The following is a 57,169-nucleotide window of genomic DNA, read 5'->3' on the forward strand; positions in this document are numbered from 1 at the left end:
CCTCAAGGACATGCTTTTCGTGATGAAGGAGCTGGCCGGTCTGGACAGCATCGCCACATTGCCGGGTTTCGAGGATGCCGGTCTGCACGACGACATCCTGAGGACGCAACTGCACTTCCTTTCCCTGATCGAGTTCCAGTGAGACTTCCCAGGACAGCACGATAGCGTAGTCGATCGTGGGTGTCGTGTGCATGCCCGGGTTTTCGGGCTCGAATGTGCTCGCCAGATCGGGCATGACAGCCATGTACTCGGCGCCTACTGCAGCCCCGTGGAATCGTGGATCCGACATCGCGTGATCGGATGGAAATTCGACGATCAGGAGACTCGTTCCTCCGGCTGGAAGAATCAGGCCAGCCCGGCGGTTGGTTTAGGCAGTGGGATCGACCGGCTGCGCGCCAAGCGTGGGTGAGGGCGAAGTCGTCCACACGTGGGCGAGCGTATGGTCGGGAATCGACTTGAACACGACCGTCGCCGGCGTTGGGCCATCGGAGAGAAAAACGGAATTGCCTGCATTGTCGCGGCCGGTCACGACACGTCTGATGAGCATGGTCTGGCTCCTGCTGGATTGGGCAACACTACGTGTCCGGCAGCCGCGCCGCGCCGAAGATCGGCGAGCGCGGTTGCCGGCGGAGTGCAGGAACGCGTCAAGGACAAATTACATAGTTGCTGAAACCACCGTTTCGGTTCTCGATGCCACCCAGCGCGACGTTCACGTCGTCCAGTTTGAAGGCGCAATGCTCGAACACGGAGAGATCGACCACGCCCGACTCGACCATGTCGGCCATCTCCTGCCCCTGTCCTGCGGTGAACCATGCCGATCCACTCAATCGTTGATCGTTGTCCATCATGTAGTGCAGGTTGATTGGCACCTCACCGGCCACGGCGCCGATGTTGATCAGATGACCACCGCGGCGCAGCGTCTTCAGCGAGTCGCGCAGCGTCTCGTGAGGTGCACCCGGTCCAAGCGCGTCGATCACGGCGTCGATGCCTTCGCCACCCGTGACTTCCGCCGTCCACTCGACGACAGACCGTTCGCCCAGCGCGATGACCTCGATACGATCCGGCGCGATCGCTTTCACGCGTTGCAGCAGTTCCTTATTGCGTGCCGTGCCGAGGATCTTCTTCGCGCCCATCGCGAGGCCGAACAGCGCGGCGCCGATTCCCAGCGTGCCGCTAATGCCGTTGACGAGAATGGTGCTGCTCGGTCCGACGTTGGCCTTGACGAGTGCGCGATAGGCCGTGCCTAGGTAGCCAAAGCGCGCAGCGGTCTCGTGGCTCAGATTGTCGGGAAGCTTGACGAGGCTGTATTGAGGTGCGGTCATGTATTCGCAGAGACCGCCGTACGGGTAATCGTCGAAGATTGCCTGTGAGCGCTCGCTGAATCCGAAGTAACCGTTGAATGTGTAGTACGGGCAGGCGGTGGTGTCGCCGGACCGGCACGCTCGGCATCCACCGCAGTGCCGTGCCGGATTGACATACACGCGGTCGCCGGCCTTAAAGGCATGCACCTGGCTGCCCACTTCCTCGATGACGCCAGTGGCATCGAGACCGAAGATGGCCGGCAGCTTCGGCAGAGGTAGATGTGGGAACCACTTTTGCCAGTTGCTCAGCACGTTTCCGAGATTGGGCACGATGCCGCATGCCTTGACCTTGACCAGCACGTCGGTGGGACGTGGGGATGGCGTGGGGATCTGCTCGATCACCATTGGCTGGCCAACGTCGTGCATTCGTGCGGCGCGCATTGTCTTCGTCATTTCTGTCTCCTGTCTTTCTGTCTGAAGTTTTTGACTGGTCGCATGAATGTCCGTCCGTGCCAGACGGACCGGCGCGGAGCGCATGCTACCTTTAATGCATGATATCAGTATTTGTGCATAAAATAAATTTTAGGCTGCGCAGGACTATCGCAAGCCGTCGAGCCCCTTGATCTCGCAAGCGGCGAGACCGCCAAGGCGCGCGTGAACGCGGCCGCCGGTCGCCATCGCAAGCGCGAATGCAATTTCGTTGCGGCGTGGGCCATCCCATACCGTCGTCTCGCAGGTACCGTAGTGGCTGCGGACGTAGGATGCCTGGATGTGGCCGAGCGGAATCATCAGGCGAGTGCCTGCGCCGCCGATCGTCTTCGCGGACGGCACCATCGCCTTGGGGTTGCCGAGTGCCTCACGCATCGCCCATCCGCCCGCCTCGTGCCACACGGCGCCGTGCTCGAGTTCGCCGTCTTCGCCGACGATCGCGCCTTTACCGTAGGCCTGCACTTGCGCGGCGCCGCCGAGCTGGTCAACGAGTTGCGCCGACAGCGTGGCTCCCAGTGCCCGGAGTTCGGCCATGAACGGCAACAGATCGGATTCGTATCGGCCTGCATATGGATTTGCGACAATCGCCGTGGCCACCGCGACCTTCAGTGGCTCCTGCAGACGGGCACCACCTTCGTGCCAGACCTCTTCGATGTCCAGCTTGATTTTCCGCACATTTACTAACGACATTGGGTGCTCCGCTTAGTTATGTTGGACGATCCCTGTGCGATCGCTCGCTGCAGGGTCACTTGCATTGTATCTCCGTCGGTGTAATATGCATAAAACAGCATTTTACGCCCAATAAGGAGAAGGTTCAATGAAGCTGATCTCGTATCGCCGTCATGGCAGCCAGGGTTTCGGCGCAGTGGTGAGAGGAAGCGTAATCGATCTGGCGGCGCGGTTCCCGGAGTTTGCCGACCTGGCATCGCTCCTTGCGGACGAGGTCTCGCTGGCCCGCGCGCGCCGGATCGTCGCGGTCGATGCGGTTGACTTTCCGCTGGAAACGGTAGACCTCGCCCCGGTCATCCCGCGTCCGAACAAGGTCATTTGCGTCGGCATCAATTACGTCGCACATGCGGAGGAAGCTGGCCGCACGGTCGGCGCGCACCCGGTCATCTTCCATCGCTACGCGGAAACCCTCGTGGCAGACGGAGAGCCGTTAGTCCGTCCTACCGTGTCGGACAATTTTGATTTCGAGGCGGAACTCGCCGTCGTGATCGGCAAGGGCGGATCGCATATTGCGCCCGAAGATGCGATGAAGCATGTGGCGGGCTATACCTGCTTCAACGATGCAAGCGTGCGGGACTGGCAATTCCACACTCACCAGTACGGTATGGGAAAGAACTTTCGCGGTACCGGGGCGCTCGGTCCGTGGCTTGTCACATCCGATGAAATCCCCGACTATCGCGAACTCACGATCGAAGGCTTGTTGAACGGTGAGACGATGCAAACCGGTAAGCTATCCGAACTGGCTTTCGACGTTCCGGCGCTGATCGCCTACGTGTCGCAGGCACTCGACTGGCAACCCGGCGACATTCTCGCAACGGGCACGCCCAGCGGGATCGGCTTCAAGCGCAAGCCGCCGATTTTCCTGACGCCGGGTGACACGTTTGAGGTCGTGATCCCAGGTGTGGGTTCACTGTCAAACACAGTCGTGGACGAAGTCTGAGCGCTATTCAAATCGAGTCAGGAGACACTCATGGCATCTCTGCCAAAGATTCAATTCACACACTGCGGCATCTTTTGCAGCGACCTCGAGATGATGGTCGACTACTACTGCAAGTCCTTGGGATTCGTCGTAAGCGACAAGGGTGTCGCTTCGACCGGACACCATCTGTACTTCATGACGCAGGACCCCGAGATCCACCATCAACTGGTGCTGTTCGATGGCAAGCCGACGGATCTGCCCTTCAATCCGGTCAATCAACTGTCGTTTCTGCTCGATTCGTTGCAGGATCTGCGGGAGTACTACCGGCGAGCGAAGCGCGCGGGCGTGCAGGGCATTGAGCAGGTCGACCATGGCAACGCATGGTCGATGTATTTCAAGGACCCTGAAGGCAATCCGCTGGAGTTGTACGTGGATAGCCCTTTCTTTACGGCTCAGCCGTGCCACGAGCCGCTGGATCTCGATCTGCCGGTCGAGGAAATCACGCAGCAGACAGAAGCGATGTGTCTGCGCCGGCCTGGATTTCTTTCGCGTGAAGCGTGGATTCAGGAAATGCGCGAGCGAATCGCCGTGCAGCGCACGGCGTTCGACGCCTGATCGTACGAAAGCGTTTGCCGGCCAATGGCATGCAGCGCTTATCTTGCGCACGACGCTGTCCGGCGTGCGATTGGCATCCGGTGAAAGGAAGGGCTTGGTCAATGAAATGCAATCTGATCGGTGGCGAGTGGTGCGCTGGTCCAACCTCTCGCCAGAATATCAACCCGTCGGACATCGACGATATCGTCGGCGAGTACGCGCGGGCTGACGCCGGGCAGACCCGCGACGCAATCGACGCGGCGTACGATGCGCAGAAAAGCTGGGCGGACAGCAGCATCCAGACACGAGCAACGGCTCTGGATCGTGCCGGCTCCGAGCTGCTTTCGAGGCAGGCCGAGCTCGGCGCGCTGCTCTCGAGGGAAGAAGGTAAGACCTTGCTAGAAGGCATCGCGGAAGTCGCGCGGGCGGGCCAGATATTCAAGTTCTTTGCCGCAGAGGCCGTGCGGACGAAAGGAGAGAAGCTGGCGTCGGTCCGGCCGCTGGTGGAGGTCGAGATCACGCGCGAGCCGGTCGGCGTCGTCGGGGTGATCACGCCATGGAACTTTCCGATCGCGATTCCGGCCTGGAAGATCGCGCCGGCGCTCGCGTATGGCAACAGCGTGGTGTTCAAGCCGGCAGACCTAGTGCCGGGTTCGGCACGGGCGCTTGCCGAGATTTTGCACCGCAGCGGTTTCCCGCCGGGCGTATTCAATCTTGTCATGGGCCGTGGCAGTATTGTCGGCAATGAGATGGTTGCCTCGACCAGGGTCGATGCATTGTCGTTCACGGGTTCGGTAGAAACCGGACAGCAATTGCTGGAACAGGGTGCAAGACAGTTCAGGAAGATGCAGCTCGAAATGGGTGGCAAGAATCCACTCGTTGTGCTCGATGATGCCGATCTCGATGTCGCGATCGATTGTGCAGTGCAGGGCGCTTACTACTCGACGGGGCAGCGCTGTACCGCTTCATCGCGCTTCATCGTGCAGAATGGCATCTACGCGCGCTTCGTCGAGCGGATGACTGAGGCGCTCTCGCAATTGCGCGTGGGCCACGCGCTCGACCCGGACACGGACATCGGGCCGGTGGTGGACGAAGAACAGTTGCGGCAGGATGAGGCGTACATCGTGATCGGCAAGAACGAAGGTGCACGGCTGGTCTATGGCGGAACAGCCGTCGCCGGTCGTACTCGCGGGCATTTTCTGGCGCCGGCGCTGTTTGCGGACGCGACCCCGAGGATGCGGATCGCGCGCGAGGAAATCTTCGGACCGGTCGCGTGCGCGATTCCGGTAGCGAGTTACGAGGAAGCGATCGAGGTTGCCAACGACAGCGAGTTCGGTCTCTCCGCCGGGATCTGCACGACCTCGTTGAAGTACGCCACCCACTTCAAGCGGCACATACGTTGCGGCATGGCGATGGTCAACGTTCCGACGGCAGGCGTCGACTATCACGTGCCGTTCGGTGGCGCGAAGGCGTCGAGTTTCGGTCCACGCGAACAGGGCACGTATGCGGCGGAGTTTTTCACCACGGTGAAGACGGCCTATACCAAGGCTTATGGTGAGAGCACCTGATTCAACGAGGCAAAGCAGATGCGTAACGAAGGAGAGGTGGACTTCGATCTAGTGATCGTCGGAATGGGCCCGGTCGGCGCCGTGGCGGCTAATCTCGCAGGACAGCAGGGACTGCGTACGCTGGTGCTCGACAAGTCCTTGTCGATCTATGACAAGCCGCGCGCAATGGGCTTTGATCACGAGATCATGCGCATCCTTGCCAATCTCGGCATTGGCGAGAAGGTCTCATCGTATGTTATGCCCTACCGGCCGTCCGAGTATCGGACGACAGACTCGAGTGTCATCCGTCGCATTGATGCGGCGAAGCCGCCGTTTCTGCTTGGCTGGGCGCCTAACTATGTGTTTATGCAGCCTCAGATCGAAGCGGTGTTGCGCGAGAACGCTGGCCGCTTTTCCTCCGTCACGGTCGAGCTCGGCGCCGAGGTGACGGCGGTCGAGTGCGGTTCCGACGGAGCCTCGGCGACGGTGACGCTTGCGTCGGGCGATGAGCGTGTCTATCGATGCGCTTATGTGCTGGCATGCGACGGCGGAACGAGCCCGATGCGCACCCGGCTCGGGCTCGAGATGGACGATCTCGACTTCGATGAGCCCTGGCTGGTCGTCGACGTTGTCCTCAAGGACGGCTGCGGGGAGAACCTGCCGGAGACGAACGTTCAGTATTGCGAGACTGAACGGCCCGCGACCTTCGTCATCGGAGCGGGACGGATTCGACGTTGGGAATTCATGATCAACACCGACGAGACGCCTACGGCGGTCGCTCAGCCGGACTTCGTCCGACAGCTTCTTTCGCGTTGGCTCCGACCTGACGAGTATGAGATCTGGCGTGCGTCTACCTATCGCTTTCATGCGCTAGTGCTGGGCTCATGGCGTGCGGGCCGGGTGTTTTTCCTGGGCGATGCGGCGCACATGACGCCGCCTTTCCTCGCGCAGGGCATGTGCCAGGGCGTTCGCGACGCAGCGAATCTGCTCTGGAAGCTGGCGCTGGTTCATCGAGGCATAGCAAAACCCGCATTGCTCGACAGCTACGAGCTGGAACGCGCGCCCCACGTCCGGCAGACTACGGTCGTCACCAAGGCGCTCGGCACGCTGATCTGCGAGCGCGATCCGGTTGCCGCGGCACACCGCGACGAACTGTTGCTAAGAGAGATGGCCTTGAACCCCGAGGGCACGGTCCGGCAAACGCTTATCCCCGGACTCAAGGCTGGCTTCCTGTCAGCATCGCCTCACGGTCCGCGCGGCATGCTGTTTCCACAACCTAGCAGGCTGTTGAAAAGCGCCCCGTCATGAGGAGCGAAGCTATGTTCAGGAGGCTTGCGCGTGCAATTTCCCGCTGAATTACCGGTTCGCCGCGCAATCTGCGCGGGGCATGCGCACGCATGCAGCCCTTGTGGCGCGCAGTCTTCGCGCCGTGGCGGCTCATCGCCTTGCTCCTTGCGGCACCACCCCTGGCATTCGCGCCATGCGGGTCAGATTGCTCGCAACCATCGTCAGCTTGAAGTGCTGGTCGACGCGCCGGATGCCACGATAGACCGTCTGCCGGATCCGACCGACCGTTTTACCCCAGCCGAAATGCTCTTCGATTCGTTTGCGGATGATCTGGCTGATCCGGTAGCCCGCATGCCGCGAAGTGCGACCGTCGATTGCGCTGCCGCCCCAACGCTCATCGTTGCGCGCGACATGGGGTGTCACGTTGCGAGCGCGGCAATCGTTCACGAAGTCGCGAGTGTCATACGCCTTATCGGCACCCACTGTCTTCGCATGAACGCTTGGCACGCAATCGAGCAATTGCAACGCGCTGGCCCGCTCGGCGAAACCATCCGCTTGACTGACCACGGCGCCGACCACCAGCCCCGAGCGGTTCTCCATCAGGATGTGCCCGTGGTAGCACAGGATGGCCGGGCTCTTGTGGCTCTTCTTGAACAATCGCGCCTCCGGATCAGTCGTCGACTCGTGTGTCGCATTGCTACGTCGCTCGCCTTTCCAGTCAGTGTCGGCGTTGCGGCCAGCGCCGGCTGGCGGACCATCGTCCGAGCCGTCCTTGCGGCGGAAGCTCTTGTGACTGGCCCACGCCTGGATCAGCGTGCCATCCACCGAAAAATGGTCTCTCGACAGCAAGCCCCGTTTGTCCGCCAGGCTCATGACTTCGGTGAAGAACGCTTCCACGACTTCATGCTCCAGCAAGCGGTCGCGGTTCTTCGAGAACACCGAGTGGTCCCACACGGCGTCCTCAATCGCCAGCCCGACGAACCAGCGGAACAGCAGGTTGTAGCGCATCTGCTCCATCAGCATGCGCTCGCTGCGCACCGAGTAGAACACCTGCAACAGCAGCGCCCGCATCAGCTTCTCGGGCGCAATCGAGGCACGGCCGGTGTCCGCGTAGATGACGCTGAACAGCCCGTTGAGCCGTTTCAACGCCTCATTCACCAGCAACCGGATCGGTCGCAACGGGTGATCCGCCGGAACGAAGTCCTCCAGCTTGACTGTCGTGAACAGGGGTTCCTGCATCTCATCCATTCCGCGCATCGTATCCGCTGCCAAAGATCATGAACACGATATCCATAACGCTCGTCCCTCAAACCCCGTTTACACGGGATCAAAATTCAACAGCCTGCTAGGGTCACCGCGACGACCGGCGATGAACGTTTGCTCGACGACGTCACGGGAACGGTCTTCAGGCTTGTGATTCGTGTCGAACGCGATCTCAACGAGCAACTCATCATCGAGTCGTTGAGGGCATGCCTGTCGTTGCAGGGGCTTCCGATTATCCCGGTGTTGATCGGGCGAGATCTTGTCGACGGTGAATGGCGGGTACATTTCTATCGGGAGATGAACGGCATGCTGGTCGAATGGATGTCGAATCACGACTGTGCAGCGATTATCGTCCGCCCCGACCACTATGTGTTCGGCGGCTGCCGCAAGCTCGAGGACGCTGGTTCCCTCGTCGACGAACTGGCGCAAGCACTGCGCGTCCGAGCCCATTCGACCCGGCGCATCGGGTTGCCGCGCTGACGAGGTAAGTAATTGCAACAGGTGTTTGATGTCAAGAAGCGGACTTTTTCGTACGCGTGCGACGTGAAGTCGCGCCAGTTATTGTCTCAACCCGCAAGGGATAGTGAGACTCGTTGTTCCCTCGACGATAGCCTACCGGGGCGAGCGTGGCTGGTAACGGCCGGGTTCGGAGCCCTCGGAACAATGAAGTCCCTCGCATGAGAAGAGCATGCCGCGAGGCGAGCTCAACTGCTGCCAGCATCAGGCGGCAAGGACGCTAGGCTGGACCGGATGGTCAACACAAGTGAATCGCCGTAACCCTCGTTAAAAAAGAACAAGCCATGCACATGCATATTCAGGGAGACCTTGAGATGAAGACACCGCATCGGCAGACGGGACCAGCCCGCACGCGCAAACTCTGGATTGCCACCGCGCTCGTCGGCGCTTCGCTCGTGGGCGGCGGTGCGCTGTGGGCCGCAGGGCCGGCAACCCTTGCGCAGGGACTGCCTGATCTGCTTGGCAAGGCCCGGCCATCCGTGCCCAAGGGCGCGTTGCAGGTGCAGGACCTGCAGGCCGACCCGAAAGGGTACCGGGGCAACATCGTGGTACGTGGCGTCGTCGCGGTGTCTTCTCCCGACGATCCGAAACTGTTCGGCCTGATCGACTCGCGCGAGGCGAGAGTCTGCCAGGACCTGAGTTGTGCGAAGTACTACCTGCCCACCAAGGTCGCGCAGAGCGATCCGAAGCCATGGGATGAGATCAACGTGTACGGGACGATGGCCGAAGACGCGAGCAGGAACCTGGTCTATCTCGCCGCCACCAGGGTGGAAAACCTGGGCTCCATCAAGAAATGAATCTCGGAATCCTGGTGTGGCGCAACCTGACGCGTCGGCGTGGACGTTTTATCTTCACCCTGGCGAGCACATCGCGCGACAGAACGGACACCTCGGCAACTGGTCAGGGGCACCGTGAAGTTTGAGTTCGTCCAGATACGAGGCGGTATTCACGTGCTTTTCTTCCCGATGGTGCAATGCCAACGGCAGGTGGATTTTTGGATTCTTCACTGCGGTCAATGCTGATGCACCGCCGCTTACTGCGGCTGCGCCCGGCCGCGACGGCCTCCGACAGGCAGGACGTGAAATGCATTCCGCACGAAGCCTTGCGCCCCACGTCATCCACAGTTGCTGCTCATGGCGCCCAAAACCGGCGGTAGCCTATCCTGCAATCACTCATTTTCGTTGCATTTTTTGTCGCCTGGAGTAAACGTTTTGCGTGGAGGTCACGGCTTTCACGCAAATGACAGTTCAGGCCCTGGAGAAGCGCTGCGTAACTCCGTTCGGAGAAATGGTGTAACGGTCGCCGTGAAAGCGCGAACGCCGTGCGCTTAACAGGGCTTAAAAATGCGTTTCCCCGTGCGTCATGCTTTCCCATTTCAGTTCAAGCGACGTGTGAGTGAAATGCGTCACTCATGCGTACTGCGGTGCGTACGTGCATACGCGCTTCGTGCGTGTGGGTTTGCGTCAAGGTGGTCAGATGAGGCGCAAACCGCAGTTTTAGAAATGCACTTCGGGTGGACTAATGAAATGCGTTCCACCTGAGAGCCGGAGAACAGGCGGAAGCGCATCGCCTGCCCGCGGCGGATACAGGACGTGGCCAGCGCAGTGCGTACCGCGAGACGAAAGGAGAGCGTGATGCGCGTGTATGAGATGGCGAACGACCGGTGAGCCTCACGCGTTAAGGGTGTCACAAGGACATGCAAGCTGGTTGTCCTAACGGCGTCGACCTCGCGGCGTCAAGCTTTCTGTGTGCGACGCAAACGCAGTGCGCAACGGCGGCGAGAAGCTCTCCATGGTCAGCGCAGATCGCCTGCGCAATGACGATAATGGCAATGCGTCGGGGCGGAAGCGTTGCGTGTGTACGACACGTGGAAAAAGTGCGTTATTCCCTCGTGTTCCCATGCGTTCCTTGGAGTTCCGACCGTGCCTTGCGGCGCACCAGGACGGCGTTGACAGGTGCGCTGTGCGTGAGCAGGATGGTACGAAGGTGGTGTGTACCGGATGCGTGCTGGAGGTTGCGATGCCTGTTGCCAGGGTCTATCCGAAATCGCAATGGGAGGCGTTGGCCCGGACGCTCGATGAGTTGCCGGAAAAACCGGAGGCCGAACGCGGCCTGAGTGTTCGCGACGCGATGAAAGACATGCGTGGTCATATCCGTACGGCACAGACAAAGGGCTACACGCTTGAGCAGATCGCGGAGCAGGCAAGACAGGCGGGCATCGATATCACGGCTGGAACGATTCGTTACGCGCTGCGTTCTGCGGGAAAGGGAAACAGCGCAGGCAATACGGCACGTCCGGCGACAAAGACGCCTGCACCGGGCACGGTTATGGCACTGCCCCGCACACATGGGATGGGGCAGGGCGGCGCGTCACGCGCGAATAGTCCGCGCACTGAGGGGCATACAGGCGGACGTACCGAGGGGCGCACGGAAGGCCGCAATGAAGCGCGTCCGCATGGGGGAAAAGCAGAAGTCAAACCGCAACCCATGCCGGTGCAAGGTTCGCTCGCATTTGCGATCAGACCCGATACCGACGACCTGTAAAGGACGGCAATGGCAACGACCCTCAACCCCATCTATCTGGTAGGTGGCAGCAAAGGCGGCGTGGGCAAAAGCATCGTTGCGCTGGCGCTGGCCGATCACCTGCAACGGCGCGATGCGAGCCTCGTCCTAGTCGAGACGGATACGTCAAATCCGGATGTCATGAAGGCGGTCCACGGCGAGATCGAATGTGGGGCGTTCGACCTTGACGAGGCAGATGGCTGGATTGGACTCGTCAACTACTGCGATGCGAAGCGCGATGCGGTGGTAATCATCAATACGGCGGCGCGTAATCAGGCGGGCGTGGCGCGCTATGGCGCGACGCTGGCGAGCACACTCGATGAACTGGCGCGGCGGCTGGTCGTGTTCTGGGTCATCAACCGGCAGCGTGACAGTCTGGAACTGCTGCGCGAATTCGGCGCGACGTTTCCCGACGCGACCACGCACGTGGTGCGCAACGCCTACTTCGGCACCGCCGATAAGTTCACGCTCTATCAGGATTCGAACATCCGCAAGGGGATCGAAGCGAAGGGGAATTCACTGGATTTTCCGGACCTTGCGGATCGCGTGGCCGATGACCTGCGAAGCCAGCGGTTGTCCGTGCGCAAGGCAGCCGAGACACTGCCTATCGGGCAGCGGGCGGAACTGCTGCGCTGGCGCGCGCTCTATGACGCAATGTTTGCTGGGGTCATCGCCGATGGCTGATGGACCCTGGAGACCCTCGGGACGCCCGCGACGTTCGACGCGCTCGCGGCGTGCGCGCCCGCCCGATCCGCTTGCGCGCCTTTTCCTCGATGTGTCGGGCGAAGTCCCCAACGACGCGAGCATGGCGCGCATGCGGCGCGTGTCGGCTGCACTGAACCTGCACGATAACGATGCGCTCTGGTCGGTGCTCGCCGTGCTCGAATACTATGCGCGGCTGTACGAGGTGATGCCGGATCGCCTCAGGAAAGTGGGCGAGGGCAGCCTCGACACGATGCGCGCCGAAGCGAGGGAAGCGGCGGATGCGCTAATGGCGCAGCACCGGGATGCACTCGCGCGCTGCAAGGAAACGATACGGCTGGCCGAGCACATGATCCGCGAGCACGAGGAACGATACCGGGCCGCGCTCGCGGGGCTGAACGAGGCCGCGCTCGATGCGCTGGTGGACTGCGCCGCTAACCGGATTGCGCGTGCGGCGGGCAACCGTCTGGTGGGCGCGTTCGCCATCGCGGCACGCGAGCATCGCGTGCGACTTGACGGGGCTGTTGCGGCTTTCGAGCAGGCGACGCAGGAAGCGGGTCGGCAGGCGCAGGTCAGGGCGCAAACGCTGGAGCGCCGGTACTGGCGCGCGCTGCGGGCCATACTCGCGCTCGGGTTGATGGTGCTGCTGGCAAGTGCGGCAGCGATAGCTGTCTGGCTGGCCGTATGGCGGAGTTAGCGAACTGTAATACCGGTAATACTCTGCGACATAGCCGATCTGGCTGCGTGGCCGTCTCGAGTTCGGCGAGTTCCTGCGCATTCTCCCCGACCAGGTCGGCCAGCCGGTATAACAGCTTGCCGCGCTGGCTCGCGCTTAGACCAGCCCATTCGGGCGCGAACAATGCGCGGTCGGCGGCCCCGGACAGGAGTGTTGAAGGAGACCGTATCCACCATCGATATGGCTGTCCGCCTTTTGCAGAGGAATCTATGCTCTCAGCGCTAAAAAGTTGCCACGGAAAATGTTCGCTCCATTCACCGGATGGTTAGCAATGCATTGGGCCAGGGCGCTGCGACGCGTACCGGCCTCAACCGGTATCGCATGCACAGTCCGACACCGACGCTCGTGGCGCGACGACGCAGCTGATTCGTTGGCGTTGTACGGCATGGTTGATGCCCCCAGGTTTGATGGTGATACGACTCGGCTCTGCGGCTTGTCGAATGGCCTCGGCTCTGCCGTGCTGCCCCCGGTGCACAAGCTTAATCAGGCCCAGCTCCCCGACCTCACAGTCATTCACCGCGATGGCACGACCACCGCCGCGAAGAAGGGCGGCGACGACTTGGGATATATCGGACACAAGCACCTGAAAGGCGACAAGGTGGTCGCCTTTCGCGATCGCCGCTGTAACGTGATCGCGCCATTTGTTTCTGCCCCGGGCAACCGCAATGAATCGCCATCTCCACATCCCGATTGCGCTAGAGCGAACCCGGAACCAGTCGTGTGAAAAAACAGCAGATGCGCTGGACCCAGCGCGCATCTGCTACTGCAAACCGGCGTGCAGGTCCTGAACGACGATCTGCAGAAAATCTTCGCTCGCTGGTTTCCGGGAACGAGCGCGGAAGAACCAGCGGCGCTAAAGGAGGCGGCATAGAGGCCTCAGCCCTCAGCGTCCGGCAGCGGCACGTTGATCGCGATACGGATACCCGCGGATGACGAGGCACACCGCCAGGCCGGCGTTTAATTCAACCCTCGGACGCGACTCCATACCCACCGCCGCCAGGCGTCTGAATCACGAAAACATCGCCGGCATTCATCTGCACCTGATGACGCGCGCCGAAGGTTTCGCGCGTGGGCGAACCGGCTCGTTCGACCCAGTTCGCGCCGAGCGCACCCGGCGAGCCACCTGCCATGCCAAACGGTGCCACGCGGCGGCGGTTCGACAGGATGACGGCGGTCATCGGTTCGAGGAAGCGGACGCGCCGCTCGGTGCCGTCGCCGCCTCGCCATTGCCCTTCGCCGCCGCTGCCGTGACGCACGCGGAAATCGTCGAGGCGAACCGGGAAGCGCCATTCGAACACTTCGGGATCGGTGAGCCGCGAGTTGGTCATGTGTGTCTGCACGGCGCTGCAACCCGCGGACGACGCACTCGCTCCGGCGCCGCCGCAAATGGTCTCGTAGTACTGGTACTGATCGTTGCCGAACGTGAAGTTGTTCATCGTGCCCTGGGCGCCGGCCATGACGCCGAGCGCGCCGTAAAGCGCATCGGTCACCACCTGCGACGTTTCGACGTTACCCGCGACTACCGCGGCCGGATAGCGCGGATTGAGCATCGAGCCAGCCGGAATGCGGATGTCGAGCGGCTTCAGACAACCCGCGTTCAGCGGAATGTCATCGTCGACGAGCGTGCGGAACACGTACAGCACGGCGGCCTTGCAGATCGCGGACGGCGCGTTGTAATTGTTCGTCTGCTGCTCGCTCGTGCCGGCGAAATCGATGACGGCCGAACGCGTCTCGCGGTCGATCGACACGGCGACGACAATCTTCGAACCGTCGTCGAGTTCGTATTCGAAGCGCCCGTCCCTGAGCACCGACAGCGTGCGCCGCACGACTTCCTCAGCGTTGTCCTGCACGTGCTGCATGTACGCGCGCACCACGTCGAGTCCGAACTGCCCGCACATGCTGTCGAGTTCCTGCCCGCCCTTGGTGCACGCCGCGACCTGCGCCCGCAGGTCGGCCATGTTCTGTTCGACGTTCCGAACCGGATAACGGCCCGAGGTGAGCAACCCGCGCATTTCGCTTTCGAGAAAGCGGCCCTGTGCGACCAGTTGGACGTTATCGAGCAACACGCCTTCCTGATCGACGTGCGTCGAGTCCGGCGGCATCGAGCCCGGCGAAATCCCGCCGATGTCCGCGTGATGGCCGCGCGCCGCGACATAGAACGTCGGCGCCGAGTGCTCCTCGACGAAGACCGGCATGACCACCGTCACGTCCGGCAGATGCGTGCCACCGCCATACGGCGCGTTGAGCACGTAGACGTCGCCCGGCTGCATGGTGTTCGCGCGGCGCTCGATGATGGTCTGCACGCTCTCGCCCATGGACCCGAGATGAACTGGCATGTGCGGCGCATTGGCGATCAGATTGCCGCCGGCATCGAAGAGCGCGCACGAGAAATCGAGACGCTCCTTGATGTTGACCGAGTACGACGTGTTCGCCAGCGTCACGCCCATCTGCTCGGCAATCGACATGAACAGGTTGTTGAACACTTCAAGCAATACAGGATCGGCTTCGGTGCCGATCGCATGGCGGTTCACGAGCGCGCTCGTGCGGTTGACCACCAGGTGATTGTGCCGGCTGACCTCGACTTGCCAGCCCGGTTCGATCACGGTGGTTCCGGTCTTTTCGCTGACGATGGCCGGACCGTCGATACGGGCGCCGGGCGCGAGCGATTCGCGATCGAACACCGGCGTGTCGTGCCACTCGCCGCCTGAAAACACGCGTGTCATGGCGAGCGGTTCCGGGTTCGCGGAAGCGCCCTCGGCGAGCGGCCAATGTTCGTCCTCGACCTCGTGCGCCTGGCCAATCGCCTCTACGGCGACGGCTTCGATCACAAGCGCCTTGTTCGGCATCAGGAAACCGTAACGGGCGCGGTACAGACGCTCGAACGTCGCCACAATCGCCGCTGCGTCGTTGCTGAATTCGATCTCGAGCGCAGTGTCGGTGCCGTCGTACTTGACGTGAAGCGTGCGGCGCGACGTGATGCAGTCCTTCGCGATGCGCTGCTGCGTGACTTCGCTTTCCGCTGCGGCTTCCAGCGGAGCAAACGCGTTCTCGCAGGCGGCGAGCGACGCGCTGTCGAGCCGCGTTTCGACGGCTTGCTGACGCAGCGCGCGGAAGTCGGCGAGACCCATGCCGTACGCCGACAGCACGCCCGCGAGCGGGTGAATGAACACGCGCGTCATGCCGAGCGCATCCGCGACGAGGCACGCATGCTGACCGCCCGCGCCACCGAAGCAGGCGAGCGTGTATTTCGTCACGTCATAGCCGCGCTGCACCGAGATCTGCTTGATCGCATTCGCCATGTTCTCCACGGCGATTTTCAGAAAGCCTTCGGCGATTTCGGCCGGTGACCGGGCGATATGTGTCGCATCCTCGACCTGCGCCGCAATCTCCGCGAATTTGCGCTGCACGACGGCGCTATCGAGCGGCAAATTGCCCTCGGGACCGAACACATGAGGAAACCATTTCGCGCTGATCTTGCCGGTCATCACGTTGCAATCGGTGACAGTCAGCGGGCCGCCGCGCCGATACGACGCCGGCCCCGGATTCGCGCCGGCGCTCTCGGGACCCACCCGAAAGCGCGCGCCGTCAAAACTGCAGATCGAGCCGCCGCCGGCCGCCACAGTGTGGATTTTCATCATCGGTGCGCGGATGCGAACCCCCGCCACTTCCGTCGCGAACTCGCGCTCGTACTCGCCCGCGTAGTGCGTCACATCGGTCGAGGTGCCGCCCATGTCGAAGCCGATGATCGACTCGAAGCCCGCGAGCTTCGAGACCTGCGCCGCGCCCACGATGCCGCCTGCGGGACCTGACAGGATCGCGTCCTTGCCCTGGAAGCGATGCGCGTCGGTGAGCCCGCCGTTGCTCTGCATGAATTGCAGCGGCACCGCGCCCAAGTCGCTTTCCACTTGCTGAACGTAGTGGCGCAGAATCGGCGACAGATACGCATCCACGACGGTCGTGTCGCCACGCGAGACCAGCTTCATCAGCGGACTGACCTCGTGGCTCACGGAGATTTGCGTGTAGCCGATATCCTGTGCGATTTCCTTGAGCTTGCGTTCGTGTTCGGCGTACCGGTAACCGTGCATCAGCACGATCGCGCAGGAGCGGATGCCGCTCTCATACGCCTGCCGCAACGCCACGTAAGCCTGCTCCGTATCCAGTTCGCGCACCACTTCGCCGCGCGCGCCGATCCGCTCGTCGATTTCCACCACGCGCTGATAAAGCAGCGTCGGCAATTCGATGTTGCGCACGAACAGCTTCGGACGGCTTTGATACGCGATTCGCAAGGCGTCGGCGAAACCCTTCGTGATCGCCAGCACGGTCGGCGCGCCCTTGCGTTCGAGCAGTGCGTTGGTCGCGACCGTCGTGCCCATTCGGACGCTGTCGATCAGATGCGCCGGCACCGGCTCGTGGGCCGCGACGCCCAGCAATTCGCGGATGCCTTGCACCGCCGAATCGCGATATCGCTCGGGATTTTCGGAGAGCACCTTGTGCGTGACGATCTGCCCATCGGGGCGACGTGCGACGATGTCGGTGAAGGTGCCGCCGCGGTCGATCCAGAATTGCCAGCGGCGATCACGCGGCAGCTGGATGTCGGCTTGATGTGTCATCAGAAGATATCTCCGGGTAATGATGGGGTGCTTACGATTCGAGTTGCGCGCCGCGCGTCTCGGGCAGCGTCAGCGCCGCCAGAATGACGACGCCGTAGGCGGCCGCGGCGAAGGTGCCGATCGCGATTCCGAGCGCCATTTTTTGCGCGACGAAGCCGATCAGAAACGGGAAGGTCGCGCCGACCGCGCGGCCGAAGTTGTAGCAAAAGCCCTGACCGGAGCCGCGAATCCGCGTGGGGAAGAGTTCGGTCATGAACGCGCCCATCCCAGCGAAGATGCCGGAGGCGAAGAAGCCGAGCGGGAACCCGAGCACGAGCAGCAGCGCGTTGCTCATCGGCACGCGGGTATAGACGAGAGCGATCACCATCGACGCAATCGAAAACGCGATGAAGTTCAGCTTGCGGCCAAAGCGGTCGCTGAGAAAAGCGCCGCACAGGTAGCCCGCATACGAACCGGCGATGATGACCGCGAGATAGCCGCCCGTGCCGACCACGCTGAGGTGCTGTTCGGTCTTGAGGTAGGTGGGCAGCCAGGTGGTGATCGCGTAGTAGCCGCCTTGCGTGCCGGTGGCGAGGATCGCGGTGCGCAGTGTGGTCGTCCAGACGCCGGGGCCGAAGATCTCGAAGAACGAACTCGTGTTGCCGGCTTCGGCGTCACGCTGCTTCTGTTGCAGATGGACTTCCGGTTCCTCGACGAAGCGGCGAAGGAAGATCACAAACGGCGCGGGCAAGACACCGAGCGCGAACAACGCGCGCCATGCGATATCGCCGGGCAGCAGCGAAAACACCAGCGTATAGAGTCCCGCAGATGCCGCCCAGCCGATCGCCCAGCCCGCCTGCACCATGCCGACCGCCTTGCCGCGGTCGCGCGGCCGGATCACCTCGCCGATCAGCACGGCACCCGCGGTCCATTCGCCACCGAAGCCGAAGCCCATCAAACCGCGCGCGATCAGAAGCTGGCTGTAGTTCTGCGCGAACGCGCACAGCAGCGTGAAAAAGGCAAACCAGACAATCGTGATCTGCAGCGTCTTGACCCGGCCGATGCGGTCGGAAAGGATGCCCGCGACCCAGCCGCCGAGCGCCGAAGTCAACAGCGTGACCGTGCCGATCAAGCCGGCTTCGCCCTTGCTGAGGCTCCACGTCGCGATCAGCGTCGGAATCACGAAGCTCAGGAATTGCGTGTCCATCGCATCGAGCGCGTAGCCGAGCTTGCAGCTCCAGAATGCCCGCCGCTCGCTCGCGCTGGTGTGCCGGTACCAGCCGAACATGCCGGGGCTCGCAGTCGTGTCAGTCATTCCGTGTTCGGCGGGTGTGCTTGCGTATTGCGCTTCCGTATTCATGCGTTTCTCCTGTGATGCCGCTAAACCGTGCGTCAGAACACCGCGAGCGATGCGTTGGGGATGTCGGTGACCAGCATGTGGCCGGGACGGTGCGCGATCGCGAACGGCAGCCGTGCGCTTTCAATGGCGCTTTGAGGCGTCACGCCGCAGGCCCAGAAAACCGGCAGCTCGTGTGCATGGATCGATACGGGATCGCCAAAATCCGGGCTCGACAGATCTTCGATGCCGAGCACGGCGGGATTACCGATATGCACCGGCGCGCCATGCACCGCCGGAAACCGGCTCGTGATCTGCACGGCGCGAATCGCGTGGGCGCCGCTCATCGGCCGCATGGAGACCACGAGCCGGCCGCCGAACCGGCCCGCTGCCTGATTCGCAACGTTGGTGCGGTACATCGGCACGTTGACGCCTTCGTCGACGTGGCGCAGCGGAATGCGTTCACGCGCGAGCATCTGCTCGAACGAGAATGAGCAGCCGATCGCGAAAACGACCAGATCGTCGCGCCATACTTCGCGGATATCGGCGGGCTGCTCGCACAACACGCCGTCGCGGTAGACGTTGTAGGCGGGGACATCGGTGCGGATATCGAGGTCGCGGCCCAGCATCGGCAGATCGAATTGCCCGGGTTGACCGACGCCGAGCAGCGGGCAGGCTTTTGGATTGCTCAGGCAGAAGCGCATGAAGTCCTCGGCGTAGGCGCTCGGCAGAATCGCGAGGTTGGCCTGCGCGAAGTCGCCGCAATACCCGGCTGTGGGCCCTGAAAATTCTTTGCTGCGAACTTGCTGGCGAAAGGCGTGCGACATGACGGCGATTCCGTTCGTGAGTGCGATGAAGTGCAGATTAGAGCCTACAAAATTGCTGCGCCAGCGAGTAATTCGTGCCGCCGCCGTTCAGGTTTTCCTAACAGTTTTATCCGGGTTTTTACGTAGCTGATGGCTGGTCGTGTATCGAGGCAAACCCTCGCAGGGCACCCCGGATGCAATGACAGGCGGGCATTCCGGCTGGACGATGCCAAGCAGTTCCGATGCGCGGCGAGTATCCGTCATGGGTTCTCGATACCGGCCAGAAAAGTGGCCCGTTTGGTGTGGATGGCGCTTTTTGTTAAGGCATACTGCAAGCCAGAAACGATAAAAATCCACCGATCTTCAGACCTACTCATGAACACGCGCTTTCTCGAAACCTTCGTGACGCTCGTCCAGCTCGAAAGCTTTCGGGCGACGGCGCGCGTGCTGCACGCCACACCGGCGACGATTTCGCTGCGGATCCGCTCATTGGAGGACGAGCTCAAGACGGAACTCGTCGACCGCTCGACCACGGGCTTCCGGCTGACGCCCTCGGGCCAGAATCTGCTCGGGCCCGCGAAAAACGTCGTCAATGCCGCGCGCGCCTTGCGGGAGGCGGCCGGCCAGGAAGTCGTGGTGGGCGGCAAGCTGCGCCTGGGCGTTATCGAGACCGTCGTGCATAGCTGGCTCGCGCACTACGTCACGCAGTTGAATGCCAGCTTTCCGCGGCTCGAAGTGGACCTGACCGTCGATTCCAGTTCGGTGCTGCAACGGCGTCTTTTGAGCGGCGATCTAGACCTCGTGATCCGGGTCGAGGGCATCGACAGTACGAAGGTCGTCTCGAGCGCGATTGCCAGTTATCCGGTTCGGTGGATCGCGAAACGGGGCTTGTTATCCAGGCGCGCCCAAGGACTCGCGCTGCGTGTACTGGAGCGTCCGGTGCTGACCTTTGGGCGCGGCACGGCGCCGCAAGTCACGCTCGAAAGCATCGTTCATGCGCTCGCGCAGCAACTCGGCATGCCACCCGGGCAAACGCGCATCACCTGTTCACCTTCGGTGGCCGCGATCGTTCAGTTGGTGCGCGACGGCTACGGCGTCGCCGCGATTCCCGGCCTGTTCGTCGCGGAGGCCCTGCAAAGCGGCGAATTCATCGAGTTGCCGCTCAAACCGGTGCCGCCGCCGATCATCGTGTCGATTTGCAAGCCGTTGGACGCGAGCCCGATGATTCATGCGGCCGCGAATGCCGCACAGCTTGCGTGCTCGGCGTATTGCCAGACGCGGCGCAAGGATCTGATCGAGGCGCTCTGATCGCTTCGATCGAGCCGCAACGGCAGCTTCGTTTTCGCGCGGTGAAAAAAGCGGTTCGTCTTGCGCCGACCCGGTTCGCTAATTGCGCGACGCAGACGGGCCATCAGTACGAGGATGGGATTTTTCAACCGTGACGGGAGTCGCAATGTTGCTGCTGCGTTCATTCAACCTGTCCGCAGGCGTGGCTTGCGCACTGCTGCTCGCATCCGCGACAGCCTTTTCGCGGCCTTGTCTAACGGCTGACGGCTGCCCGGGCTTGTTGCGAGTCGGCACCCATGACGACGATGTGCGGGCCGAACGTCACCGAGAGGAGCAACTGCGTGATGAACGTCTGCGGTCCGAGCGGTTGCGTGCCGATCGGTTGCGTTCAGACCGATTGCGTGCCGAACGTCTACGTGCCGAGCGCTTGCGCGAAGAGCGCCTTCGCACGGATTAACCCTCTGGCCGCATCGCGGCGTTGCCGTTCAAGGGGTGTTGTCGGCGACGCCGGGGTGATGAAGCGCATCTAACGCGCGGCAGGCATTGATGACCCGAACATGCTGCCGGCTCGGACCACTCGTCTGATCGAGCAGCGCTTCGATCGAATGTGCGTCCAGATCCGGCTGCAAGCCGAGCAGCAACGCGATGGTGCCGGTCACGTTCGCCGCCGCGAACGACGAGCCCGTGACAAAGTCATAATGTCCTCCTGGCGTGAGCGTCAGGATGTCACGGCCCGGCGCGTACGATAAACCCGTCTCCCTGCCGCGCGACCGCCAGAGTACAGTCTGTCGGACATGCCAAATGGGCGCAGCTACCGCATTTCTGTTAAACGCGAGGACGGCGACGCTTCAAGGCCGCCGGGCTATGTGTCCTCGCTGCTTCACGAGCATGTGAACGCCGGTGACGAAGTCAGACTCGCCGCGCCATACGGCACGTTCCATATCGACGTGAACGCGAAGACGCCGATCGTCCTGATCAGCGGCGGGGTCGGTCTGACACCGATGGTCAGCAGGCTCAGGCGCGCGATTCAGGACCCGCAGAGACAGGTGGTATTCGTGCATGGCGCACGAAATGGTGCGGTCCATGCAATGCGCGACAGGCTTCGGCAAACCGCGGCGACCTACGGGAACTTCAGGGCGGTGGTCTACTACGAAAACCCGCTGCCGGGCGATATAGCTGGCCAGGACTATGACCGCGCCGGCTTCATCGATCTCCATGAGCTGGGCGAACTGATTCTGCTGCCCAATGCGGACTACTACATCTGCGGCCCTATTCCATTCATGCGGTTGCAGCATGATGCATTGCGCGCGATGGATGTCCCGGAGACGCGGATCCATTACGAGGTCTTCGGTCCGGATCTGTTCGAAGAGTGAGAGTCGCGCCCGTCTGGGTGCTTCGTAAGGGCTTTTTAAAGGACGCCCCTCGGAGGTGCGCGGATATCTGGCTTAGCCAGAAGCGCGGCGTAGCCGTGACCCGGGATTGCGGGATGTCACGGTTGCTCAGTGCCCGTCTGCGGAACTAGCGCAGGAAGTGCTCGAACACGTCGAATGAGACCGGCTTGATCAGCCGCGCGTCGAAGGGCATGGGCTCTTCACTACGGTCGAATTCGACAAAGCCGGTGAGCGCGACGATCCGGCTGTATCGCAGCGCGCATCGCGCCCGCATGGCGCGACAGACCTGAACGCCATCCATGTCCGTGAGTGAGATGTCCAGAAAGATCAGATCAGGTGCTTCGCGCTCGGCGACTTCCAGCGCCTCGCGTCCGGTATACGCAATGAGCGGCTGGTGACCGAGGTCGGCAACGATCCCGGCGAGCACGTCTACCGTGTCACGATGGTCGTCGACAAGCAGCACTTTCATGGAGCCTCCGGATCACGCATGAACGGGAGCACCGTCTGCGCACGTGAAGCGCAGGGCAGCGCGAGAAACAGGACGTGCGAACGCCCGTGACGAGCCGGACGCCTGCAGCGGTCCGTCGGTGATTGCGCTGACGCTCATGGATCTCTCCAACGGTGTGTGCCGTGGCCCGCCAGGGGGCAGGTCCGATGGAGGCATAAATGTTCATCAGGCACGTCGTAGTATATGTGCGCTTACGACACCGGCAAAAATTTCTGTCTGATGTGAATCCTGATTTTCTACGTTTTCCTGAAAAAGAAATGCCTTGCTGCGTGATCTGGATCAAGAAAACGGACGAATTGCCGATAAGGCGTTGATGAAGCGGTAAAATTTCCGGCGCTTCCTGCCGCCGAACCAGGCATGCCTGATTCCGGAAAGAGACTTCGGCACCGGCAGGCGTGGCGCACTGTGGCCGGATTTTTCTGGAGAGCTGGAGATAGGGTGGAGACCGTGACCAAAAACAACCGGGCGCTTCCGCCTTGGGCTGGCCGCTTGTGGCGCGCCCGCCTCGCGCCCCAGGCGATTATCTGGGGCGGGATTTTCATCGCACTGGTCATGGTTTCGCTGTGCGCGACAGTGCTGTACCAGAGCCGACTCGATGCGATGGATCGCGCCCGCGAAACCTCGCGCAATCTTGCCCTGATTGCCGAGCGGGACATCGAGCGCAATTTCGAGTTGTACGCGCTGTCCCTGCAGGCGGTCGTCGACGGCATGCGCGATCCTGACATACTGGCTTTGCCGCCCCGTATGCGGCGGCAGATGCTGTTTGACCGTGCCGCGACCGCGAAATACCTTGGCTCGATGCTGGTGCTGGATGCGTCGGGCAATATCGTCATTGATTCGGGCGGCGATATTCCACGTAAGGACAACTTTGCCGATCGCCGGTATTTCACCGTCCAGCGGGATAGCCCGAACGTCGGCCTCTATATCAGCGATCCGTACGCCTCCCGACTGCGGGGCGGCTCGGGTTGCGCAGCCATGCCGTCGGCCGACCAGAAAGTGACGACGCCGAGCAGTGCGCAGATGAAGTGTCGAATCATCATGAAGGGTTCCTTGTTACTCGTCCTCGTCATTTGACAGCGGCCGATGCTTTCGAGATACGGCATATCCTGAAACTCTCTTTTCCGGAAATGCGCTTTGTTGTACGGAGACGCGAATCCAGGGTATTCATCCCTTTCGTGATGCGACACGTGCCGCCGTCAGCCGCGCATCGAGCGGCACGTAGTAGACGGTAAAGCTCGTTCCTGTTTCGCCGCGCTCTGCGTTCGTGCGAACGGTCACAAGTGCCGCGGCCTGCTGTACGACCGGCGGTTGCCTATTCAGACATGCATAACCGGTACGGGTCGGCTGTGATGTTCTGAAGACAACGTGGTGCCTCTTGACTGACGGCTCACCCCGGCGACACGGAGGATCGACACTGCGGAGCCGCCGCGCGGTGTGAGGCGCGAGGCCAGTTCCGCAGGCGCAAACATATGTGAACTGTTAAAAACCGCGTTAGATGAGATGCGCCAAACCGGATGCCAGGCCCAGACCATAAGGTGGGCGGTCGGTTGCTTCAGTCACGCAAGGGGGGACGTTGTCACGAGTGCTGCTTGGGTAGTCAGAGGCAGGTGCCAAGCGGACTGACCCGGGAACAGTCGGATCGGAAGGGACGGTCGAAACGTGACCCCGTTTTACGGATGGTGATCCGGCGGGATCAACTGACCTGAATGGCCAGTCCGCTGCGGTTCGACAGGTCCAGGACGTGTCCGCGGGGTGAACGGCGGTGATGCAAGTTCCGCAGTCAGTTCAAGCCGTATTCAGCTATCTCCTCCAGTTCCAGCAACGAACGCGGCAACTGTGTGCAAATAGCGGCACAGTGGTCCGGCTGGGGGAAACGTTAGATTGGTGCGGAATCTGGCGGTAGTCAGACGCAGACCCGCTTGCAGCAAGGCTCGGCGGCTGTGCGACTTGTGCGCAATCGGAGGGTGCGCAGGCTATTGATCAATATCGATCTTTCGAAACCAACCGCCAGATTCGCACGGAAAGTACGACAGCCCCGATGCTCAGTTGACAAGCTCGCACCTCACGACGGGCGCCGTATAGGGGGACGGGTATTCCGATTTGGGGCCGCTCAACACGCGCAGGCGCTGAGTGGCGAGCACCTCAGCCTTGCGCTGATCGCTCAGGTCGAGCGTCGTGCTTGTGACGCGCGCGGCATCCGCAGGCTCATTCACGGCACACTGCGCCGTTTTACCGTCGGGCAGACGTACGGTTGTCTCGTACGTGTAGTCGGGCTGCGCGGCGAGGCAGGCAGTGCTGCAAACAGTCACTGCAACCAGCACGACAAGCTTTGCAGGATCATTCACTTTCCTCTCCCTCAAAACTACATGATCGTTTGACCCGTTCCCACGAGGGCCGTTCGGGCCGTTTGGGAAAAGGCCGTTCTACAAGGGGGTGATCAGGCTGATCGCGAATTCCTGTCACAAGCGCCAGGGTTATATCGATGCACCGAATTAATCGGAAACATTGCAGCCGATGTCAATAATCAGATCGCAAATGACCGTGACGCGGTGACAACGGGCAGCGAGAAGAGAACGGCTAGAACAAAAAAGCTTACTCTCCAAGAACCGCACGCCGGGATCGAGCGCGACGTTGCTCCAGGCGCTGCGCGTAACATCCAACGAATTGACCGGGTCCGCAACCGCATCATGTCTGGCGAGAACGAGCAAAAAACTGCACGCGAGGAAAACGGCGCAAACGCGCCACATTGCCCTTGAGGGCTCGTGGCGCACCTCTTGGCTTCTGGCCCGACTATGGGTTGGACCTCCAGTTGCTCCGGCGGGTCGCGCTGCGGCCGGTTCGACCGGTTGCCCGTCCCACGCGGGGCCGCGTCGCACCGGTAGGGCGTGAATCAGTCGACCGGGGCCGGACCCGACCAACGAGCCCTCTCGCCGGACGAGAAGCGAACCTCAACCGGCAGATCATTGTCTTCGGCAAACCTGACAACGAAGTCAAAGGCTTCCGGACAAACGCTCCGGAGTTCACCGGACACAATCAGGCATTTCACGCCCTTATCGACAACAGGCATGGCGAGGCGCGTCGAGGCAATATGAATGCCGGGCCGACGCTCCCCGACGAACAGGATGATGACGCCCATCAGACGCTCGGCCCAGTCGCCGGGCCGGAAGACTGTCCGGTGGTGCGTGAGGCCACAGATCAGATAGTGTTCGCTTCTGTCGGCTACCGTCATGCGTCTACGGTCGATGGCCCGGACGCCATCCAGTTCGGCCTTCCGGGTTCAATGGCGGACGGCTTGTCTGTTTCAGCCAGCCGGAACACGGCCACCGCATGGTCGAGCGCGCGCGCCTGTTCTTCAAGAGACGCCGCCGCCGCAGCAGCCTGCTCGACCAGTGCGGCGTTCTGCTGGGTCGCGTTATCCATCTGCGTCACGGCGCGATTGATCTGATCGATGCCGCGCGACTGTTCTTCCGAGGCCACACTGATTTCGCTGACGATGGCGGTAACGTTGCAGGCCGCTGCGACGATTTCAGTCATTGTGTCGCCAGCGCGAGCCGCCAGGTCGGCACCGTTCTTCACTTTCGCAACCGAATCGCCGATCAGCTCCCTGATTTCCTTCGCTGCCGCGGCCGACCGTTGCGCGAGCGCGCGGACCTCGCCTGCGACCACTGCGAATCCACGCCCTTCCTCGCCCGCGCGCGCAGCTTCAACTGCTGCATTCAGCGCGAGGATATTGGTCTGGAACGCGATACCCTCGATCGCGCCAATGATGTCGACAATCCGGTTTGAACTCGACGACATGTCCGCGATCACATCGACAACCTGACCGACAACGTCACCCCCGCGGGCCGCGACTTCCGACGCGTTTTCGGCGAGCGCGCTGGCCTGCCGCGCGTTGTCGGCGTTTTGCCGGACGGTCGCAGTCAACTCTTCCATGCTCGATGCGGTCTCCTCCAAAGTCGCTGCCTGCTGTTCGGTACGGGTCGACAGATCGCCATTGCCACTCGCGATTTCGCGCGCGCCGTGCGTGATCGCCGCCGTCCCGTGTCGCACCTGCCCCACGGCGGCAGCAAGCCCCGCCTGCATTCGCGCAAGCGCAGCCATCAACCGGCCCATCTCGTTGGCGCGCAGTTTTTCGATCGCGCTTGTCAGATCTCCAGCCGCGATGCGCTCGAAATGATGAATTGCCCGATCAATGGGCCGCACGATCGACGCCGTCAACGCGAAACGTGCGAACAGGCCCAGTACGATCGCAGCGGATCCGATCGCGCCGAAGAGCCAGAGCAGCATATGAAAATGCCGTTGCGCTGACGCGAAACTCGCCTTTTGCTGCTCTGCCTGAAAATCCTCCAGCGCGAGCTCGGCGCTCCGGTAATCACTGAAAAGAGTGTCAGGTGCCTGACGCTGCGTCGTGCGAAAAGACATGAAATCGTTCTGGTCGAGCGCCGCAATTTCAGGCGCAAGTGCCTGCTTCATCAATTGATCGCGCTTCGCCCGCAGCGCGTCGGCCAGCTTCCTTTCGACCTCATTCGAAGGCGGTTGCGCCGCATAACCAGCCAGTTCCAAATCGCTGCTGGTCTGCTCGGCATGCACACGGGCGAGCACTGCGTCAGTCGGTTTGCCCTGCGCGACGAGCGTTTCGTACGCACCGAGATCGACGCGTACCTGCAGAAGCGCGTCGCTGCTGGCGGTCAGATGTCGCAGCGACGCCGTTTCCTCGCGGTACATCCTGTCGAGCGCCGTGTTGGCCGCTTTGAGTCCCGCGATCGACGTTACGATCACGAGCAGCAGCGCTGCTGTATAACCGGCGATGGTGACGGTCAGCGCAAACCGGATAGTGGTATTTCTGAACATGGCTGTCTTCCTCGACCCGCTGAGCAGAAAAAAATGCGGCAGACGGATAAATCCGCCGCCGCAAATTGGAGGAAATCGATCAAAAAGATCTACTGCGAGCAGCTGATGCCTGGATCAGAAACGTGTACGGACACCCGTGGCCACTTCGAGCTGGTTGTTGTGACCAAACGTTGTCGAGACCGTATAGCCGCCATGCAATTTCATGTAGTCGGCAGCCAGATACACCTCTGTGCGCTTCGAGAGGTGGTAGAAAGCCGACGCGTACACCGTTTCCTTGTAGCCGTTGTGAACCGCCGTGGCCGTCGTGTCGAACGCGCCGGAGTTGGCGTTCGGAATGTAGCCGTCGCTGTTGTAGGCGGCGTTCTTCACATGCATCTGCTGATAGCCGAGTTCATAGTCGAACGGCCCCTTTGGTGCGAGCTTGAACGACACCGTCCACGCATTGTCCTCCCGATCCGGCAACGCGCCCTGCTTGCCCGTGTAATGGAAGTAGCCGGCGTTGACACGGCCGATGCCGAAACGATAGTCACCCCCCACCGAGTACGTCTGATCGGTGAAGCCGCCGTTGTTCGTATGGCCGTAGAAGCCGCCGATGGAGGCCGGCCCAACATTCCAGCCGAGTACGGCCTGATAGCCCGAGCCGTTGGCGAACTGCGTCGAGTTACTGAACTGGTAGCCGGCGGCCGCATAGATGCCGTTGCTAAAGAGCTTGCGCCACTGGATGCCGTTCTCCGAACGCGTGCCAGTCGGGCCAGCCGCGTAGAAAACCATTTGCTTGAAGTTGTTGGAGTTGGTGTAGGCGCCTTCTTTCGGCGAGAACACCGCGCTGGTGTACGGGTCGGCGTAAAGTCCCGAGAAGTCCTTCGCAACGGTGTCCTGGAAACCGGCCGTCACCTCGCCGATCGTGGGGTTCTGGATGCCGACCCAGGAATCACGGTCGAAGAGCTGACCCGGATCTTCCATCTGGCCGTTAGCGGCGACGAATTCGCTCTCCAACTTGAAAATGATCTTGTTGCCGCCACCGATGTCCTCGGCGCCATGCACACCCCAGCGGCTGCCGCTGAACCACGGCTCGCCGTCGTGGCCCATGCCGATCACGTGCTTGCCGGCTGCGTTGGCATTCGTCGTGTAGGCGAGGGCACTCAAATCGATGAGGCCATAGAGTTGCACGCTCGACTGGGCGTGCGCGCCGCTCGACGCCATGGCGCCTGCCACGGCGGCCAGGGTTAGATACTTTTGCTTCAAGGTCATCTCCTCTGATTACTACGTTGAAATTTTTTTTCTGATTGCCGGCTGCAACTGCGGTCCGGACATCCGGATGACGGTCTCGTTTAGCCAATGAGCGCCATCCTAGTGACCTCAATCCTTCATGCAGCTTTCCCGTATCATTCGTACAACTAAGTGCATTTACTGATATACAGTGCTGATTTGGCACCCGCTACGCCGCATCCCTGCTGCGCAAAATGTAGCCAAGTCCACGCAATGTGATGATCTGTGCACTGGACGAGGCCAGGCGCCTTCGCAAACGGTGAATATAGATGTCGATCGCATCCGCGCTCAGCTCGTCGTCGACACTGAACGCGCTTTCCATCAGGGCTGTCTTCGAGACTGTTTTCCCCTGTCTCAGCATCAGGGCTTCGAGGATGGTGTGCTCACGAGGTCGAAGTGCCAGCGGCTGGTTGTGATGACAGAAATCACGTGTGTCGGGTATGTACTGCAGATCGCCACAAACAAGACAGTCCGACATGGCGTCTGCCTGCCTGCGGATCAGCGCCTTGATCCGCGCCACCAGTTCGCGTGCATCGAATGGCTTGACGACATAGTCGTCGGCGCCCGCGCTAAAACAGTCGACCTTGTCGTCTGTCGAGCCGTTGGCCGTCAGCATCAACACCGGCACCTGGTCGCCGCGGCGGCGCAATCGTGCCAGTACCTCCTTGCCGTCCATCCGTGGCAGCTGGATGTCAAGCAGGACCGCGTCGTAGCATTGAGTCCGCAGCACTCTATCCGCGCTTTCTCCGTCGCCCACGCAATCGACCACGAAGTTTTCAGCGCGCAGCAGATTGACAATCCATTGCGCGAGTTCCGCATTGTCTTCCACGAGCAGCAGCTTCATCGCTTTTCCTCAATCGCGCGACGCGCGCACGCCGATCGTGGCGGGGACCAATATGTTCAACTTTCTGTACTGGCCCACCGTGCCCGAATGAGAGCGGGCAAACCCGTGGACATTTGTTGACCCGGGTCCGGTGTGCCGGACATCTGTCGCGCCGCGAGGAGTGCGATCGAACCTTCGCGCGCCTCTGCTGGAATACCCGGACCGCTGTTCACAACGCACCTCATGACCTGGCCACCCGAAGGCGACCCGCATGTTTTCGGCACGGCAGCGAACTCGTCAGGGACAGCAGGTCCTCGTCTGCGTCGGTATCGTCATCCGAAGTTCACGCCAACAACAAGGCGATGTGCTTCACCAGACCGGCGGTCTGCGGCGTCGTGCCGTTCTGCTCCCTGAATCCAGCGACAATCATCCCTGCATCGTGACGATCAGAATGCCGCAGGCCGCCACTTCAGCAGACGCTTCTCCAGTGCGGTAAGCAGATAGTCGGCCGTGAGCGCGACCACCGCGAGCACGATCATGGCAGCGAACACGCCACTCGCATTGAATGCGCCTTGCGCCGTCGAGATCAGCAGGCCGATACCCTGCTTCGAACCGAGGAACTCGCCAACTACCGCACCGACCAGCGCGAAACCGAAGCTCACGTGCAGGCTCGCCAGAATCCATGACAGCGCTGATGGAATCACCACTGACGTGGTCAACTGACGTTTCGAGGCACCGAGGATCTGCGCATTCGCAATCATGTAGCGGTCGGCTTCACGCACGCCCTGGAATGCATTGCCGAACACGACGAAGAACACCATCACGACGGCCAGCGCGACTTTCGAGGCCATGCCCAAACCAAGCGCGATCACGAACACCGACCCCAGCACCACGCGCGGAATCGAGTTGGCGATCTGGATGTAAATGCTGAACACGTCGGAGAGCAGCTTGTTGCGACCCAGCACGACGCCACAGACAATGCCACCGACCGCACCGATGAGAAAGCCGATACCGGTTTCTTCGAGCGTGACCCAGACCTGCTGCAGCAGCGGGCCCTGCGAGGTGCCGTTCACGAACCAGTCCACGATCTGCGCAAAGATCGCCGAGGGCATCGAGAAAAAGAACGGATCGATCCATTTATACCGTCCGCCCATTTCCCATCCACCCAGCACGACGACCAGCACCAGTACCCTCAGCGCGATGATCAGAGCATGCCGCTGGCGCAGCCTGCATTGTGCGATTTTTTCAACTGTTGCCAGCGACGCGCTATCGAAGCCCGCCTGCAATGCGTATTCAGAAGTTGCCATGAATGTTGTTCCGAAGTCAGGTTTATCAGGCGATCCACGTCAGGCGATCTGCACTTCTTCGCGCAGGTCATGCCAGATATCGCGCGAAATTTCGATGAAGCGCGGCTCGTAGCGAACTTCCGACGTGATCCGCGGGCGCGGCAGATCGATCTCATAGACCTTCTTCAACGTCGCGGGTCGCGCGCTCAACACGAACACACGATCAGCCAGCGCGATCGCTTCTTCCAGATCGTGCGTGACGAACACTACCGACCCCGAATTCGCCGACCACAGCTGCAGCAGTTCGTCCTGCATCAACGTGCGGGTCTGCATGTCGAGCGCCGAGAACGGCTCGTCCATCAGCAGAATTTCCGGTTTGTTGATGAAGGTCTGTGCGAGCGCGACGCGCTTGCGCATCCCGCCCGACAACTGATGTGGATAGTGCTTACCGAACTTTTCGAGCCCGACGCGACGCAGCCATTCATTGGCCTCGTCGTGCGCGGCTGATTTCGAGCGGCCACGATACAGCGGCCCCGCCGCGACGTTATCGAGCACGGATCGCCACGGGAAGACCGCATCGGCCTGGAACACGAAGCCGATGCGTGGATCGATGCCGTCTACCGGCGCGCCCATCACGCGCACTTCACCGGTCGTCGGCTTCAGGAGCCCGGTAATCATGCTGAGCGTGGTCGACTTGCCGCAACCGGTCGGTCCGACGATGGCGACGAACTCGCCCTTCGCGACCGCCATGCTGAAGTCGCGCAACGCAATCGTCGCCTTGCCGTCCGGAGAAATGAAACGGCATGAGACCGAGCGGAACTCGATCACCGGGGCGTCCTGGGAAACAACTTGGTTCATCTGTACATCCGTGGAAGTGGCCGGTACCGCGAACGCGGCACCGGAAGCGTAACGAAACCGGTTACGTCAGGCACGTAGACGCAACCGGCAGGCGCTGACTTATTTCGCGCCAACGAACTCGTTGGTGTAGGTTTTCGCCAGCTCAATATGCTTGCCCTTGACCGACGGATTGAAGGCCGACAACACCTTGAGCACAGTCGTCGGTCCATCGGCCGGCATCTTGCCATCCGTCGTGAACATCGGCAGCGAAGCCTTCAGCGCACTCACGTAAAGCGGCTTGTCCTTCTGATAGTCGTCCGGCATCTTTGCGGCGATTTCTTCCGCGCTATGCGTGTGGATGAACTGCATCGTGCGAACGAACGCGTGCGCGAGCTTCGCTGCTTCAGCCTTGTGCGAATCGGCCCATGCCGCCTGCACATAGAGGCTCGACGCCGGGTAGGTGCCGCCCAACGCCGCCTTCGTGCCTTCGACCGAGCGCATGTCGACCAGCACCTTGGCGTCACCGGACTTCAGCAATGCGGACACGGTGGGCTCCGTCGTCATGCCCGCGTCGATACGGCTCTGCTTGATCGCCGCGATGAAGCTGGCGTCAGCGCCGACCGGCAGCATTGTGTATTCCGTCGACTGGATGCCGTGCTGGCCGGCGAGGTATTGCGTGAGAAAACTGGTTGATGATCCGAGACCGGTGACGCCAAGCGTCTTGCCCTTCACGTCGGCCATCGATTTGACTGTGTCGGCGGCCTTGGTCGAAACCATTTCCACTTCACCCGGCACCTGTCCGAACACGACAATCGCCTTGACGTCCTTGCCTTTGGTTTGCAGATCGATCGTATGGTCATAGAAGCCGACGACAGCCTGGACCGCGCCCGCGAGCAGTTCGTTTTCCGCATCAACGCCGGCCGGCTGCGACAGCAGTTCGACGTCAAGTCCTTCGTCCTTGAAATAGCCTAGCTGTTCGGTCAGGCGCGCGGGCAGGTAGATCAGCTTCGTGATGCCGCCGACCATGATCGTGATCTTCCCGCTGTCGGCGGCGGTCGCGTGCTGCGACGCAAGGCCGAACAGCAGGCTGGAAGCAATGGCGATCTGGCGCAACGTGCGAAAGCTAGGGGTCATCGATAGTCTCCATTATTGTCCGGCGCGGCGGAATGCCGCCCGTCTGCATCGATGGAGGCAATTCTAGGGGAACGAATCCTTCTGCCGACTTACACGGGGATGGGTTTTTCATACGGGATTTCCATGAGGGCCAGACGCGTTGCTATTCAAAAACGTCCCTTCCTGCTTCGATGACTTTCAAGGACGCAACAAACGACAGCGTCCCCGTCGCCGTCCGAAAACTGGCTAAACAACGCTCATTGCAGCGCGGCGCGTTGTCACGTTCCGGGTAGGTCAGAGGCTCAAAGCGCGGATCGAAACCGATGGCAAACAGCGACTCGGCGACTTACCGTCTCCTGGCGTGAAGCGGACGTGCTCCGTGCTCCCCAGTCAGGCAACCTCAATGAGCCGTCGCACGGGGGTCGACTGACGTTGAGTCGTCCGGCTCTGTTCGGAAGGGTGGGAACTGCCGCCGCTGCGGACATAACTATGCATTTTTAACGGAAACGGGTCTGACAAATGAATTCCGCATGTTTACCGTGTTGGCGATGACGACGCCTTCACGCTCCTGAGACCCGAGTTTTTGTGTCGACACTTTTTCACCGATGCATCGCTTGATGCGTGAGATCTGCGCTCCAGAGGCGTGCGCTTCCCTGTTGCGTTACTAACCCGTCGACGTAACAGCCAGCACCCGTCGTTGCGGATGCAGCAGGGTAGCGGGTTAACACCCATGATTTGGCGGCGGCACAGAAAGCTTGCAGAAGGTGTCCGGTTTCTATAATCGGCTTCAATCATCCAGAAAGCGCCGCGCATTTAAAATGCGGCGTCACCCCATATGCGTTGCCAGAGGTTTATCAACCATGCGGCAGCAGCGGAGGAACAGTGGGTGGACGGATGCTACGTCCCGGCGATGTGTTGCGTAGCGTCGGAATCACTGCGTGGCGCAGGCCTGCAATTCGCATCATCTGTGGAAGCAGCGATGAAAGATACCGAAATGGAGCGGTGGCCACTTGCGGCCCTCGTGTGTGTCTGTCTTGGCGGTCTGATGTTGAAGGCATGCGTGTTTGGGCAATGCGCGCCCACTCCTGCTGGCTTGGCAGCTCCTGCATGCGGCGACTTTCTGGTCTTTCTCGGTGGCGTTGGAAGTGCCGGACTCCTTTGTAGCAAGCTCTTCGGTCCAGCCAGGGTTGGGAGCACTCTTTTTTGGGTCTTCCTGGCGGGGATCATCGGCGCTGCGCTCCTGTTTTGCAGCGGGGCGTGAAGGAAGACATGTACATAGCGCGAATCATTAATCGACGCAGGAGGTGTCGATGACCGACGTCAGAATGTCGTTGCGTGCGGCCATCGACAAATGGGTGGGACGTACGGCAGCGTATCCCATTTTGGTCGTCCGACATGGTCATGCACGATCGAGGCGCTACGTGCATGTCGAACTCTCACGATCGCAGGCGGCGCACGTAATCTTCTTTTTTCGTCACGATAACGGCAACTGGAATGTCTTCCCACCAGACACTCGGCGCCCTACGATGAACAATTTGCAGTATGGGCTACGTGACGGGTGATGACGTCCAGATGGGCTTCGCATCCATAGACGATCTGTCGCATGAGCGCCGACGCCACCAGCAGGATCCACGGATCAGATCAAAGGCCGGCGCTCACTGGAACGCTTCGCTGCAATGCACCACGGCCGTCAACCGCAAAGAAACATCTGCGCAAACCAGTTCACACACCTCAACGCCCCCACCTGCGCCGGCGCAGCAACTCGCGGTCCAGCCCCGCTTCTGGGGGGCGCTTCAGAATTCGGAAAACAAAGCGCGCCAGGTCGTCGGAGCTTCCGTCTGACGGACGCTCCGAGGCTATCGCGCGGCGAAGGCCTGAGTCATCTGACGTGCCCGCTTGACCTCGTCACTTTGCAGGTAGATGGCAGATCGAATGGCGACGGTGATCGACGAAATCGTCGATTTGCACGGCCGCATTATCGGCAAGCTCTTCAATTTTGCGAAGAAGAAACATCAAAACCAGTTCCAGCAGTCCGGAAAATTAATCAACGACAAGGTGCGACAATACTGGAAAATCGGCCATGCGTTGCTGGCGGCCAAAGAGAGCAACGGCGACGCGTTCGCGGCGATTGAGTCCGTCATGTCCTAGTGTCCCGAGTTAAAAATACATTGCCTTATTTGCGTTGTGTACTAACCTGGGTTGCAGGGTTCGCAAATAAGCGAGGCGATGATGAGAGGAAGACCGAAGGCGCCACTGGTCTTGAGTGAAGCGGAACGCGAACAGCTCACGGCGCTGACAATGCGGCGCAAGACCGCGCAGGCGCTGGCGTTGCGCGCACGCATTGTGCTGGCCTGCGCCGAGGGCATCGACAACAGGACGGTCGCGACAAGACAGCGTGTTACCTCGCATACGGTTTCGAAGTGGCGTTCGCGATTCATCAATCACCGCGTGGACGGGTTGCTCGATGCACCGCGCCCGGGAGCACCGAGGACGATCGAGGACTCCCAGGTAGACGCGCTCATTGCACGCACGCTTGAGTCCGTGCCCACGGGAGCGACCCACTGGAGCACGCGCACAATGGCCCGCGAGATGGGGCTGTCGCAGACGGCCGTGACGCGGATATGGCGTGCCTTCGGGCTTCAGCCACACCGGCAGGGAACCTTCAAGCTCTCCAGCGATCCATTGTTTGTGGACAAGGTGCGCGATATCGTTGGGCTGTATCTGGACCCGCCGCTCAAGGCCATGGTGTTGTGCGTGGACGAGAAGAGCCAGATCCAGGCGCTGGACCGCACCCAGCCTATGCTGCCGCTGGCCCCGGGCATCCCTGAGCGGCGCACCCACGACTATATGCGCCACGGCACAACCACACTGTTCGCGGCGCTGGACATCTCCACGGGGGAAGTCATTGGCGAACTGCATCGACGTCATCGCAGCAGTGAATTCCTGCAGTTCCTGCGCACCATCGAGGCCAACGTGCCACCCCAACTGGACGTGCATCTGGTGATGGACAACTACGGTACGCACAAGACCTCCTCGATCAATACCTGGCTGGCTCGCCATCCGCGTTTCCATGCGCATTTCACCCCGACCTCTGCTTCGTGGATTAACCAGGTCGAACGATGGTTTGCCACGCTCAGCGAGACATACATCCGCCGTGGCACTCATCGCTCCACCCGGGAACTCGAACAGGCTATTCGCCAATACATCCAGATCAACAACACTGATCCGAGACCTTTCAACTGGACCAAATCGGCCGACGACATCCTCGCCAGTGTCAAGCGATTTTGTCTACGAATTTCTAACTCGGGACATTAGTATGTCGGACTGGAAAATAAACGGTGATGACCCATGCCTTTGCCAGCTGATGTTGAACTGCTCGCGGGTTTGAGCATGCATGTCCGGGATGTCGCGCCGCAGAAGCGTGCTCCGGTATCCGCACGTTCGCGTACCAGCGCGTTTACCGGATCGCGCATCCGGCTTCGGGAATATGAGCTGGTCGTGGTCGAGATTGGACCTTTTACGCACAGCAAAGGTGATACGGTGACCTTTCGCGCACGATCAGTGGGCGAGCCTGCTGCGCCGGCGGGCGCGATTCTGGATACGCGCTGGGGCGTGTGCGAGGTCGTGCCCTGAAAGGGCGGGAAACCTTCTCGCTGTGCGCTGATGCCCCGCTAGCGGGTGCGCATGAAACGCGCAATTGACGCCGAGTAGCGTTCCGGTCCGCATGCGTGCTGTCCACCTGGCGGCAGGGCTGCGGGATCGCGTCGGACTGGGGAGTCCCTTCGCAGGACAACAGGTGGCCATGAAGGGATCGTCGCCCGAAGCTTGCTTCGCGCGCAACGGTCATGCAGCAGAAGACGCAACGGGCCGGTTCAGTTCGAAAACACCGACCTAACCCGAGATAGAGCGGAAGCCTGGATCACGGCAGCAGCGCTGACTCCGTCAGACTTCCTGTTCCCTTCCCGGGGCGGATTCACGCGTCGCCCCATCTTTCGACCGTCAGTACGCACGGATCGTCCATCGGGAGATAAGATCAATCGGTGTCGCCGACACTGCCTACGGCACCCACGCTCTCTCAAGTACAATACCGATGCCAAGTAATTTTCCAATTGGATTCGTGCCTTCAAGATTCAGGATAACGAACTGGCGTACCTGACACTTAAACAGATCAACCTTCTCCTTTCTGCGCTGGTGACCTGCCGTAACAAACACGTCACGTTGGTGGCAAAGGTATGCCTTGCGACCGGCGCGCGCTGGGGCGAAGCGGAGGGATTGCGGCATTCGCAGATCAATGGTGGCCTGATCCAGTTTGTCAGAACAAAATCGAGCAAGGCGCGTGGAGTTCCGATCGACCGACAGCTTGAGAGGGAGTGGCGTGACCATCACCGCAGGCACGGGGAAAACGAACGGGTCTTCGGGCCTGCAATGTTGGCTTTTCGTGACGGCGTGCGGCGAGCGGGACTGACGTTGCCGAAGGGGCAGCTCACCCATGTGCTGCGTCACACCTTTGCAAGCCACTTCATGATGAATGGCGGGAGCATCCTCTCCTTGCAGCGCGCGCTGGGGCACCATAGCCTGGCCATGACGATGCGCTACGCGTACCTTTCGCCCGAGCACCTTGCAGAGACGCGTCACCTGAATCCGTTGGCGCGACTGAACGGGGTGGCTACTCGGAAGATGAGGGGGCGTCACGACGTGCGTCCGACAAGGAGCCGAAAGAGTGCGGCGCGCACCTCAACTCTAGCGGGATCGCGGGTGCCGTCACATGACAGGCGCAAGGAGACTGTTGCCGACCGGGATAGTGGTCTTGGCGTGTTCCAGGTTCGTCAGTAGGGATGGAGGGGTCACTTCCAGGTCCGGGCGAACGGTCGTTGCGGTGAACGCTCATTCAGCCAGGGACGTTCGATATCCGTTGTCGGTCAGACGACGGATACGTTGACATAGCTTTCGGCGGGATTGTCGATGCCTGATTTTGGGTCCGCTGTGGGCGCGACCGTCGTGCAATTGCCTCGCGGGGAAAGTCAGTGCGATTGCAATGCGCACTTGAACTGGCTACCCATGTGGCGGGCTTCGTCTTATTCCGGCGGAAAACGGATCTGCGAGAATTGCCGTCCCGCTAGGATCGCGCGCCGTTCGATCTCGGCTGCCGAGTCAATCAAACCCTGCCCCTCCATAAACGCCAGGAATGCGCGGGTGGAGACTTTGCGACAGTTCTCCGGTAACAGGAAACTGGCGCGCGCGATCTTGTAGTCCTCAAACAGAAAGACGCCAGTCTGATCTGCAGCAAGGCCGAAGCCACTCATCGCTTCCTGTATGGCGAGTTCGCCAAGATTGGCCTTCCGGACGGGCGAGACAGTTCCCGGCTGCATGTATCGGTGATAGATGGACGTTTCCAGAACAGGGATGCTGCTGTCGCGTGCCCATGCGGCGATCCGCTCGCTTGTCGGTGTCTCGTTGCGCGTGACCTCGTGCAGCACCATGTCGACCAGCGCGACTGACCAGCCCGATTTCAGCAGTAGATCAAGTGCATCAGCATAGGCGAGCGTAATCAGGGGGCCTGCATCAGGAAGCAAGGTGACGGAGGTACTCGCCATGGGCTAACTGCGCAACGCATTGAGGTCGTCAAGCATGCTGCGCGTACTGGCTTCCGGCAGGCGAGGCATTGGCAGATGGGCCTGAGCCATCAGCAGGAACAGGTCTTCGTCGCTGTCGATGCCGAGCGCCTGCATCGCCTGGCGGTCGTCGATCCGACCAAGCGAAAAATCGAGCAGGGTGCGGAAATTCTGATTGCCGCCTGCTTCGGCAGCTTCGAACGTCTCGACGAGATAACGGAGCTCGGCGTTAAACAGCGCGTTGACCGACGTGTCCGATTTCGCCGCAAGAATCTTGGCGCGCCTGAGCAGATCGCGATCGACGGCGCCTGTGAAGTTGACGGTTTCGGCCATGTTGGCGTTCTCCTTCGAATATGGATAAAGTTTAACACATATTTGTGTGATTCACATGATTGTGTGTAAGTGGGCCGCTTGGAGGCACCTAGTTCGGGGAGCTCACGCACGCGAAAGGAACCGTCGCAGGAAAGGTTCAACGAAGGTTCAACCGCAATGTGACGCTAAGTCGCCTTGAAGTAATGTATTGAAAGCCAAGCTATTGTTTTATAAGGCATTGATCGACTATAGTGATGCGTCAGGAAGGACTCGCAATCCGCCCCCGAAAGGACATCGTCGGTTCGACTCCGACCCGGCCCACCAGAGGTTTCCAGCCTTTTCGGAAGCACCAGAAATTTCCGCGATTCAAAGAGTATTCCTCAATTCACCGAGGAGGACTCTTTTCGCCCGTACGTTTCGGAGGCATGGTGCTGCACATTCAATCAGGACTTCGCGTACGATTCACGGGCGCACAGGGGATCCTGATATCCGACATGGTGTGCTGATTCCTCGATGGCAGGGGTTCAGCCGTCGCCACATCGCCTCCATGGGTTTTGTCTGCAACAACCACTTACCCCAGCAGTTTTTCCAACTTTCAGCAGATCGCCCACTTCCCCTCTGAAATGGATTTTTTCCCCTGAGTCGATCGATCTTGATATTCCCTTTGTGGATCGACTTCGCTAATCCGTTGAGCACGTGGTTAGCCAAACAACACTGCCTTCAACGCCAGGTAAGATTCAAACCGTTAAAGACAGAGTCAAAAACGGCCGTCATGCAACGCCTACGAATAACCCAACACTGCTGTGGATGCCGCGGCGCATGTCATGCGCCGGGAGGACGCCGGACAGGGCGGAAGGGAGGACGAGCGCCGGGGCCCGTTAGAAGATCACATACACCTTGCGCATGGTTTCCTCGACCTCCCACAGCCCTTCCGTATTGGCCTCAAAGAAGAGTGTGTCGCCGCTGGCGAAATGGACGGTCTCTTCGCTATCGGGCGTGAAGCGTCCGCGCCCGGCGAGGAAGTGCATCACCTCGGCTTGCTTCACCGAGCGACGGTACGTGCCCGCGGTACATTCGAAAATGCCGGTGTCGATGGCTTCGCTGCCCTTGATCACGCGCTGCACGCCCGATACCTGAATCGGCGTCGTGCCGGGCAGACCCGCCGTACCCCAGTTCTCCAGGTTCTGCAGGCTCACGCTTTGCTTGATGTGTTGAACCTTCATTCGTACGTTACCTTTTGAATGTGCCTGAGCCGATTCATCGGCCGCTCGTTTGAGTGCTGGTTTGATCGACGGTCTGCTCGATCTTGCCCAGCCGCACGACGGTGACGCCGGGCCGGAGTTGCCGCAGCGAGGGCATGACGAGCATGCAGTTGTCGTACGGCGTGCGTACCGCCTCGCCGTTTGACCAGCCGATGACCGTGCCGGCATGCGGAAAAATTTCCAGCCCTGTATACGGCGCCGCGAAGCGGAAGTCCATGCTGGTCGCCACCACCGGCTGCGTCACGCGGACGATGTGCTGGGCAGGCGGCAGCGGCGCAATCCAGCCGTCTGGTAGATCCGCTTCGTCCACCACGCCGGCCAGCAGCAGAAAGCGCGCGGTCGTATCGCGCGCCACGGCCACCGCGCTCGCTTCCCAATGCTGCCCGCACTCGATCAGCAACGCGTTTTTCGCGCTCTCCGCCGTGCCGAAGCCTTCGTAGTCGCGCATGCGCCGCCCTTCCGGGTGGCCTTCGTCGCAGATCACCGTGGCGGGCGTGCCGAGCCGCGTTGCCAGGTCGATACCTTTCCGCAGCGGTCCCGCCACGATCAGCGGCGCGCTTTTTTCATGCATCGAATGAAGATCGAGCAGGCAGTCGACGGTGTCGATCACCGGCCGCATTTCTCTTGCGCGCGCCAGTTCGCTGGACGTGCGCGACGTATCGTCGAGCACGGCGGCGGTCCATACGCGATTGAAGTCCTGGTCGACGAAGCGCGCCGAATCCGGCTTCGCACGATCGAAGCGCTGCCAGGCCGCGACGTTCGCAAAGGCCAGCGTCAGGCGTCCGCGGCGTGGGCGCAACTCGCGGCGCAGTAGTTCGTCCACGACGATCGCGCCGCACACCTCATTGCCGTGCGTGAGCGCGTTGATCATCACATGCGGTCCCGGCACGCCCGAGTCAAACGTATGCACATAAGCAATACCGGACGACGATTGCTCGTGAGCCAGGATATCGGGAAAGTCGACTTCAATGGGATAGGCTTTCGTGTTCATTCGAGATTGCCCTGGCAGAGGTATTTGATTGACAGATAGTCGTCCAGGCCGTACTTCGAGCCTTCGCGTCCATAACCCGATTCCTTCACGCCGCCGAATGGCGCTGCCTCGCTCGACACGCTGCCTTCATTGATGCCGACAATGCCTGCTTCGAGTGCGCGCGAGACCCGGTCGATCCGCTTCACGCTTTCGCTATAGAAATAGGCAGCGAGGCCGAACGGTGTGTCGTTCGCAGCCTGAATGGCTTCGGCTTCATCGTCGAAACGGAACAGCGGCACAACCGGGCCGAAGGTTTCCTCGCCATTCAACAGCATGCTGGCGCTGGCGTCGGCGAGCACGGTGGGCGCGTAGTAGTGCGGGCCCAGCCCGGTCAGGCGCTTGCCGCCGGTCAGCACGCGTGCGCCGTGCGACACGGCATCCTCGACGTGGCGGGCGATCTTGTCCAGCGCGCGGCTGTTGATCATCGGGCCGATCTGCGCGGCCGGATCGGTGGCGGGCGCCACCCTCAATGCGCCGACGCGCCCGGCCAGCATGCCGGCAAAACGCTCGTACACACCCGCTTGCACATACACGCGATTCGGACAGACACAGGTCTGTCCACCGTTGCGAAATTTCGAGGCTAGCAGGCCGGTGACAGCGGCGTCGAGGTCGGCGTCGTCGAACACGATGAAGGGCGCATTGCCGCCCAGTTCCAGCGAGAGCTTCTTGAGCGTGTCCGCCGATTCACGCGCCAGATACTTGCCGACCGGCGTCGATCCGGTGAAGGTGATCTTGCGCACACGCCCGTCGTGAAGCCAGTCCGCGACGGTCGCGAACGCGTGATCGCGCGACGCCGTGATCAGGTTCAGCACGCCCGCCGGCACGCCGGCTTCATGCGCGAGCAAGACCAGCGCAGAGGCGGTGAGCGGCGTATCTTCGGCGGGCTTGGCGACCACCGTGCAACCGGCCGCGAGCGCCGGGGCAATCTTGCGCGCGATCATCGCGAGCGGGAAATTCCACGGCGTGATCGCCGCGACGATGCCGATCGGTTCTTTCACCGCCGTCATGCGCTTGCCGCGCTGCTGTTGCGGAATCACATCGCCGTAAATGCGGGTGGCTTCGTCCGCGAACCAGGCGACATACGAGGCGCCGTACGCGACTTCGCCTTTGCCCTCTGCGAGCGGTTTGCCCTGTTCGAGCGAGATCAGCGCGCCGAGCGCGTCCTGATTCGCCAGGATCAGCGCGTGCCAGCGATGCAACACCGCCGCGCGCTCCTTCGGCAGCAGAGCGCGCCATGCCGGCAGCGCGCGGGCGGCCGCATCGGTGGCCGCGCGTGCGTCGGCGGGACTGCTGTCGGCCACCTGCGTGATCGTCTCGCCGGTGGCGGGGTTCGTCACGGCAAAGCGGACATTGTCTTGCGCCGCGGTCCACTTGCCATCGATGAAATTGTCTGGGCGAATCAATTCGCCCAGTTCGAATGTGCGTGCCACGACAGTGCCTGCCATAGTGCCTCCCATTGCTTAAGACAGTTTCGCCGCGATGGCCTGGCCCACCTCGGTCGTGTTTGCCTTGCCACCGAGGTCGCCCGTATGCGGACCTTCGATCAGCGTCGCTTCGATCGCCGCGAGAATCGCGTCGTGCGCCTCGCGTTCCTTGCCCTCGTGATTGCCGAGGAAGTCGAGCATCATCGCGGCCGACCAGATCATCGCGACCGGATTGGCGATGTTCTTGCCGGCGATGTCGGGCGCCGAGCCGTGCACCGGCTCGAACAGCGAAGGAAACCTGCGATCCGGATTCAGGTTGGCCGATGGCGCGAGGCCGATCGTGCCGGTGCAGGCGGGGCCCAGATCGGACAGGATGTCGCCGAACAGATTGGTCGCCACCACCACGTCGAAGCGATCCGGATTCAGCACGAAACGGGCGCAGAGAATGTCGATATGCTGCTTGTCCCACGCCACATCCGGATAGTGCGCCGCGATGCCGGCCGCGCATTTGTCCCACCAGGGCATGCTGATGGCGATGCCGTTGCTCTTGGTGGCGACGGTGATCTTCTTGCGTTCGCGCCGTTGCGCGAGGTCGAACGCGAACTTCAGCACGCGCTCGCTGCCATGCCGTGTGAAAACGGATTCCTGCAGCACGAATTCACGCTCCGTGCCTTCGAACATCACGCCGCCCACCGACGAATATTCGCCCTCGGTGTTCTCCCGCACGATCCAGAAATCGATGTCGCCCGCCTTGCGGCCGGCAAGCGGCGAAGGTACGCCGGCAAAAAGACGCGCGGGACGCAGGTTGATGTACTGATCGAATTCGCGGCGGAATTTCAGCAGCGACCCCCACAACGAAATATGATCGGGTACGGTGTCGGGCCAGCCGACCGCGCCGAACAGAATCGCATCGACGGATTGCAGTTGCGCTTTCCAGTCGTCCGGCATCATCTTGCCGTGTTTCGCGTAGTACTCGCAGCTCGCCCATTCAATGTGCTGGTATTCCAGTTCGATGCCAAAGCGCTGCTTCACCGAGTCCAGCACGCGAATCGCTTCGGGCATCACTTCGACACCGATGCCGTCGCCGGGTATGACCGCGATCCGATATTTTTTCGACATGTTCCTGCTCCTCCATTGGGGCGTTCGGCGATTGAATAGTGGTTATTTTATTCCTGCTGTTCAAGCCTAAAATGGTCGCTTTAGTTAAGCCACTGTGCATGATTCGTGTACAAACACATATGTACATTAAAGTGCCAATAAGCGACCTATGAACACCATCCCCTCACCCGATCTCGGCGATTTGCGCGTGTTTTGCGAAGTGGCGCGCAAATCGAGTTTTAGTGCCGCAGCGGAGGCCTTGTCGGTGTCGGCGGCTTACGTCAGCAAACGGATCAATGTGCTCGAGCGTACGCTTGGTACCCGCCTGTTGCATCGATCAACGCGCCGCGTCGCGATTACGGAGGCCGGTGAGCGTGTCTACACGTGGGCGGAAAAGATTCTCGACGACGTCGACCAGCTGGTGGAAGACGTCTCCACCACGCGCCGCATTCCCGGCGGCAAGCTGCGCATCTCCAGTAGTTTCGGCTTTGGCCGCCGTTTCGTGGCACCCGCGCTGGCGCGTTTCTCGGACCGGTTTCCGCAACTGGGCGTGCGGCTCGATCTGTTCGATCGTCTGGTCGACGTCGGCGGCGAAGGCTTCGACCTCGATATCCGCATCGGCGACGAAATCGCGCCGCATCTGATTGCCAGGCGTCTGGCGCCGAACCATCGCGTGCTGTGCGCGTCGCCGGCCTATCTCGCGCGGCACGGCGCGCCGCGGCAACTCGCCGATCTGTCCGCGCATGCGTGTCTTGCGATCAAGGAACGCGACCATCCATTTGGTTTGTGGCGTTTGAATGTGCGCGGCGAAACGGTGTCGATCAAGGTCACCGGGCCGTTGTCCACCAATCACGGCGAAGTGGCCGTGCAGTGGGCATTGGCCGGGCGCGGCATTGTGCTGCGTTCGATGTGGGACGTGCGGCCGCTGCTCGAGAGCGGCCAGTTGCAGCAGATACTGCCTGAAGTCACCCAACCGGCGAACCTGTGGGCGGTGTATCCGGCGCGGCTCGCGCAATCCGCCAAGGTGCGGGTGTGCGTCGACTTTCTGAGCGAGGAATTCGCGCAATGGAGTCCGCCGCTTGAGGAGTCTGTTGAAGACTCAACCGGAAACCCCACTGAAGGACCGGCGGATCACACAGCCTAGTGATGGTTCTGCGAGAACAGCGTTTCGAGCGGGTAGTGGCTCTTCACGAACGGCGATTTGATGATCACGTAGCTGAAGTACTTTTCGATGCCGATATCGCGCTCCAGCAAACCTTCCACGATGCTTTGATAGTGGCTCACACTGCGTGTGACGAACTTCAGCAGATAGTCATAACCGCCGCTTGCCAGGTGGCACTCGACAATCTCGTCGATGTCGCGGATCGCATTGACGAACTTGATGAAGTCTTCCCGCCGATGGTCGGCGAGCGTGACCTCGGTAAACACGATCTGCACGTCGCCGAGCTTCTCTAGCTGGATCTGCGCACCATAGCCAATGATGTAGCCGGCTTTCTCCAGGCGCTTGACCCGGATCAGGCAAGGACTGGGCGAAAGGCCGACCGCATCGGCAAGCTCGACGTTGGTTATGCGGCCTTTCTTCTGCAACTGGGAAAGTATGCGCAGGTCAATCCGGTCCAGCTTGCAGTCGCTGCTCATCGTAACGTTGTCGCTCCCGCGATGGGTAAAGGAATCTCAGAGGGTTCTCTACTCTAGCACGCAGCGGCATGGCTTTTGACCTTCAATGCGGCTCGCACATCGGCTTGCGCGAGAACGTCGTCGAGGGTTTTTTCGAGCCGCGCGAACATCAGATCGAACTCCGCTCCGGTGTACGACAGCGCGGGTGCAAAGCCGAGAATATTGGCGTCAAACGCGCGAAAAATCAGGCGGTTTTCATACGCGGCGGCGGCAATCCGTTCAGACAGTTTCAGCGCAGGATCGAAGCCCGCCTTGCTGTGCTTATCGGCGACGAGTTCGAGCGCGCCGAGCAGGCCGCGATGCCGCGAATCGCCGACCAGCGGATGCGCGAGCAATGCGTCGAGCCCTTGCGCAAAACGCGGCGCGTGTGCCACGCCGTTGGCGAGCAGGCCATCTTCATGATAGAGGCGCAGCACTTCGAGACCGATCGCCGCGCTCACCGGATGGGCCGAGTACGTGTAACCATGACCGACGGCCGCCTGCGCATCGCCATTCGCGATGCCCTGATAGATTTCATCAGACATCAGCACCGCGCCCATCGGCGCATAACCGGCGGTCAAGCCTTTCGCCACGGTCATCAGATCGGGTTCGACGTCTTCGGCCTGGCAGGCGAACAGCGGACCCGTGCGGCCGAAGCCGGTGATGACTTCGTCGGCAACGAACAGGATGCCGAGCTTACGGCAGCTTTCGCGCATTGCTTTCAGCCAGCCAACTGGCGGTACGATCACGCCGCCCGAGCCTTGAATCGGCTCGCAGAAAAAGGCCGCGACGTTATCCGCGCCGAGTTCGGCCACCTTCGCTTCGAGCGCGGCCACCGAGGCCGCGATCAGCGCGGCATCGTCGGCGAAATCATTGCGGTATGCATGGGGCGAGGGCAGATGATGCTGGGTCGGCAGCGGCAGGTCGAAATTGCGATGGAACGCCGGCAACGCGGTGAGGCCCGCGCCCATGGTCGAGGAGCCGTGGTAGCCGCGCTGCAACGCGATGATGTGTTTCTTCGACGGCCGGCCGGTGGCATTGAAGTAGTACGTGATGAAACGGATCGCCGAGTCGACCGCATCCGAGCCGCCGAGCGTGAAATAGACGTGCTGCAGTGAAGCGGGCGCAAGCTCGACCAGCTTCGCCGCCAGTTCGATCGCGGGTTCGGAGCCGAAGTGGAAATAGCTGGTGGCGTAGGGCAGCTTTTTCATCTGCTCAGTCGCCACGTCGACAATGCTTTGCTGACCGTAGCCCACATTCACGCACCACAGGCCCGAGAAGGCGTCTAGCAGTTCGTTGCCGGCCGCGTCGCGCAGGAACGCGCCGTTGGCGGATTCGAGCACGGTGACGCCGCGGGCCTCGTGCGCGCGATAGTTGATGACAGGGTGAATCAGGTGCTTGCGGTCGGCTTCAATGAGCGAATGAATCGGCATGGTGGTTTCTCGTCGCGGAAAAGGGCTGTTGACCGTTCCATACTACTGATCAACGACGATGGCCTGCTTACCTAAACAATTGTCTGAAAAGCGCGCACGACGCGTTTTGATGCACGGACTTGGCATTTTCTGCTGCGGGTGCTGACAAGCCGCGCCGGGCGGGCGTCGTACTCAATATCCCTGGGTCCGGTCGATCTGACCGAGCATCGGCAGACCTTCGCGATGGCGACGCAAATTCTCGAGCACCACTTCCACGGCGGTTTCCGGCCGCGTCGCGCTGGCGATATGTGGTGTGATGCGCACCTGCGGATGCGTCCATAACGGATGACCGGCGGGCAGCGGCTCCGGATCGGTGACGTCGAGAATCGCATTTCGCAGGTGGCCGCTGTCGAGCGCGGCGAGCAGGTCCGGCTGGTTTAGATGCGGACCGCGCCCCGTTTGAATCAGCGACGCGCCGCGCGGCAGCTTCGCCAGCAGCCCGGCGTTCAGCAGGCCGCGCGTGGCCGGCGTGAGCGGCAACAGACAGATCAGAATATCGGTGCGGGCGAGAAAGCCATCGAGCGAGCCTTCGCCCGCATGACAATCGACCCCCGCGATCTCGCGCGGCGAACGGCTCCATCCCGCGCACGCGAAACCGAACAGGCGCAGCCGTTCCAGTACGGCCGTGCCGAGCACGCCAAGCCCCAGCACGCCGATGCGGCGCTCGCTAGCCGCCTTCAGCGGCAACTCCCGCCAGACCCGTTGCCGTTGCTGAACGTCATAGTCGAACAGATCGCGGTGTATCGTCAGCACGGCTTGCGTGACATATTCGACCATCCCTTCGATGATGCCCGGTTCGATCATCCGCACCACCGGCAAATGGGCCGGCACGCCCGACAGATCAAACTGGTCGATGCCCGCGCCGACGGAAAACACCACTTCAAGATTGGGGAACGTGCGCGTCGGATCTTCAGGCGGTTGCCAGGCGGCGAGGTAACGGATCGCGGCCGGATCGCCGAGATCGGGCCAGATGTGAAAGGGCAGGTCCGGCGCTTTTTGCGCGAACAGTTTGGCCCATTGCGTGCCGCGCGCCGGGTCGGCTTTATAGAGGAAGGCCATGATGGATCAGCAGATCGCCTGGTTGATGATGCCGAACTGCAGATAGCGCGGATGGGCGCCGACCTCTTCCGGCGCGGCATGGCGAACCATTTTCACGACCGTATCCACGCGTGGCAACCCCAGTTGCTCCAGCCATTCAGTCAGACCGCTCTCGCCTGGCGTATCGATGCGCACGAACACGCCTTCGTTGAGGGCGAGCCAGTGCCTGATCAGCGCCTTCGCGCGGCTGGAATCATCCGACGCCGGCGCCACCACCGGTCCGATCACGAAACCACGGCCGAAGCGGCGAAACAACGCAAAGCCGACCAGTTCGCCGTCGCGATCGAGCGCGATGCCGTCCGCGTTGCTCAATAGCGCAGGCAGCACCTCGCTGCGATCGAGCCCGCTGGCCTGCGACGCCAGTTCCACCAGCCGCGCCGCATCGCTCGAGCCGAGCGGGCGCAGCCGCTCGCCCGGCGGCAACGAAACCAGCGGCGGCTGGAACGCCGCGCCCTGATGCTGGTCGAGCGTGCCTGCCACGCGAAAGCCGAGCTTCTCGTACAGCGGCTGGCCCGCAGTGGTGGCGTGCAGGAAGGTCACGCGGTTGCCGAGTTGCTCCAGCACCAGATCCATCAGCTTTCTGCCGATGCCGCGCCCCTGGTGCGCGGGCGACACGATCACCATCCCAAGCGAGCCCTGGCCGGCGCCGTATGTCCAGCACAGCGCCGTGCCGATCACACCGCTCGCGTCCTGCGCGACGAAACCCATGCCGAGTTGCGCGACAAATCGCCAGTCGTCCGCGCGATGCGGCCATTTGAGTTCCACCGTCAGCGCGTGTGCGGCGGCGATGTCGTCGGTGGTGAAGCGTCTGTAGGTGATCGGATCGGACACGCCGTGCTCCCTGGATGGCTGAAGGCTTACGCCGTCACTTTGTCATCCGGCGCGCAGCATGACTAGGACGATCCTTTCATCCCCGGCGCGGGAAAGGGTGGCATCGCGAATCGATGCAAAACGCCCGGTCTGGGGGCTCATTACAAGCGTGTTCTGCTGCGCGGCGATTATTGTCGGTGACATATGCCGCGCCTGCGGCTCTACGATTTTGTCATGCCAGCCACTCAGGAAACCTTTCTCATGGACAGCTTCAATCCGGACGACGTCGCGATTCGCAGTGGGCATTTCATCGGCGGCCAGTATGTCGACGAAGACGGGCGCAGCGGCGGGCGCCGTATCGAGGTGGCGCGGCCCTCGGACGGCGTGGTCTACGCCTCGGTGCCGCTCGCTGATGCCGGGCAGGTGGATCGCGCCGTCGAAAATGCGTGGCAGGCGTTCAGAACGAGCGGCTGGGCACGCATGGCGCCGCGCGAGCGCGCAAAAATCCTGCGCCGCTTCGCGGACCTGGTCGAAGCCGATGCGCCGGCGCTTGGCCGTCTGGAAGCGCTCGGCTCGACCCGCCCGATCAGCCAGGCGACCGGCTGGGACGTGCCGTTCACCGCCGAAGGCATCCGTTTCTACGCGGAGTTCGCCGACAAGCTGGGCGGCGACGTGGCCGCGACCGATCACGACCATCTCGGCATGACGATCGCCGAGCCCCATGGCGTGATCGGCGCCATCGCGCCGTGGAATTTCCCGCTCGTGATGGCGTCGTGGAAGATCGCGCCGGCGCTTGCGGCCGGCAACGCGGTGGTGCTCAAGCCTTCCGAGATGACGCCGTTCTCCGTGTTGCGGCTCGCCGAACTGGCGGTGCAGGCGGGCGTGCCGGCCGGCATCTTCAACGTCGTTCAGGGCGACGGACGCATTACCGGCGACGAACTCGTGCGCCATCCGAAGATCAGCAAGGTGACGTTTACCGGCTCCACGCGCACGGGCGCCGCGATCATGGCCGCCTGTGCCGCGAGTGGCACGAAGCCGGTGACGCTCGAACTGGGCGGCAAGAGTCCGCAGATCGTATTCGCCGATGCCCCGCGTCTGGACGACGTGGCGCGGCGCATTGCCGGGTCGATCACTGGCAATGCCGGGCAGGTCTGCGTGGCCGGTTCGCGTTTGCTGGTGGAGCGGGCGCTGGCAGAGCCGCTGGCAGAACGCATCGGCCGGATTTTCGCCGAATTGAAACCCGGCGCGACATGGGCCGCCGGCACCACGCTTTCGCCGATCATTTCCGCGCCGCAGGCGGCACGCATCGAAGGCATTGTTGGGCGCACGCTCGACTCGGGCGCGACGCTGCGCTTTGGCGGCACACGTGCCGATGGCGGCGCGCGCGGGGCGTTCTATACGCCAACCCTGCTCACGAACGTGACGGCCCAGTCCGAAGCCGTGCGCGAGGAAGTGTTCGGCCCGGTGCTGACCCTGCAGACCTTCGACTCCGAAGACGAGGCGCTCGCGCTCGCCCAGCATCCCGAGTATGGGCTCGCCGCAGGCGTGCATACGGCGGACCTTGGCCGGGCGTTGCGCTTCGTGCGCGGGCTCGAAGCCGGCACGGTGTGGGTCAACCGTTACGGCCGGACCTCCGACTTCATGATCCCCACGGGCGGCTACAAGCGCTCTGGCATCGGCAAAGACCTCGGCCGCCAGGCCTATGAGGCGAACCTGCGCTTCAAGAGCGTGCTGATCGATCTGCGGCCCTGAGCGCGTCGCGCCGCAGGCACGCCATGCCGCCGGCAAGGACAGGCAAGGGGAAAGCCACCCCGGGCAAGGCGGCTTCGGGCCGCGCCGGAGTCCACCCCGGATACGTAGAAACCATGACGGGCGGGGCTTTCAGCCTGGCTACCGCAGACTCTGCTGCGCAATGGCATCAAAACGCATGGTTTGTGTCACCGGCGGCGCCCGAATCAGGCGCATCTATGTTTTTGCGCTGATTAAATCTTTTACAGGAATGAGCTTTCACTGTTTTCGCCACTGAACTCGCTGCGGGTTCACCACAACGATAGGACTGACAACCATGATCGAATTCGAACCGAAATACATCACCTTCGATTGCTACGGCACACTCACGAAGTTTCGTATGGCCGACATGACACGCGAGATGTTCGGCAACGTGCTGAACGCGGAAGATATGGAAAAGCTCATTGCGTTCTACGCGGGCTACCGCCGCGACGAGGTGCTGGGCGCGTGGAAGCCGTATCGCGATGTGGTGGTCAATGCGTTGCGCCGTGCGTGCAGGCGCATGAACGTCGCGTTCGATGAAAAGGAAGCCGAGAAGATCTACCTGGCCGTGCCGACCTGGGGTCCGCATCCGGACGTGCCGGAAGGCCTCGCGCGTCTGGCGAAGAAGTACAGGCTGGTGATCCTGTCGAACGCCTCGAACAACCAGATCCAGAGCAACGTCGACAAGCTCGGTGCGCCGTTTCACGCGGTCTTCACGGCGGAGCAGGCACAGTCGTACAAGCCGCGAATGCAAGGCTTCGAATACATGTTCGATCAGCTCAACTGCAATCCGGAAGACGTGCTGCATGTGTCGTCGAGCCTGCGTTACGACCTGATGACCGCACACGACCTGGGCATCCGGCACAAGGCGTTCGTCAAGCGCGGCCACGAACCGTCGACGCCCTACTACCAGTACTACGAAGTCAACGACATTCCGCATCTCGCTGCGGAACTCGGCCTGTAAGCACCGTTTGCGCATTCACCGCCTCGCTCATCGCCCATCTCAAGGACAGACCGGATGAAGCTCGATTCCTACTGGCTCGATACCGCCCCACCACTCGTTTCAGCGTGTGAAGGTCCGGTTGAAGGTCATGCCGATGTCGTCGTGATCGGCGGCGGCTTCACCGGGCTGTCGGCGGCGCAGGCGCTCGGGCGGCGCGGCGCACGGGTGACGGTGCTTGACGCGGGGCGTATCGGCGGCGGTGCCTCCGGGCGCAACGGCGGCCAGGTCAATACCGGCGTGGCGCAGGATTTCGTGGCGCTGGTCGCGCAACTCGGCGTGGAGCGCGCGAGTGCCTGTTACCGCGCATATTCGGATGCGGTCGATACAGTCGAGCGTCTGATCCGCGAGGAAAACATCGATTGCAATTACCTTGCCAGCGGCAAGCTGAAGCTGGCGTCGAAACCGCATCACCTCGAGCATCTGGAGAAGACCGCGGAGCTGATCCGGCGCGAAGTCGATACAGATATCGAACTGATTGGTCGTGATCGTATCCGCAGTGAGATCCAGTCGGACAGTTTTTATGGCGGATTGCTGCAACGGCACGGCGGCCAGATGCATATGGGCAGGTTCACCGTCGGTCTCGCCGATGCCGCCGTGCGGCACGGCGCGAAGCTGTACGAACACGCTGCTGTCTCCGCGATCGCGAAGAACAGCAGCGGCGCGAGCGGCTACCGGATCACCACCGCGCGCGGCGAAGTGCGCGCGAAGCAGGTGTTGATCGCCACCGGCCCGTCGTGCCATGGCCCGTTTGGCTGGTATCGGCGGCGGCTTGCACCGGTCGGTTCGTTCATCGTCGTGACCGGGCCGCTCTCGCCGGAACTGTTGGCACACGTCTTTCCGAACCGGCGCGCGTATACCACCACGCGCCTGATGCACAACTACTTCCGCGTGACGCCCGACTCGCGGTTGCTGTTCGGCGGCCGCGCGCGCTTCACCGCGTCCGAGCAACCTTCGGACGCGAAGAGCGGCCGGATTCTGCAACAGGGTCTTGCCGCGATGTTCCCGATGCTGGCGAGCGCGCGCATCGACTATTGCTGGGGCGGCCTGGTGGATATGACCGCCGACCGTCTGCCGCATGCCGGGCAGCACGACGGCATCTATTACTCGATGGGGTATAGCGGCCACGGCACACAAATGTCGACACACATGGGCCAGGTGATGGCCGACGTGATGGACGGCCACGAAGAACGCAATCCGTGGGGTAGCGCCGAATGGCCGGCGATTCCGGGCCACACCGGCAACCCCTGGTTCCTGCCGCTCGTGGGGACGTACTACCGCATCAAGGATATTTTTTATTGATTCCCCGTTGCTTTGTCATTGTTTCCTCATTGTTTCATTTGCCAGCTCAAACCAACCACGCAGCTATCCCTGCCCACCTTCGCGGAGAAGTTCGATGAATAAGGAAACCTCGCAACATGGCGCCGTTCAGCTCGACACCGGGCTGGAGCACCTGACTGCAAAAGGCGCGTCGCGGCGCGACGTGCTGCGCGCGATGGCGGCGGCCGGCATGATGTCGGTGACGGGCGCGGGTCTGCTGGGCGCGAGCGGCGCGGCGTTTGCGCAGGCCACGCCGAAGCAGGGCGGCAAGATCCGGGTGGCGACACAGTCCGCTTCCGCCGCCGACACGGTCGATCCGGCCAGGGGCTCGCTCGGTACGGACTATGTTCGCTGCTTCATGTTCTACAACGGCCTGACTGAACTCGATTCGCATCTCGGCGCGAAGATGGCTCTCGCCACCTCGCTCGACTCGAAGGATGCGACCGTGTGGGTTGCCAGGCTGCGCACGGGCGTGCAGTTCCACGACGGCAAGGCACTTGCGCCTGCCGATGTCGTGTACTCGATCATGCGCCACAAGGATCCGGCGACGGCATCGAAAGCGAAGACGCTTGCCGATCAGATCAAGGAAGTGAAAGCGACGGGTCCGAACGAAGTGACGATCACGCTGGAAGGTCCGAACGCCGATCTGCCGGTGATTCTCGCCACCTCGCATTTCCTCATCATCAAGGACGGCACCAGGGATTTCAGAACAGCGGTCGGCACCGGCCCGTTCAAGGTCAAGGAATTCTCGCCGGGCGTGCGTACGGTCGGCGTGAAAAACGAGAAGTACTGGAAGCCGGGCATGCCGCACCTGGACGAAGTCGAATTGATCGGCATTGGCGACGAATCGGCACGCGTGAACGCGCTGCTCTCGGGCGACGTGCAACTGATCAACTCGGTGAGCCCGCGTTCGACCGCCCAGATCAAGGGTGCCGGTGGTTTCGCCGTGCTGGAGACGAAGACGGGCGAGTACACCGACCTGATTGTTCGCGACGAAGGCGGCATTACCGGCAACGACGATTTTCGGCGCGGCATGATGTACCTGCAGGATCGCGAGCAGATGCGCCGGGCGATCTTCCAGGGTTACGGCGCGATCGGCAACGACCAGCCCATCGATCCGACCAACAAGTACTACCTGGCCGGTTTGCCGCAGCGGGCCTTCGATCCGGACAAGGCGAAGTTCCATTTCCAGAAGGCCAGGGTCGGCAGCGCGCCGATCCAGATTTTCGCGTCGCCGGCGGCGGAAGGGTCGGTTGAAATGGCGATGTTCCTTCAGCAGGTGGCGCCGCAAGCCGGTCTGAATCTTCAGGTGTCGCGCGTGCCGGCCGACGGTTACTGGTCGAACCACTGGATGAAGCATCCGCTGGGTTTCGGCAATGTCAACGCGCGTCCGAGCGCCGACGTGATCTTCACCCAGTTCTTCAAGTCGGACGCACCGTGGAACGAAGCGAACTGGAAGAGCCCGAAGTTCGACCAGATGCTGCTTGCGGCACGCGGCGAACCGGACGATGCGAAGCGCAAGAAGATCTACGGCGACATGCAGGTGCTGGTGCATGAAAATGGCGGCATTGGCATTCCGCTGTTCCAGAGTTCGATCGATGCCTACACGGCGAAGCTCAAGGGCCTCGGCTCGATTCCGCTGGCGGGTCTGATGGGTTTCATGTTCGCGGAAAACGTCTGGCTCGAAGCCTGAGCCGGCCGTACCTGACGAGCACTAACGCAGGGTTTCCAGTCTGACGAACTGAAAAGTCGAACCTGGGAGCGTGCACGCCGCTGGATCGAGTGGCGTGCGGCTTCAACCGCAATGTCTTGCATGGGACCAGAGTAAGCGCTAAAGCGCTAACTCTGGTCGACACAGGAGGTGAGTTTCGATGAAAGCACACGCGCAACGACTCATCGCCGCGCGCCTTGGCCTCGCGCTGCTTACGCTACTGCTGGTCTCTGCGGTCGTGTTCGCCATCACCGGGCTGCTTCCCGGCGATGCCGCCCAACAGGCGCTCGGCCAGGCGGCGACCCCGGACGCCGTCGCGGCATTGCGGCATCAGTTCGGCCTCGACCAGCCGGCGCTGCAACGCTACTTCGAGTGGCTCATTCATATTGTCAGCGGCAACTTCGGCACCTCGCTGTCGAACAACCTGCCAGTCAGCGAGCTGATCGCCACGCGCCTACCGAATTCCCTGGTGCTGGCCGGTCTGACGACGCTGGTCTCGGTGCCCGTTGCATTGCTGATCGGTATTGCCTCGGCGATGTTCCGCGGCTCGCTGCTCGACCGCACGCTCAACGTGCTCACGCTGTCGACGGTTGCCGTGCCGGAGTTTCTGATCGCCACCATTGCTGTGCTGATCTTCGCCGTCAAGCTGCGCTGGCTGCCCGCGCTGTCGTATCTCTCGGAGGTCCATTCGTTCGGCGCGCTACTGCGCATCTATGCGATGCCGGTGATGACACTGTGCTGCGTGATCGTCGCGCAGATGGCGCGCATGACGCGGGCCGCGGTACTCGATCAGCTCAATTCGTCATACGTGGAAATGGCCGTGCTCAAGGGCGCATCGCCCGCGCGCGTGGTGCTGCGGCATGTGTTGCCCAACACCATCGGGCCGATTGCCAATGCGGTGGCGTTGAGCCTGTCGTATCTGTTCGGCGGCGTGGTGATCGTGGAGTCGATTTTCAACTATCCCGGGCTCGCGAGCCTGATGGTCGATGCCGTCACCAACCGCGACATGCCGCTCGTACAGGGCTGCGTGATGGTGTTCTGCGCGGCGTATCTCGCGTTGGTGCTGATCGCCGACCTGTGTCAAATCGTATCCAACCCGAGGCTGCGTCGATGATGAGCCAACCTGTCAATCCCCACGTTCCTCATGTACCCCATGCAGGCACCGAGTTGTACGACCTGGGCCCCGATGAACCCGCTATCGAGCCGCCGGTCGGCGGCGACATTGCCGCGCTGAAGCAGGGCATGTTGAAACGGCTGGTGCATCGCTTTTCCGTGCTGGGCCTGATCGGCCTGACGCTGGTGGTCTTCTGGCTGATCGTCGCGTTCATCGGGCCGCTGGTCGCGCCGTATAAAGGCGGCACGCTCACGTCCACGCAGATTTTCGGCAGCTATAGCGCGGCGTATCCGCTCGGCACCGACTATCTGGGCCGCGACATGCTGAGCCGGATTCTCTACGGCGCGCGCTACACAGTCGGCCTTGCGCTGGCGGCGGCGGTGCTCGCCAGCGTGATTGGCACGTTCTTTGGCCTGCTCGCCTCGGTGTCCGGGCGCTGGGTCGATGAAATCCTGAGTCGTCTGTTCGACGCACTGATTTCGATTCCGAGCAAGGTGCTTGCGCTCGTTGTGATTGCCGCGTTCGGGTCGTCGATCACGATGCTGACGACCGTCGCCGCGCTGGCCTATATTCCCGGCGCGTTCCGTATTTCGCGCTCGCTGGCCGTGAATCTGATGGAGCTCGAGTACGTTCAGGTGGCGCGGGCACGCGGCGAGAGGCTGTTTTACATCGCACGGGTCGAGGTGCTGCCGAACATGATTCATCCGATGCTCGCCGATTTCGGCCTGCGCTTCGTGTTCATCGTGCTGCTGCTGAGCGGGCTCAGTTTCCTCGGCCTCGGCGTGCAGCCGCCGAATGCGGACTGGGGTTCGCTGGTGCGCGAAAACATCGGCGGCCTGTCCGAGGGCGCGCCTGCGGTATTGATGCCGGCCATTGCGATTGCGACGCTGACCATCGGCATGAATCTGCTGATCGACAACTTGCGGCGGCGTGGCCGTAGTCATGGAGGCGCGTGATGGCTGATCGGGACATGATTGAAGTGAAGGGCCTGCGGGTCGTCGCCGGTGCGGCACCGGGGGCGGTGACCGAGATCGTCAAGGGTGTCGATTTTTCGGTGAAGAAGGGCGAAGTGCTGGCGTTGATCGGTGAGTCCGGCTCGGGCAAGACGACTATCGCCCTGTCTCTCCTCGGCTATGCGCGCACCGGTTGTTCGATCAGCGGCGGTTCGGTGCGCATCGGCGATCTGGAGGTGCTGTCGCTCGATGCCAAAGGGCGCCGTGCGTTGCGCGCGCGGACCGTGGCGTATGTCGCGCAGAGCGCGTCGGCTGGTTTCAATCCCGCCCGCACGATCATGGATCAGGTCACCGAGCCGGCCTTGCTGCATCATCTGATGTCGGCGGACGCGGCGCGGGCGAAGGCGACCGGTCTGTTTCGCGCACTGGCGCTGCCCGCGCCGGAGACGATTGGCGATCGCTATCCGCATCAGGTGTCGGGCGGGCAGTTGCAGCGGCTGATGGCGGCCATGGCACTGATCACCGACCCGGCCGTGGTGGTGTTCGACGAGCCGACCACGGCGCTCGACGTCACCACGCAGATCGAAGTGCTCGCGGCGTTCAAGAAGGTCGTGCGCGAACTCGGTACGACCGCGGTTTATGTGTCGCACGATCTGGCGGTGGTTGCACAGATGGCCGACCGGATCGTGGTGTTGAACGGCGGCGCGGTGAAGGAGAACGGCGCGGTTGCGCAGGTGCTCGATGCGCCAGTGGATGCCTACACGCGTCAGTTGCTCGCGGCGGTGC

The 57,169-nt window shown here is 61.7% G+C and carries 50 protein-coding genes and 7 pseudogenes (1 of these 57 cut by a window edge); 29 read left to right on the forward strand and 28 right to left on the reverse strand.

Translation table 11 applies throughout. The features are described 5' to 3' along the window. A pseudogene (locus LPA34_RS27075) lies at positions 1-82 on the forward strand (acyl-CoA dehydrogenase N-terminal domain-containing protein); the annotation flags it as partial. 285 nt (positions 83-367) lie between these two features. On the opposite strand, the gene LPA34_RS10855 reads toward LPA34_RS27075, so the two are convergent. The 3 genes from LPA34_RS10855 to LPA34_RS10865 form a co-directional block, all read right to left on the reverse strand. Then, positions 368-547, reverse strand: a complete 180-nt coding sequence (locus tag LPA34_RS10855) for a hypothetical protein (RefSeq protein WP_228977884.1) — start codon at positions 545-547, stop codon at positions 368-370. A 97-nt stretch (positions 548-644) separates the two neighbouring features. Then, a complete protein-coding gene (locus tag LPA34_RS10860; protein ID WP_228977887.1) occupies positions 645-1,706 on the reverse strand; it encodes an alcohol dehydrogenase catalytic domain-containing protein in 1,062 nt (353 codons plus the stop codon). 192 nt (positions 1,707-1,898) lie between these two features. Then, the gene (locus LPA34_RS10865; RefSeq protein ID WP_228977890.1) at positions 1,899-2,480 is read right to left on the reverse strand and encodes an amino acid synthesis family protein; all 582 of its coding nucleotides are present in this window, start codon (positions 2,478-2,480) and stop codon (positions 1,899-1,901) included. 127 nt (positions 2,481-2,607) lie between these two features. Here LPA34_RS10865 and LPA34_RS10870 point away from each other — a divergent pair, with 127 nt between their 5' ends. The 4 genes from LPA34_RS10870 (at position 2,608) to LPA34_RS10885 (ending at position 6,887) form a co-directional block, all read left to right on the forward strand. After that, complete coding sequence (locus LPA34_RS10870) at positions 2,608-3,459, forward strand: fumarylacetoacetate hydrolase family protein (RefSeq protein ID WP_228977892.1); 852 nt, start codon at positions 2,608-2,610, stop codon at positions 3,457-3,459. Positions 3,460-3,489: 30 nt separating this feature from the next. Continuing rightward, positions 3,490-4,053, forward strand: a complete 564-nt coding sequence (locus tag LPA34_RS10875) for a VOC family protein (RefSeq protein WP_228977894.1) — start codon at positions 3,490-3,492, stop codon at positions 4,051-4,053. A gap of 101 nt (positions 4,054-4,154) precedes the next feature. Then, positions 4,155-5,600, forward strand: coding sequence for an aldehyde dehydrogenase family protein (locus LPA34_RS10880; protein WP_228977896.1), 1,446 nt, complete (start codon positions 4,155-4,157; stop codon positions 5,598-5,600). 18 nt (positions 5,601-5,618) lie between these two features. Then, on the forward strand, positions 5,619-6,887 hold the full coding sequence (locus LPA34_RS10885; RefSeq protein WP_228977899.1) for a bifunctional 3-(3-hydroxy-phenyl)propionate/3-hydroxycinnamic acid hydroxylase: 1,269 nt from the start codon (positions 5,619-5,621) through the stop codon (positions 6,885-6,887). 129 nt (positions 6,888-7,016) lie between these two features. Here the strand turns inward: LPA34_RS10885 and LPA34_RS10890 are convergent, their stop codons facing one another. Then, positions 7,017-8,123 carry an IS5 family transposase gene (locus LPA34_RS10890; protein WP_411178912.1) on the reverse strand — a complete coding sequence of 369 codons (1,107 nt, stop codon included), beginning with the start codon at positions 8,121-8,123 and terminating at the stop codon, positions 7,017-7,019. A 120-nt stretch (positions 8,124-8,243) separates the two neighbouring features. Here LPA34_RS10890 and LPA34_RS10895 point away from each other — a divergent pair, with 120 nt between their 5' ends. The 5 genes from LPA34_RS10895 to LPA34_RS10915 all read left to right on the forward strand — a co-directional run bounded on the left by LPA34_RS10895 (position 8,244) and on the right by LPA34_RS10915 (position 12,606). Then, entirely contained in the window at positions 8,244-8,609 is a 366-nt protein-coding gene (locus tag LPA34_RS10895; RefSeq protein WP_228977905.1) for a hypothetical protein, read from the forward strand. Positions 8,610-8,959: 350 nt separating this feature from the next. Next, complete coding sequence (locus tag LPA34_RS10900) at positions 8,960-9,442, forward strand: hypothetical protein (RefSeq protein ID WP_228977907.1); 483 nt, start codon at positions 8,960-8,962, stop codon at positions 9,440-9,442. Positions 9,443-10,664: 1,222 nt separating this feature from the next. Continuing rightward, positions 10,665-11,189: a hypothetical protein gene (locus tag LPA34_RS10905; protein ID WP_411178933.1), complete on the forward strand. Its 525-nt coding sequence runs from the start codon at positions 10,665-10,667 to the stop codon at positions 11,187-11,189. A 9-nt stretch (positions 11,190-11,198) separates the two neighbouring features. Beyond that, on the forward strand, positions 11,199-11,891 hold the full coding sequence (locus LPA34_RS10910) for a nucleotide-binding protein (protein ID WP_228977912.1): 693 nt from the start codon (positions 11,199-11,201) through the stop codon (positions 11,889-11,891). Then, complete coding sequence (locus tag LPA34_RS10915; RefSeq protein WP_228977914.1) at positions 11,884-12,606, forward strand: hypothetical protein; 723 nt, start codon at positions 11,884-11,886, stop codon at positions 12,604-12,606. The genes LPA34_RS10910 and LPA34_RS10915 overlap by 8 nt, the downstream gene beginning before the upstream one ends. Here the strand turns inward: LPA34_RS10915 and LPA34_RS10920 are convergent. Beyond that, positions 12,604-12,784: pseudogene (locus LPA34_RS10920) on the reverse strand (aldehyde dehydrogenase family protein); the annotation flags it as partial. The gene LPA34_RS10915 and the pseudogene LPA34_RS10920 overlap by 3 nt on opposite strands. A gap of 246 nt (positions 12,785-13,030) precedes the next feature. Here LPA34_RS10920 and LPA34_RS10925 point away from each other — a divergent pair. Then, the gene (locus LPA34_RS10925) at positions 13,031-13,369 is read left to right on the forward strand and encodes a hypothetical protein (protein ID WP_228977915.1); all 339 of its coding nucleotides are present in this window, start codon (positions 13,031-13,033) and stop codon (positions 13,367-13,369) included. After that, positions 13,366-13,516 (forward strand): annotated as a pseudogene (locus LPA34_RS10930) (ISKra4 family transposase); the annotation flags it as partial. The gene LPA34_RS10925 and the pseudogene LPA34_RS10930, both read left to right, overlap by 4 nt. 91 nt (positions 13,517-13,607) lie before the next feature. Here the strand turns inward: LPA34_RS10930 and LPA34_RS10935 are convergent. From LPA34_RS10935 to LPA34_RS10945, 3 genes are read right to left on the reverse strand one after another with little or no spacing between them, the layout of a single operon-like run. Further along, positions 13,608-17,255: a hydantoinase B/oxoprolinase family protein gene (locus LPA34_RS10935; protein WP_228977917.1), complete on the reverse strand. Its 3,648-nt coding sequence runs from the start codon at positions 17,253-17,255 to the stop codon at positions 13,608-13,610. Between the two features lie 31 nt (positions 17,256-17,286). After that, complete coding sequence (locus tag LPA34_RS10940) at positions 17,287-18,594, reverse strand: MFS transporter (protein ID WP_228977919.1); 1,308 nt, start codon at positions 18,592-18,594, stop codon at positions 17,287-17,289. Positions 18,595-18,626: 32 nt separating this feature from the next. Next, positions 18,627-19,397 carry a putative hydro-lyase gene (locus LPA34_RS10945; protein ID WP_228977921.1) on the reverse strand — a complete coding sequence of 257 codons (771 nt, stop codon included), beginning with the start codon at positions 19,395-19,397 and terminating at the stop codon, positions 18,627-18,629. A gap of 354 nt (positions 19,398-19,751) precedes the next feature. Here LPA34_RS10945 and LPA34_RS10950 point away from each other — a divergent pair, with 354 nt between their 5' ends. Beyond that, on the forward strand, positions 19,752-20,684 hold the full coding sequence (locus LPA34_RS10950) for a LysR family transcriptional regulator (RefSeq protein ID WP_228977922.1): 933 nt from the start codon (positions 19,752-19,754) through the stop codon (positions 20,682-20,684). Between the two features lie 145 nt (positions 20,685-20,829). Further along, positions 20,830-21,120: a hypothetical protein gene (locus LPA34_RS10955; protein ID WP_228977924.1), complete on the forward strand. Its 291-nt coding sequence runs from the start codon at positions 20,830-20,832 to the stop codon at positions 21,118-21,120. 28 nt (positions 21,121-21,148) lie between these two features. Here the strand turns inward: LPA34_RS10955 and LPA34_RS10960 are convergent, their stop codons facing one another. Further along, entirely contained in the window at positions 21,149-21,466 is a 318-nt protein-coding gene (locus LPA34_RS10960) for a S8 family serine peptidase (RefSeq protein ID WP_324251728.1), read from the reverse strand. Here LPA34_RS10960 and LPA34_RS10965 point away from each other — a divergent pair. Continuing rightward, positions 21,440-22,036, forward strand: a pseudogene (locus tag LPA34_RS10965) (NO-inducible flavohemoprotein); the annotation flags it as partial. The gene LPA34_RS10960 and the pseudogene LPA34_RS10965 sit on opposite strands and share 27 nt — an antisense overlap. A gap of 145 nt (positions 22,037-22,181) precedes the next feature. On the opposite strand, the gene LPA34_RS10970 reads toward LPA34_RS10965, so the two are convergent. Continuing rightward, on the reverse strand, positions 22,182-22,523 hold the full coding sequence (locus LPA34_RS10970) for a response regulator (RefSeq protein WP_228977928.1): 342 nt from the start codon (positions 22,521-22,523) through the stop codon (positions 22,182-22,184). 528 nt (positions 22,524-23,051) lie between these two features. Here LPA34_RS10970 and LPA34_RS10975 point away from each other — a divergent pair. Further along, positions 23,052-23,540, forward strand: a pseudogene (locus LPA34_RS10975) (PDC sensor domain-containing protein); the annotation flags it as partial. Positions 23,541-24,604: 1,064 nt separating this feature from the next. Here the strand turns inward: LPA34_RS10975 and LPA34_RS10980 are convergent. The 8 genes from LPA34_RS10980 to LPA34_RS11015 form a co-directional block, all read right to left on the reverse strand. Continuing rightward, positions 24,605-24,907: a hypothetical protein gene (locus LPA34_RS10980; RefSeq protein ID WP_228977931.1), complete on the reverse strand. Its 303-nt coding sequence runs from the start codon at positions 24,905-24,907 to the stop codon at positions 24,605-24,607. 545 nt (positions 24,908-25,452) lie between these two features. Then, on the reverse strand, positions 25,453-25,791 hold the full coding sequence (locus tag LPA34_RS10985) for a DUF3579 domain-containing protein (RefSeq protein WP_228977932.1): 339 nt from the start codon (positions 25,789-25,791) through the stop codon (positions 25,453-25,455). Next, positions 25,788-27,413 carry a methyl-accepting chemotaxis protein gene (locus tag LPA34_RS10990; RefSeq protein ID WP_228977934.1) on the reverse strand — a complete coding sequence of 542 codons (1,626 nt, stop codon included), beginning with the start codon at positions 27,411-27,413 and terminating at the stop codon, positions 25,788-25,790. The genes LPA34_RS10985 and LPA34_RS10990 overlap by 4 nt, the downstream gene beginning before the upstream one ends. A gap of 114 nt (positions 27,414-27,527) precedes the next feature. Beyond that, complete coding sequence (locus LPA34_RS10995) at positions 27,528-28,658, reverse strand: porin (protein WP_324251726.1); 1,131 nt, start codon at positions 28,656-28,658, stop codon at positions 27,528-27,530. Positions 28,659-28,851: 193 nt separating this feature from the next. Then, complete coding sequence (locus LPA34_RS11000) at positions 28,852-29,526, reverse strand: response regulator (protein WP_228977939.1); 675 nt, start codon at positions 29,524-29,526, stop codon at positions 28,852-28,854. 425 nt (positions 29,527-29,951) lie between these two features. Next, complete coding sequence (locus LPA34_RS11005; RefSeq protein ID WP_228977941.1) at positions 29,952-30,812, reverse strand: ABC transporter permease; 861 nt, start codon at positions 30,810-30,812, stop codon at positions 29,952-29,954. A 39-nt stretch (positions 30,813-30,851) separates the two neighbouring features. Continuing rightward, on the reverse strand, positions 30,852-31,649 hold the full coding sequence (locus tag LPA34_RS11010) for an ABC transporter ATP-binding protein (protein ID WP_211617431.1): 798 nt from the start codon (positions 31,647-31,649) through the stop codon (positions 30,852-30,854). A gap of 99 nt (positions 31,650-31,748) precedes the next feature. Further along, a complete protein-coding gene (locus tag LPA34_RS11015) occupies positions 31,749-32,762 on the reverse strand; it encodes an ABC transporter substrate-binding protein (protein WP_200567990.1) in 1,014 nt (337 codons plus the stop codon). A gap of 1,911 nt (positions 32,763-34,673) precedes the next feature. Here LPA34_RS11015 and LPA34_RS11020 point away from each other — a divergent pair. The 5 genes and pseudogenes from LPA34_RS11020 to LPA34_RS11040 all read left to right on the forward strand — a co-directional run. Then, a pseudogene (locus LPA34_RS11020) lies at positions 34,674-34,886 on the forward strand (hypothetical protein); the annotation flags it as partial. A gap of 81 nt (positions 34,887-34,967) precedes the next feature. Then, the gene (locus LPA34_RS11025; RefSeq protein WP_228977943.1) at positions 34,968-36,056 is read left to right on the forward strand and encodes an IS630 family transposase; all 1,089 of its coding nucleotides are present in this window, start codon (positions 34,968-34,970) and stop codon (positions 36,054-36,056) included. 33 nt (positions 36,057-36,089) lie between these two features. Next, positions 36,090-36,374, forward strand: coding sequence for a hypothetical protein (locus LPA34_RS11030; protein WP_228977946.1), 285 nt, complete (start codon positions 36,090-36,092; stop codon positions 36,372-36,374). A 191-nt stretch (positions 36,375-36,565) separates the two neighbouring features. After that, a pseudogene (locus tag LPA34_RS11035) lies at positions 36,566-36,825 on the forward strand (site-specific integrase); the annotation flags it as partial. Positions 36,826-36,932: 107 nt separating this feature from the next. Further along, positions 36,933-37,574, forward strand: a complete 642-nt coding sequence (locus LPA34_RS11040; protein WP_228977947.1) for a tyrosine-type recombinase/integrase — start codon at positions 36,933-36,935, stop codon at positions 37,572-37,574. 242 nt (positions 37,575-37,816) lie between these two features. Here the strand turns inward: LPA34_RS11040 and LPA34_RS11045 are convergent, their stop codons facing one another. The 6 genes from LPA34_RS11045 to LPA34_RS11070 form a co-directional block, all read right to left on the reverse strand. Continuing rightward, entirely contained in the window at positions 37,817-38,335 is a 519-nt protein-coding gene (locus LPA34_RS11045; RefSeq protein WP_228977949.1) for a hypothetical protein, read from the reverse strand. Between the two features lie 3 nt (positions 38,336-38,338). Next, a complete protein-coding gene (locus LPA34_RS11050) occupies positions 38,339-38,686 on the reverse strand; it encodes a hypothetical protein (protein WP_228977951.1) in 348 nt (115 codons plus the stop codon). 857 nt (positions 38,687-39,543) lie between these two features. After that, positions 39,544-39,888, reverse strand: coding sequence for a cupin domain-containing protein (locus LPA34_RS11055; RefSeq protein WP_228977952.1), 345 nt, complete (start codon positions 39,886-39,888; stop codon positions 39,544-39,546). Positions 39,889-39,922: 34 nt separating this feature from the next. Beyond that, positions 39,923-40,918, reverse strand: a complete 996-nt coding sequence (locus LPA34_RS11060; protein ID WP_228977954.1) for a M14 family metallopeptidase — start codon at positions 40,916-40,918, stop codon at positions 39,923-39,925. Further along, a complete protein-coding gene (locus LPA34_RS11065) occupies positions 40,915-42,402 on the reverse strand; it encodes an NAD-dependent succinate-semialdehyde dehydrogenase (RefSeq protein WP_228977956.1) in 1,488 nt (495 codons plus the stop codon). The genes LPA34_RS11060 and LPA34_RS11065 overlap by 4 nt, the downstream gene beginning before the upstream one ends. Positions 42,403-42,417: 15 nt before the next feature. Further along, the gene (locus LPA34_RS11070; protein ID WP_228977959.1) at positions 42,418-43,500 is read right to left on the reverse strand and encodes a tartrate dehydrogenase; all 1,083 of its coding nucleotides are present in this window, start codon (positions 43,498-43,500) and stop codon (positions 42,418-42,420) included. A 148-nt stretch (positions 43,501-43,648) separates the two neighbouring features. On the opposite strand from LPA34_RS11070, the gene LPA34_RS11075 reads away from it, so the two are divergent. Further along, a complete protein-coding gene (locus LPA34_RS11075; RefSeq protein ID WP_228977961.1) occupies positions 43,649-44,623 on the forward strand; it encodes a LysR substrate-binding domain-containing protein in 975 nt (324 codons plus the stop codon). On the opposite strand, the gene LPA34_RS11080 is transcribed toward LPA34_RS11075, so the two are convergent. The 4 genes from LPA34_RS11080 to LPA34_RS11095 all read right to left on the reverse strand — a co-directional run bounded on the left by LPA34_RS11080 (position 44,620) and on the right by LPA34_RS11095 (position 48,536). Next, on the reverse strand, positions 44,620-45,117 hold the full coding sequence (locus LPA34_RS11080; RefSeq protein WP_228977963.1) for an Lrp/AsnC family transcriptional regulator: 498 nt from the start codon (positions 45,115-45,117) through the stop codon (positions 44,620-44,622). The genes LPA34_RS11075 and LPA34_RS11080 overlap by 4 nt on opposite strands. 53 nt (positions 45,118-45,170) lie before the next feature. Further along, entirely contained in the window at positions 45,171-46,568 is a 1,398-nt protein-coding gene (locus LPA34_RS11085) for an aspartate aminotransferase family protein (protein ID WP_228977966.1), read from the reverse strand. Positions 46,569-46,739: 171 nt separating this feature from the next. After that, positions 46,740-47,666: a 2-hydroxyacid dehydrogenase gene (locus LPA34_RS11090; RefSeq protein ID WP_228977968.1), complete on the reverse strand. Its 927-nt coding sequence runs from the start codon at positions 47,664-47,666 to the stop codon at positions 46,740-46,742. Between the two features lie 6 nt (positions 47,667-47,672). Further along, a complete protein-coding gene (locus tag LPA34_RS11095; RefSeq protein WP_228977971.1) occupies positions 47,673-48,536 on the reverse strand; it encodes a GNAT family N-acetyltransferase in 864 nt (287 codons plus the stop codon). 240 nt (positions 48,537-48,776) lie between these two features. Between LPA34_RS11095 and LPA34_RS11100 the strand changes: the two genes are divergently transcribed. The 7 genes from LPA34_RS11100 to LPA34_RS11130 form a co-directional block, all read left to right on the forward strand. After that, the gene (locus LPA34_RS11100) at positions 48,777-50,267 is read left to right on the forward strand and encodes an aldehyde dehydrogenase family protein (RefSeq protein WP_228977973.1); all 1,491 of its coding nucleotides are present in this window, start codon (positions 48,777-48,779) and stop codon (positions 50,265-50,267) included. Between the two features lie 313 nt (positions 50,268-50,580). Beyond that, positions 50,581-51,249, forward strand: a complete 669-nt coding sequence (locus LPA34_RS11105; RefSeq protein ID WP_228977976.1) for a haloacid dehalogenase type II — start codon at positions 50,581-50,583, stop codon at positions 51,247-51,249. Positions 51,250-51,303: 54 nt separating this feature from the next. Beyond that, entirely contained in the window at positions 51,304-52,587 is a 1,284-nt protein-coding gene (locus LPA34_RS11110) for an NAD(P)/FAD-dependent oxidoreductase (protein WP_228977977.1), read from the forward strand. Positions 52,588-52,681: 94 nt separating this feature from the next. Further along, on the forward strand, positions 52,682-54,298 hold the full coding sequence (locus LPA34_RS11115) for an ABC transporter substrate-binding protein (RefSeq protein ID WP_228977982.1): 1,617 nt from the start codon (positions 52,682-52,684) through the stop codon (positions 54,296-54,298). 178 nt (positions 54,299-54,476) lie between these two features. Next, a complete protein-coding gene (locus tag LPA34_RS11120) occupies positions 54,477-55,430 on the forward strand; it encodes an ABC transporter permease (RefSeq protein WP_228977984.1) in 954 nt (317 codons plus the stop codon). Continuing rightward, positions 55,427-56,386, forward strand: coding sequence for an ABC transporter permease (locus tag LPA34_RS11125; protein ID WP_228977987.1), 960 nt, complete (start codon positions 55,427-55,429; stop codon positions 56,384-56,386). The genes LPA34_RS11120 and LPA34_RS11125 overlap by 4 nt, the downstream gene beginning before the upstream one ends. Then, on the forward strand, positions 56,386-57,169 hold the beginning of the coding sequence (locus LPA34_RS11130) for an ABC transporter ATP-binding protein (protein ID WP_228977991.1). 1,061 nt of this gene lie beyond the right edge of the window; the window shows 784 of its 1,845 coding nt (coding positions 1-784); the start codon lies at positions 56,386-56,388; its stop codon lies off the right edge, out of view. Before LPA34_RS11125 ends, LPA34_RS11130 begins: the two co-directional genes overlap by 1 nt.

Source organism: Paraburkholderia gardini (assembly GCF_907164575.1).
Lineage (GTDB): Bacteria > Pseudomonadota > Gammaproteobacteria > Burkholderiales > Burkholderiaceae > Paraburkholderia > Paraburkholderia gardini.

Excerpts from the sequence above, each read along its gene's own strand:
- LPA34_RS10855 (WP_228977884.1), bottom strand. The coding sequence starts at position 547 with ATGCTCATCAGACGTGTCGTGACCGGCCGCGACAATGCAGGCAATTCC.
- LPA34_RS10860 (WP_228977887.1), bottom strand. The coding sequence starts at position 1,706 with ATGGTGATCGAGCAGATCCCCACGCCATCCCCACGTCCCACCGACGTG.
- LPA34_RS10865 (WP_228977890.1), bottom strand. The coding sequence starts at position 2,480 with ATGTCGTTAGTAAATGTGCGGAAAATCAAGCTGGACATCGAAGAGGTC.
- LPA34_RS10870 (WP_228977892.1), top strand. The coding sequence starts at position 2,608 with ATGAAGCTGATCTCGTATCGCCGTCATGGCAGCCAGGGTTTCGGCGCA.
- LPA34_RS10875 (WP_228977894.1), top strand. The coding sequence starts at position 3,490 with ATGGCATCTCTGCCAAAGATTCAATTCACACACTGCGGCATCTTTTGC.
- LPA34_RS10880 (WP_228977896.1), top strand. The coding sequence starts at position 4,155 with ATGAAATGCAATCTGATCGGTGGCGAGTGGTGCGCTGGTCCAACCTCT.
- LPA34_RS10885 (WP_228977899.1), top strand. The coding sequence starts at position 5,619 with ATGCGTAACGAAGGAGAGGTGGACTTCGATCTAGTGATCGTCGGAATG.
- LPA34_RS10890 (WP_411178912.1), bottom strand. The coding sequence starts at position 8,123 with ATGCGCGGAATGGATGAGATGCAGGAACCCCTGTTCACGACAGTCAAG.
- LPA34_RS10900 (WP_228977907.1), top strand. The coding sequence starts at position 8,960 with ATGAAGACACCGCATCGGCAGACGGGACCAGCCCGCACGCGCAAACTC.
- LPA34_RS10905 (WP_411178933.1), top strand. The coding sequence starts at position 10,665 with ATGCCTGTTGCCAGGGTCTATCCGAAATCGCAATGGGAGGCGTTGGCC.
- LPA34_RS10910 (WP_228977912.1), top strand. The coding sequence starts at position 11,199 with ATGGCAACGACCCTCAACCCCATCTATCTGGTAGGTGGCAGCAAAGGC.
- LPA34_RS10915 (WP_228977914.1), top strand. The coding sequence starts at position 11,884 with ATGGCTGATGGACCCTGGAGACCCTCGGGACGCCCGCGACGTTCGACG.
- LPA34_RS10925 (WP_228977915.1), top strand. The coding sequence starts at position 13,031 with ATGGTTGATGCCCCCAGGTTTGATGGTGATACGACTCGGCTCTGCGGC.
- LPA34_RS10935 (WP_228977917.1), bottom strand. The coding sequence starts at position 17,255 with ATGACACATCAAGCCGACATCCAGCTGCCGCGTGATCGCCGCTGGCAA.
- LPA34_RS10940 (WP_228977919.1), bottom strand. The coding sequence starts at position 18,594 with ATGAATACGGAAGCGCAATACGCAAGCACACCCGCCGAACACGGAATG.
- LPA34_RS10945 (WP_228977921.1), bottom strand. The coding sequence starts at position 19,397 with ATGTCGCACGCCTTTCGCCAGCAAGTTCGCAGCAAAGAATTTTCAGGG.
- LPA34_RS10950 (WP_228977922.1), top strand. The coding sequence starts at position 19,752 with ATGAACACGCGCTTTCTCGAAACCTTCGTGACGCTCGTCCAGCTCGAA.
- LPA34_RS10955 (WP_228977924.1), top strand. The coding sequence starts at position 20,830 with ATGTTGCTGCTGCGTTCATTCAACCTGTCCGCAGGCGTGGCTTGCGCA.
- LPA34_RS10970 (WP_228977928.1), bottom strand. The coding sequence starts at position 22,523 with ATGAAAGTGCTGCTTGTCGACGACCATCGTGACACGGTAGACGTGCTC.
- LPA34_RS10985 (WP_228977932.1), bottom strand. The coding sequence starts at position 25,791 with ATGACGGTAGCCGACAGAAGCGAACACTATCTGATCTGTGGCCTCACG.
- LPA34_RS10990 (WP_228977934.1), bottom strand. The coding sequence starts at position 27,413 with ATGTTCAGAAATACCACTATCCGGTTTGCGCTGACCGTCACCATCGCC.
- LPA34_RS11000 (WP_228977939.1), bottom strand. The coding sequence starts at position 29,526 with ATGAAGCTGCTGCTCGTGGAAGACAATGCGGAACTCGCGCAATGGATT.
- LPA34_RS11005 (WP_228977941.1), bottom strand. The coding sequence starts at position 30,812 with ATGGCAACTTCTGAATACGCATTGCAGGCGGGCTTCGATAGCGCGTCG.
- LPA34_RS11010 (WP_211617431.1), bottom strand. The coding sequence starts at position 31,649 with ATGAACCAAGTTGTTTCCCAGGACGCCCCGGTGATCGAGTTCCGCTCG.
- LPA34_RS11015 (WP_200567990.1), bottom strand. The coding sequence starts at position 32,762 with ATGACCCCTAGCTTTCGCACGTTGCGCCAGATCGCCATTGCTTCCAGC.
- LPA34_RS11025 (WP_228977943.1), top strand. The coding sequence starts at position 34,968 with ATGATGAGAGGAAGACCGAAGGCGCCACTGGTCTTGAGTGAAGCGGAA.
- LPA34_RS11030 (WP_228977946.1), top strand. The coding sequence starts at position 36,090 with ATGCCTTTGCCAGCTGATGTTGAACTGCTCGCGGGTTTGAGCATGCAT.
- LPA34_RS11045 (WP_228977949.1), bottom strand. The coding sequence starts at position 38,335 with ATGGCGAGTACCTCCGTCACCTTGCTTCCTGATGCAGGCCCCCTGATT.
- LPA34_RS11050 (WP_228977951.1), bottom strand. The coding sequence starts at position 38,686 with ATGGCCGAAACCGTCAACTTCACAGGCGCCGTCGATCGCGATCTGCTC.
- LPA34_RS11055 (WP_228977952.1), bottom strand. The coding sequence starts at position 39,888 with ATGAAGGTTCAACACATCAAGCAAAGCGTGAGCCTGCAGAACCTGGAG.
- LPA34_RS11060 (WP_228977954.1), bottom strand. The coding sequence starts at position 40,918 with ATGAACACGAAAGCCTATCCCATTGAAGTCGACTTTCCCGATATCCTG.
- LPA34_RS11065 (WP_228977956.1), bottom strand. The coding sequence starts at position 42,402 with ATGGCAGGCACTGTCGTGGCACGCACATTCGAACTGGGCGAATTGATT.
- LPA34_RS11070 (WP_228977959.1), bottom strand. The coding sequence starts at position 43,500 with ATGTCGAAAAAATATCGGATCGCGGTCATACCCGGCGACGGCATCGGT.
- LPA34_RS11075 (WP_228977961.1), top strand. The coding sequence starts at position 43,649 with ATGAACACCATCCCCTCACCCGATCTCGGCGATTTGCGCGTGTTTTGC.
- LPA34_RS11080 (WP_228977963.1), bottom strand. The coding sequence starts at position 45,117 with ATGAGCAGCGACTGCAAGCTGGACCGGATTGACCTGCGCATACTTTCC.
- LPA34_RS11085 (WP_228977966.1), bottom strand. The coding sequence starts at position 46,568 with ATGCCGATTCATTCGCTCATTGAAGCCGACCGCAAGCACCTGATTCAC.
- LPA34_RS11090 (WP_228977968.1), bottom strand. The coding sequence starts at position 47,666 with ATGGCCTTCCTCTATAAAGCCGACCCGGCGCGCGGCACGCAATGGGCC.
- LPA34_RS11100 (WP_228977973.1), top strand. The coding sequence starts at position 48,777 with ATGGACAGCTTCAATCCGGACGACGTCGCGATTCGCAGTGGGCATTTC.
- LPA34_RS11105 (WP_228977976.1), top strand. The coding sequence starts at position 50,581 with ATGATCGAATTCGAACCGAAATACATCACCTTCGATTGCTACGGCACA.
- LPA34_RS11110 (WP_228977977.1), top strand. The coding sequence starts at position 51,304 with ATGAAGCTCGATTCCTACTGGCTCGATACCGCCCCACCACTCGTTTCA.
- LPA34_RS11115 (WP_228977982.1), top strand. The coding sequence starts at position 52,682 with ATGAATAAGGAAACCTCGCAACATGGCGCCGTTCAGCTCGACACCGGG.
- LPA34_RS11120 (WP_228977984.1), top strand. The coding sequence starts at position 54,477 with ATGAAAGCACACGCGCAACGACTCATCGCCGCGCGCCTTGGCCTCGCG.
- LPA34_RS11125 (WP_228977987.1), top strand. The coding sequence starts at position 55,427 with ATGATGAGCCAACCTGTCAATCCCCACGTTCCTCATGTACCCCATGCA.